Source organism: Brachybacterium sp. AG952, assembly GCF_004362645.1.
In the GTDB taxonomy this organism is placed as follows: Bacteria; Actinomycetota; Actinomycetes; order Actinomycetales; family Dermabacteraceae; genus Brachybacterium; species Brachybacterium conglomeratum.
The window spans coordinates 568873-626543 of record NZ_SNXV01000001.1; the positions used below are offsets into that span (position 1 = coordinate 568873).

The window sequence follows — 57671 nt, forward strand, 5'->3', positions numbered from 1 at the left end:
CAGCAGCTCCTCCTCGATCACCTGCAGCTGCTCCGTATTGCGATGTGCGACCTGCAGGCGGCTCGCGGTCGCCTTCGAGAGGTCCAGGCCGTCCTGGGTCAGCTCCAGGTAGCCGATCATCGAGGTCGACGGGGTGCGCAGCTCATGGGACACCGAGGCGACGAGCTGCTCCCGTGAGCGGACCATCTCGAGGTAGGAGGTGACGTCGGAGAACACCACCATCGCCCCGGCCCGCTCGCCCCGCCGGTCCAGGATCTGCCGGGCCGAGGCGGAGAAGGCGGCGCCGTCCTCGCTCGGCGGGCCCGTCGCGACCAGGTAGTTGTTGAAGGACTCCTGCAGCACCGCCTTGCGCACCGCGCGCTCGTCCACCGGGATCGGCAGCGACGTCCCCGGGTAGCGCAGCAGCAGCTCCGCCTCGTTGAGGCCGTCGTTTCCCGGCAGGGTGGCGAGGGCGTGGATCCGCCGCTGCCGGCTGTTCATGAGGATGTCGTGGCCGTCCGCGTCGACGACCACGATGCCCACATCCACGGTGTCCAGGATGCTCTGCAGCAGCTGCGCGGGGGCGTCGAGCTCGCCGATCACCGTCTTCCGCTCCGCGACGGTCTCCGGCAGCCTCTCGCTGCGCCGCCCCCTGGTCGTCGGCGCGAACGGGTAGCTGGGGCGGGCGGTCGCCGTGTGCTGGCAGGGGAGGGCCGACGTGGACCTCGTCGGCCGCGACTGTCTGGATCTCGCCTTGGCGGAGTCGGTTGCCGCCTTCGACTTCCGCCCCTACGGCACGATCGTCAACGCCGCCGCGCGCACCGCTGTCGACGCCGCCGAGACCCCGGAAGGCCGGGCCTAGGGCTGGGTCGTGAACGTCGACGGCGTCGCCCGGCTCGTCGAGGCCGCCCGCGCGCAGCGCGCGACTCTCGTGCACGTCTCGAGCGACTACGTCTTCGACGGCACCGCGGAGGTCCATGACGAGGCGGCGCCGCTGACCCCCTCGGCGTCTGCGGGCAGACCGAGGTCGCTGGCGACCGGCTGGTGGCGACCCTGCCGGAGCACTACGCCGCCCAGGGGAGGGCCGAGGGCGCCGGCGTCATCGCGCTGCGCCCCCGCAGCTCGGTGCTGGACCTCGCGAAGATCGAGGCGACCGGCTTCGTCGTGCGTGACCAGGCCGAGGCGCTCGCCGCTCATCTGGGAGTCGTCGCCCGCTGAGCCGGGACCGACGGGCACCGTGCCGGCGTCAGCGGGCGGCCTCCTCCGCGACTGCGGTGAACAGCTCCTCGTTCGAAGGCACCCCGGTCCGCACCGCGCCCTGCTCGTCGAGATAGATCCAAGTGAAGGGCAGGCCTGTCGCCGTCGTGATGTCGGGGCCGTCCATGAGCTGGAAGTGGACGTGCGGATCGGAGGAGTTCCCGGAGTTCCCGCACTGTCCGAGCACCTGACCGGCGCGCACCCTCGCCCCCACCGCGACGGTGGGGGAGCCGCGCCGGAGGTGGGCGAGCACCACGACCGTCCCGTCGGGAACGGCCGCGTCATCGGCATCACCGGCCGCCCCGCCGCCGGTCGCACGCACCAGGACGTGGTTGCCCAGCAGGTGCCGCGGGGCGCCGATGCCGCGCACGAACCCCTCGAGCAGCAGGTACGCGATGCCCGGCACGGAGAGCCGGCTGAGGTGGTCCCTGCTCGTGGCGTGCACCGCGACCACCTCCCCGTCGAAGGGCGCGAGGACGTCCTGGCCGAAGGAGGGGAAGGACTCGGGCCGACGCATCGGCCTCCACAGCGGATCCAGCGCGCGGGGCGAGGCGCCCTCGGGCTCGTAGGTGATGTCGATGGCGTACGTCTGGGCGAGCCGGTGGGTGTGCGACGGGACCTTCGAGGCGGGCGAGTTCAGACCCCGCCACCGCCCGGTCACGGGCAGCGCGAGCGGGATCGGCTCCCGGTCCGTCGCGGGGCGCTGACAGCGGCCCTGCAGGAGCTGCCCCGCGACCCCGAGCACCACCAGCGCCACGCCCAGCAGGTACAGCGGGCCGATCCCGCGGCCCAGCGAGACCGTCACGATGATCAGGAGCGCACCGAGCGCGAACGCCGGCCCGGACAGTCGCAGCACGGAGGACATCGAGGAACCTTGCCGGTGAGGGGGCGGAGATGCACCCACAGTACGCACTGACGGGCTGGTCCGTCCCGGGTCTTCCGCGACCGCTCGGAGGGGCCTCGCCGCCGGGGCCTGCAGAGTCGGGCTCAGTCGGCGCGGACCCCCGGCCCGCCCGTCGGCCCCGGGGCGACCGACGGGTCAGTGCCCGTAGCCGCTTCCCGGCTCGGTCCGCTCCTCCGCATCGATCTCGTCCTGCTGCGCCTCGATGATGCCGTCGTGCTGCTCGGCCTCCTCGCGGGAAAGCCTCTTGGTGCGCTCGTCGACGAGGTCCTCGATCTCGTCCCTCGACGAGCTCTCCTCCCCCTGGTCCTCCGGGTCGGGGCGCGGCTCGTCATCAGGGTGGTGCATCGGTGTGCTGGTCATCTCGGTACCTCGTCTCCTGGTCGATCGGTCCGGTGGTGTCTCCGGACGGGTCAGTCGCCGGGCCATTCCCCGAACGTCTTCTCGAAGGCTCGGGCGCCGCCACGGTCCACGAGCGCCTTGACCGTCGCGTAGATCGCGCCCTGGAGCGCGGCGGCGATGAGGATCTCCCGCAGCGGGAACTCGGACTCGAGCGCCTTAGGGGTGTCCTTCGATCGTGAGGGAGAGGCGACCTTCCAGAGCTGCTTGAACAGCACCCCGGAGAGGGCGCCGCTGAGGATCCCGCTCGCCAGGCCGACGGGCCGATAGAGGATCTTCGCGGACGTGCTGGTGGGCTTCCGATGGGCCATGAGGTGCTCCTTCGCGCAGTGCAGTGTGGCGGGCCCGGCCGGGAGGGGCCGGGTCAGCGCCGACGGGTGATCAGCAGGCCGACGGCGGCGAACACGGTCGCGCCGGCGGCCGCGGCGAGCAGCGCCGGGACGGGGCTGTGCGGGTCGGCGGCTGTGTGCCGGGCGTGGGAGAGCGTGGACTGTGCGCGCTCGCGGGCGTGGTCGACCTGCTCACGGGCGCGGTGCGTGAGCCGGCTGATCTGCTCATCGGCCTGCGCCTTCGGGTCGAGCTTGTCGGAGAGGGCCTCGACCGTCTCGCCCAGCTCGCGGCGGGTGCGCGCGATGTCGGCCTCGATCTCGTCGGGGCTCGCGTCGTCGGCCGGTTCGCGGGGTTCGCCGGCGCCGGGGTTCACGCGGATGTTCTCGCCCTGGCCGGGCCTGGCAGCTGAGTGGGACATGTCAGATCCGCTCCTTGATCTCTCGGGCGTCGCGGCGCACGGTCTCGACCGTGCGCTCCGGCGCGGGGGTGAGGCCCTCGGCCTTCTTCTTGCCGAGCAGCGCGGCGATCCCCGCGGCGATGAACACGGCGACGGTGACGATCAACGCCGCGGCCCAGGCCGGCAGGAACAGCGCCAGGACCAGGATCAGCGTCGCCAGGAGCGTGCCGACGCCGAACCAGGCGAGGATCGCACCCGCGCCGAACAGCCCGGCGGCGGTCCCGCCCTGCTTGGCCTTCTCGGTGTACTCGGCGCGGGCGAGCTTCAGCTCGTCCCGCACCAGCCGTGCGGTCTGCTCCGACAATCGGTCCACGAGGTCGGCGACGGACGGTTCCCCGGGGGGTCGAGAGGTGGTCACGGGAGGCTCCCTTCTCTGCGGTCGCTCCCACCACGCCGCGCCGATGATCGGGGCGGGGCCTCATCCCGCCGCGCTGTGCGGCGGGGTGCGAGACGGATCTGGTGGTGCTGGACATAGCCTAGGGACGGCGCGGCGGCGCCGGCCACGGCCGGCGAGGCGGGGCGAACGTCCCGCCGCCATATTCGGGCGCTCAACTGCGGCGTTCGGGCGCGCGGAAGCGTCGGGAGGAGCGTCCGACCGTATGGTCGCGGCGTCCGCGGCGCGCCGGCCTGCACGTGCATCCATGCGGAGGAACCCGTTGCGGGCACGCCTGTCCTCCCGGCGGCGGGCGTGGTTCGATCGCTCCACGCGCACGGAGGGCCTCACCGAGGAGGACGGACATGACGTCGACGAGCAGCAGTCGCGGCCCCGCGGAGGGCCGCTCCCGCGAGGGGGTCCGCACGTCGGGAGCCGAGGACCGCCACCGCTCCGGCCGCGCCGGCACCCATCCCGCGGACGCCCCCGATCCGGAGGACCCGCGCAAGCCGGACTCACCTGCCGAGGTGACGGCCCCCTCGTGGCGGTACGTGCTGCGCACGACGATGCGGGAGTTCTCCGCCGACGGGTGCACCGATCTCGCCGCCGGTCTCACCTACCGCACCGTCCTGTCGATCTTCCCCGCCCTGATCGCGCTGGTGTCGATCCTCAGCCTGTTCGGGCAGGACGACCAATCGGTGACCGCTGTGCTCGACCAGGCGCGGGCCATCGTGCCCCCCGAGGCGTGGCAGACGGTGCAGCCGGCCCTCGAATCGATCCTCACCGCGCCCGCCGCCGGGCTCGGCCTGATCCTGGGACTGGCCACCGCCCTGTGGTCCGCCTCGACCTATACCCGCGCCTTCGGCCGGGCGATGAACATCATCCACGACGTTCCCGAGGGGCGCGGCGTCGTCAAGCTCACCGTGCAGATGTACCTGCTCACCGCCCTGTTCCTGGTGCTCGGTGCGGTGGGGCTGATGATCTTCGTGCTCTCCGGCCCGGTCGCCGAGGCCGTGGGCGACGCGATCGGCGTGGGAGGCGCGGCGGTGTTGGCGTGGAACATCGCCAAGTGGTTCGTGCTCGCCGGCATCGTGGTGCTCGTGGTGGCGCTGCTGTACTACGCCACGCCCAACGTGCAGCAGCCTCGCTTCCGCTGGATCAGCATCGGGGCGCTGGTCGCGATCCTCGTCGCCGTGCTGGCCAGCGTCGGGTTCTTCCTCTACGCGGCGAACTTCGGCAGCTACAACGCGACCTACGGCGCCCTCGCCGGCGTGATCATCCTGCTGCTGTGGATGTACATCGTCAACGTGATCCTGCTGTTCGGCGCCGAGCTCGACAGCGAGATCGAGCGGGGCCGCGAGCTGCAGGCCGGGATCCCGGCCGAGGAGGAGCTGCAGCTGCCGCCCCGGGACACCAGGGCCAGCGACAAGAGGGCGAGGAAGTACGCCGAGGACGTCGAGCGCGGACGCAACCTGCGCGAGAGCGCCGGGCGCAGCCAGGAGGACCCGGCCGCGGCCCGCGACGGCGAGCGTCGCGGGGGGTCCGACAGCGATCGCCGGCACCGGCGCCACGACGGATCACGCTGACGGGCACGGCGCTGCGGTGCCGGCCACGACCACCGCCCGCATCGGCCGAGTCGGGCCGGTCGCCGCCGCGCCGCGAGGGCGCCGCGACCCGCGCCTCACACCAGGTCCCGCGGGATCCGCCGCGACCAGCTCTGCGAGTGCACCCGCGGATCGCCCCGCTCGGCATCCAGCTCGTGCGCGTCCAGCTGGGCGTCGATCACGAACTCGGTGGGGGTGGAGGTGAGGATCGTGCGCGTCGTGATCAGCGCGCCCCAGTCCTCCCGCTCCACCCGGCGCACGGTGCGGGTCTCCCCGCGCACCGAGGTCACGTCGTTCCAGCGGAAGCTGTACCACTCGTCGGTCGCGCGGCGGATCCGACTGCCGGTCTCGTCGATCAGGAACTCGCCCTGGTCGTTGACCACCTCGAGCACGGACTCGTCGGTCGCCAGATCGCGCGTGACCCGCCAGTGGTGCGCGCCGGGGGCGAGATCGGTGACGGCCAGAGGCTCGGCGGCCTCGGGCTCGCCGAACTCGTGCAGGTGCGCATCCTCCTCGCGGGGTGGCCGGACGGGCAGGAGCAGGCGGCTCGTGCCGGTGGTCAGCGTGACCGTCGCGGCATCCGGCGCGGGCCAGATCAGCGGCCAGTACGAGGTGGAGACCGACAGGCGCAGCCGGTGCCCGGCGGGGAAGGACTGGGCGACGCCGTTCAGCGGCACCTCGACGCGGTACTTCCTGCCCGGCTCGAGCGGCTGCGGCTCGGCGCTGCCGTCGCGGTGGGTCAGGTTCAGCACGCCGTAGGTCACTCGGGTGGCCTCCCCGGAGGGGGCGACGTCGGAGAGCCGCACCGCCAGCTGGGCGACGGGCCTGTCGGCGCTGACCTCGAGCTCGCAGCTGGGAAGGCCGAAGATCTCCAGCTCCTCGGTGAGCTCGGGCGTCTCGAAGAACAGCGCGCCGCCGTCCTCCTCCCGCTGGTCGAAGGGCAGGTCCGGCACCGCGGCGTAGGAGGCCCACTTGCCCGCGAACATCCCCACGCTCAGCGGCGAGAGGACGGAGACCTCACGGCCGGGCTCGTCGGCGGCCCCCTCCTCGAGATGATGGCCGCGCAGCGCGTACTCCCGCTCCTCGATCCGGGGGGAGGGCCACCGGTCCTCGGCGATCCAGCGGCCCGGACGGTCGGCATAGGAGGAGGCGGGGGAGACGCTGTCCTGCATCCACGCGCGCACCATCGGCTCGTCCATGATCCCGGTGTCGGCCCCCTTGAGCCAGTGGTCCCACCAGCGCACCACCTCCTGCAGGAACCCGATCGCGGGGCCGGGCACCCCGATGTGCGGGTACTTGTGGCCCCAGGGCCCGATCAGGCCCTTGCGCGGCACGTCGAGGTTCTCCATCAGGCGGAAGATCGCGTTGGTGTACCCGTCGGCCCATCCGCCGACGGCCATCACCGGGCAGCCCACCTGCGAGTAGTCCTCGCATACCGACGCCGGCTTCCAGTAGTCGTCCCGTCGCTGGTGCTCGAGCCAGGTCTCCAGCCACAGCCCGCTGCCCTCGAGGCGCTCGTGCCACATCTCGCGCCAGCGGTCGCCGACGATCTGCGGGTCCGGCGGGAGGGAGTTGAAGGCGAACATCACCGTCGCCTCGGAGAGGTTGTCCGCGAGCAGGCAGCCGCCCATGTAATGCATGTTGTCGACGTACAGGTCGTCGGTCGCCGACGCGCTGATCACCGCCTTGAGCGCCGGGGGTCTGCGCGCGGCGAGCTGGAGGCTGTTGAACCCACCCCAGGAGATGCCCATCATCCCCACGCTCCCGTCGCACCAGGGCTGCTCGGCGAGCCAGGCGATGACGTCCTCGGCGTCCTCGTGCTCCTGCTCCCGGTACTCGTCGACCATCACGCCGTCGCTGTCGCCGCTGCCGCGCAGGTCCACCCGCGCGCAGACGTAGCCGTGACCGGCGAGGTAGGGATGGTTCAGGTCGTCGCGCGCACGGCTGGAGTCCCGCTTGCGGTACGGGATGTATTCCAGCACCGCGGGCACCGGGCGCTGCTCCGCGTCGACGGGCATCCAGAGCCGGGCGGCGAGGCGGGCGCCGTCGCGCATCGGGATGAACACGTTCTCGATCTCGCGGGTCTCGTGGGGGAACTCGGTGACGGTCCTCATGGGTGCGCCTCCTGATGGTCCTAGAGGGTGCGTGGTCACTCGTGGGGGCAGGCTCGGGCACCTGCCACGATGCCAGCCGACGGCCGGGCTGTCACCCGTCGGCCGGGGCGGGCGCGAACTCGAAGGGGATCTCGGCGGCGATCTCCCGGTAGCGCTCGACGAGCTGCTCGGTGCTGTCGGCGCCGATGTAGAGCTTGCCGAGGATGAAGCGGTAGCTGTCCTGCCCCGGCAGCTCCGAGAGCCGGTCGCCCTCGGCGACCTGGAGGGTCAGCAGCGTGCCTGGCCAGCGGCGCGCGAGCTCGGCCTTGTCCTCCGCGGAGGGGACGCGGGTGACGACTGCGTCCTCGTCGTGGAAGAGCATGCACTGCGCGGCGGTGGCGAACTCGCCCTCGCGATGCGGCATCCGCGGCTTCTCGCCGAGCGCGATGTCGATCGCGACCTCGTGGTTCGAGCTGCCGTCCACCTTCGCGAACAGGTCGCTGTGGGACTGGGAGATGCGGGTGTTGACCTCGATCAGCCACAGCTGGTCCTGCTCCCGGTCCCACATGAACTCGGAGTTGAAGCAGCCGTCGTCGTAGCCCACCTGGCGCAGGTACCGCTCGGTGAGGTCGATCATCCGCTGCTGCACCGGCTCGGGCACGGAGCTGGCCGGGTAGTCCAGCCGCGAGAAGCTGGTGCCCGCCTCGTCCTTGTGCATGTCGAACACGCCGTGGACGTGGTACTCGCCGCGGAACATGGTGCCCTCGGGCGCCACCTGGGTGCCCTCGACGAACTGCTCGGCGAGGCAGGAGTTGCCGCCGGCGCCCTCGAGCTCCGCCGGCAGCGCCACCCGGCGCAGCACCTGGTTGAAGGCGTCGCCGATCTCGCCGATGTGCTCGCGGATCTCCTCGAGCGCCGCGGCGAACTGCGCCTCGTCCTCGACCTTGAAGCCGAGGGCCGACGAGTGCGCCTTGACCGGCTTCACCCAGAACGGGAAGTCCAGGCCGATCGTGGCCAGGGCGTCGTCGTCGAACGGGTCGAAGGCGGCGACGCCGGGCACGCACTCGGGGATGCAGCGCTGCTGCTCGAGGCGGCTCCAGTACTTGTGCTCGCTCTTCAGCAGGCTCTCGAGCGACGGCGCGGGCAGGCCGTTCTCCGCCGCGAGCACCGTGGCGAGCACGCTGACCGGGAAGTCCCAGTGCGCGATGATCGCGTCGATGCTGCCGTCGAAGGCGTCCAGCTCCGCGCGCGCGTCATGGAGCAGCTGGTCGAAGTCAAGGTCCGTCGTGTTCACCAGGGTCTCGTAGTCGAGCACGCCGTGGAAGGTGAGGTCCTCCGCGTTCCTGACGGTCTCGAGCTCACGGCGCTGCACGTCCGTCAGCCCCAAGACGAAGATGTTCTTCGTGTTCATGCGTGTGCTCCTCCGCGGGCCGGGATCGAGTGTGCCGGGGTCGGAGTTCCCCGGGCGGCCCGGATGCCGCGACTGTTGCACGACGACCCCGTCGGGGCGCACGATACGGGCCGATCGGTCGGACTCCGGCGCTGCGTGCCCTATCAGCTCCGGAACCGGGCCGTATACGCCGCGAAGTCCCACGGCTCCTGCCCGCGCTCGTCACCGTCGAGGAACTCCGTCGCGGCCTTGCGCCCCTTGCGGTAGAGCAGGTCGCGGTCCTCGTCGGAGAGGTCGAACTGGGTGGGGCGCACCGAGTCGGTGTCGATGAAGATGGTCCGCTCCACCGCATGCTGGGCGTCGATGTGCATCCGGTCGTAGAACCCGGTGACCGTGTCCACCACCGCCTTCCCGAAGGAGAGCGGGCCGCGGATCCGGTTGCGCTGGCCGAAGTCCGCCTCCGGCTTGGCCGAGAGCTTGATGCCGAAGGTGGGCCAGCGCGGCGGCTCGCCGCCCGGCCGATCGAACACGGAGACCGGGAAGTTCGAGAGCATCCCGCCGTCCACCAGCACCGCACTGCCGCCCGCGGGGGACTTCCACCGCACTGGCCGGAAGAACAGCGGGATCGAGGACGAGACCCGCACCGCCTCCGCGATCCGCAGCCGCTCCGGGGCCCGCCCGAGCTCGGCCGCGTCGCGGGGCAGCAGCCGCAGCTTCCCGGCCGAGAGGTCCGAGGCGGTGACCACCAGGCGGTGACGGCGCGGATCGTCCCTGCTCACGTCCACCTCGGGATCGTCGATGACGAGGTCGCCGAAGGTGCCGGTGCCGCCTGCCGGGGCGTGCTCGGCGAGCTGCTCCTCGAGCCACTGCTGGAGGAAGTCGCCGCGGTGGATCCCGTTGTGCAGCAGGATCGACAGCGCCTTGCCGGGCAGGGTGCGGGTCCACCACGGCCCGTCCTCGAAGCGCCGGTAGTCGGTGGCGCGGAGGATCTCCACCATCGTGGACCCGTCGATCCCCGACGCGGCGAGCGCGCCCGCGATCGCCCCGGCCGACGAGCCCGCCACCCGGTGCACCCGGTAGCCGCGCTCCTCGAGCACCTCGATCGCCCCGGCCAGGGCGATGCCCTTGACCCCGCCGCCCTCCATCACGAGGTCGACGCGATGCGAGAGGTCCTCGCCGCCGGCGTGCGCAGATTTACCCTCAGCCGCGGCGTGCGCAGATTTGCCCTCAGCCCCAGCGCGCGCAGTATGGCCCTCACCCTGGGGGTGCGCAGATTTACCCTCAGCCGCGGCGTGCGCAGATTTGCCCTCAGCCCCAGCGCGCGCAGTATGGCCCTCACTCTGGGGGTGCGCAGATTTACCCTCAGCCCCAGCGTGCGCAGATTTGCCCTCATCTTTCGAGTGCGGGGCGGCGCTCGGCGGGGTGTCGGGCGAGACGGCAGGCTGCGGGGACGTCATGGCGCCCAGGCTAGGGGAGCGGTCCGACGCCGAGCCGACGCGGCCGGGCCGCGGGCAGGCCGGTGGACAGATCCACGACGCAGGGATAGCGAACATGGGCGAAGGGCGTGCTCGAAAGCCCATGTCTGCTGACCGGCCGACCTGCGACGGCGCGTCATGCAGGACTTCGCTCGGGCCGAAAGTTTTGTGCCTTCGGCGACTCATGCGAGCCCGCAGATGAGTCCTCACGGCCACAAAAGCTCACCGGCCCCGCGCCGGCCGGGTCCACGACGTCGCTTCCCGCCACCGAGACGTGGCGATGTGACGGTATTGGGCCTCATACCGTCACAAACTCAGGTCTCGATCGCGTGCTGCCCGGTCTGCCCCGTCCAGCCCGCCCCCCCGCGCCGTCCCGTCCTGCCCCCACCCCACCCACGCAACAACCCGCCGAGGCCGATGCGATCGCTCGCACCGACCCCGGCGGGTCAGAATCCTGCGGAGGCCCTGGTCAGAGCCCCCTCAGATGCCCTGCTGAGAACCCCCTGCTCAGAGCGTCCTCTCCAGCGGGTCGAAGCCCTCGGGCAGCACCGGCACGGTGTCCACCGACGACTCGACGTCCACGAACTCGCCGCGCTCGGCCGACTCCTCCGCGGAGAGCATGATGTCCAGCACGTGGTAGCCCACCTCGCCGCTCGCCACGTGCGGGCGACCGTCCTGGATGGCGCGGACCATGTCCAGCAGGCCCAGGCCGCGGCCGGTGACCGGGCCCTCCTGCTGGATCTCGATCCACTCCTGCTCGGGCGGGGCCTCGCCGAAGGACTCGAAGGGGCGCACGTAGGCGATGCGGCCCTCGAACATGTTCGGGTCGGGGATCGAGAGCGAGCCCTCGGTGCCGTGGATCTCGACGATGCCCTGACGGGCCAGCGGCGAGTCGAAGCTGACCAGCGACGTGCCGGTCTGGCCGCCCTCGAACTGGGTGAGCACGGAGATGGTCGACGGCGGCTCGACGGGGAACTTCTGCCCCTTGTTCGGGCCGACGAGGATCTCGCGCTCCTCCTGTGCCTTCAGGCCCATCGCGGCGACCTTCTCGACGGTGCCGAACAGGCTCACTAGGGTGGTGAAGTAGTACGGGCCGATGTCCAGCAGCGGGCCCGCGCCCTTGGCGAACAGGAAGGCGGGGTTCGGGTGGAAGACCTCCGGGCCCTGCCACTGCATGGAGGTCTGCGCGAACAGCGGGCGGCCGATGAGGCCGTCGAGGATCGCGCGCTTGGCGGTCTGCACGCCGGCGCCGAGCACGGTGTCGGGGGCGCAGCCGATGCGCAGCCCGGCCTCGTCGGCCTGCTTGAGCAGTGCGGCGGTGGACTCGCGGTCCAGGCCCAGCGGCTTCTCGGTCCACACGTGCTTGCCCGCGGCGATCGCCTGCGAGGAGATCTCCGTGTGCACGGCGGGGATGGTCAGGTTCACGACGACCTGCACGCCCGGGTGGTCCAGCACGTCCTGCGCGGTGCCGGAGGCGGGGATGCCGTACTTCTCGGCCTGGGCCGCGGCGACCTCGGTGTTGAGATCGCCGAGGATCAGGACCTCGAGGTCGGGGAAGGTGGTGAGGTTCGTCAGGTACTGGTCGGAGATGACTCCGGTGCCGATGAAGCCGACGCCCACGGGGCCGTTGAAAGGGGTGCTCATGCTGCGAGTCCTCCGTCGATCAGGAAGCGGTAGCTGTTCTCGACGTCCGCGAAGACGTCGCCGGGGGCGTTGTCGTACTCGATGACGGCGTACTTCACGTTCGTCGCCGCCTTCATCGCCTCGACGGTGGGCACCTCGCCCTGGCCGGCGTGGCGCTGGTCCAGGCTCGAGGAGCTGAACTTCGGGGCGCCGGGCGCGAAGGGGTTGGACTCGGGCTTGATGCCGTCCTTGACGTGGATCGCGACGAGGCGGTCGCCGAGCTCCTGCACCAGCGCGACGACGTCCTGGCCGCCGACGAGGGCCCAGTACAGGTCCAGCTCGATCTCGACCGACGGATCGACCAGCGACAGGAAGCGCTGGTAGGCGGTCTGGCCGTCGAAGTCCGCGAGGAACTCCTGGGCGTGGTTGTGGTAGCCGACGGCGAGGCCGAACTCCTTGGCCTTCTCGGAGGCGGCGTTGAGGCGCTCGGCGATGTCCTTCACGCCGTCCTCGGTGAGCCAGCGCTCGGTGGGGACCATCGGGTCGATGACGGTCTTCATGCCGATCTCGGCGGCGGCCTCGAACACGACCTCGTTGGAGGGGGTGGGGATGGAGCCGTCCGGGGTCCACAGCTCGTCGGAGAGCAGCGGGGCGTGGCCGGTGGGGGAGGCGAGGCCGGAGGCGTCCAGCGCCGCACGGATCTCCTTCGGACGACGCACGAAGTCGAAGGCCTCGACGTTCTTCAGGCCGATGCCGGCGAGCTTGTCGAGGGAGCCGTTCATGTCTGCGGAGAACTCCGCGGCCAGCGTGTACAGCTGGACGGAGGCGAGGGGCAATGCCACGGGTGACCTGCTTTCGGTACGTCGTCGTCAGAGGGCGGGTCGCACTCGCCTGCTCGCCTCGGGCGAGGACGGGTCGGTGCGTGGGCGACAGCGTAGCACCGGATCCCACCGGGTGGAGGTTTTCTCTCGTCTTCGCGGCCGACGGCGCATACTGTGGCGCCATGAGCACCGACGACGAGCCTGCCGAGGACCCCGCGAACCCTGCCGCGAGCTCCGCCCTGAGCCTCGCCGGGGATCCCGCGACCCCTGCCGACGACGCCGCCGGACCGAGCGGTCCGTCGGCCGCCGGAGCGGCGCGGGTTCGCGGCATCGGCCGTCAGGGCTCCTATTCCAAGGGCATCGCGCGGCGGCAGGAGATCCTCGACCGCGCGATCGAGGTGTTCCGCGACCGCGGGGCCGACGGCACCTCGCTGCGCCGGATCGCCGAGGCCATCGGCGTCTCCCACGGTGCGCTGCTGCACTACTTCTCCTCCCGCGAGGAGCTGCTGGTCGCCGTGTACGAGCATGCCGAACGACGCCGTGACCTCGACCGTCTCGAGCGGGAGGGGCCGAGCGCCCTCGACGACGAGCTCGCCGTCGAGGTGATGGCCAATGCCGCGATGGCGAACCTCGAGGTGCCCGGGCTCGTCCAGCTCTACTCGACGCTGGTGGCGACCTCGCTGGAGAGCGAGCGCGGGCCGGCGAAGGAGTTCTTCACCGCCCGCTTCGAGAACGTGCGCCGGGGCCTGGCGACCCGGCTGCGCGAGGACCAGGCAGCGGGCCGGGTGCGAGCCGACGTCGACCCCGAGCAGATGGCGGCGCTGATCGTCGCCGCCTCGGACGGCCTGCAGATCCAATGGCTGCTCGAGCCCTCGATCCAGCTGCAGCAGACCCTCGAGCTGTTCGCGGTGCTGCTGGAGCCGTGAGGGGCTGACGTAGCAGTACGGGGGACGCGAACCGACGACAGGAGAATCGCCGATGACCAGCGGATGCGGCAGCGGCCGACGGCAGGCCCTGCTGGGCCGGGGTGAAGGGTGCACGCTCGGACTGCTCGGCGATCCAAGGAAAACTCTTGAAGTTGGATGGTTGACCGTGGCAGACCACCTCAAGAGTTATCCAGCGCCCGAGTGACGCGGCCCTGTCTGTGAAGTCTCTTCTGCCGGGCCGCCCTGGTCCGCTGTCGGCGCCCGACCGTAGGCTGAGCCCGACGCCGGCCCTCTGACCAGCGCCTCTCCGGCGCAGACGGGCTCCGCACGACCAGCTTGTCCCGCCCACGAGATCCACGAAGAAGGTCGATCCCCACGGCCACGCCGACCCTGCGCCGCTTCGGTCCGCTCCGTGACCGCCACTCCCGCCCGTATCTGATGACCGCCGGCCTGTCGATGATGGGCGACAACATCGAGCACGTGATCACCTACTGGGTGCTGTGGGAGGTGTTCGCCTCGCCGTGGCTGGTGGGCTTCCAGGTGATCAGCCATTGGCTGCCGTTCCTGCTGTTCTCGGTGCTGTTCGGCGGGCTCGCGGAGAAGTACGACTGCCGACGCATCATCCAGATCGCCCAGGGCCTGTTCGCTGTCGTGTCCCTGAGCTGGGGCCTGCTGTTCCTGACCGGGACGCTGGAGATGTGGAGCGCCTGCGTGCTGCTGGTGCTGCACGGCTGCGCCGGGGCGCTGTGGGGCCCGGCCGAGCAGCTGATGCTGCACGACTTCGCCGAGCCCGCCGAGCTGCCGAGCGCGGTGCGGCTGAACGCGACGTTCAAGTCCCTCGGCGTGCTCGCGGGCCCCGTCGTCGGCTCGGTCCTGCTGCTGCTCCTGGGGCCGACGTGGGGGATCCTCGCGAACATCGTCTTCTACCTGCCGATGACGCTGCTGATGCTGCGCACCCCGTTCACCGGCCACTCCCGCAGCGGCTTCGTGCGCCGCGAGCGCGTCTCGATCCTGGACACCCCGCGGGTGCTGCGCACGGTCGGCAGCGACAAGGTGCTGGTGGGGATGATCGCGCTCGCCGGCCTGATCGCGGTGTGCGTCGGCGCGTCGCTGCAGGTGGCGATGCCGAACTTCGCCCAGGTGCTCGGCGCCGGGGACGAGGGAGGCCTCGGCTACGGCGCGCTCCTGTTCGCCAACGGGATCGGGGGAGTGGTGGGCGGCTTCCTGCTCGAGGCCACCGGGATCCTGAAGGTCGACGTGCGCGGCGCGGTGATCGCGGCGGTGATGTTCGGGCTGACCTCGCTGATCGTCGCGACGACGACGAGCTACCCGATCGCGCTGATCGCGCTGGTGATCGGCGGCGTCGCGAACCTCGCCGCGACCGCGATCGGGCAGGCGCTCGTGCAGCTGCGCGCCCCGGAGGACCAGCGCGGCCGCGTCGTCGGCGTCTACTCGATGATCGGCAGCGGCATGCGCACCGGCAACGGGATCACGATCGGCTGGCTCGGCGCGCTGCTCGGCGTCAGCGGCGCCGTGGCCGTGGGCGGGGCAGCGCTCGTCGTCGGCGCGCTACTGATCGGCGTGCTCATCGCGCTGCAGACCCGCCGCGGCGCCCCCGCCTGACCTCGGCGGCGGCCGTCTGTCTGCGGCTCAGAGTCCGCGGCGGAGCTGATGGATCTTCAGCCCGGCGCCGAGGAGGATCGCGGCAGCCGCGATCCCGGCGGGGACCAGCATGTTCGATCCGGTCGCCGCGAGCGCATCGCCGTCGGAGGACTCGGAGCCCGAGCCGCTGTCGCTCGAACCGCCGGTGTCGGAGCCTGCGGGCACCTCGATCTCGGACGCGTCGGTCGACGGGTCGATCACCGTGCGGGCCTGGTCGGGAGTCGTGCCGACCGAGCCCGAGGACACGCCGCTTGCGAACAGCTTGGTCATCAACACCGCGAGCGCGGCCGACTGCTTCTGGTCAGCGGTCGCCTCCTGCTGGGCGGCCGGGAAGTCGTTGGTCGCCGAGCCGGGGGCGGCCGGCGGCTGCGCGGGCGCGTCGCCCCTGCTCGCGGCGTTGCCGTTCGCCGACGACGCCGAGGTCTCGCCGCCCTCCTTATCACCGGGGACGTGCTTGGTGGGGGAGTCGGACGCGGTGGTGTCGCCGCCCTGCTGCCCCTCGTCGGAGTCCCCAGTGTCGTCGGGCCTGCCCTTGTCCCCGGTGTCCTGCTGCTGGTCGTCGTCGGAGCCGGAGTCACCGGTACCGGTGTTGTCGCTGTTGTCGGAGCCGTCGCCGACGGGTTCTTCGTCGTCCGGGTTCTGGGCGTCGCCGCCCTGCTCCTCGTCATCCCCGCTGCCCTGGTCTTCGTCGTCGCCTTCGGATGGCGGGGTGGTCTCGCCAGGGTCCGGCTCGTCGCTGGGATCGTCGGGCTCGGGCTCGGGCTCGGGCTCGGGCTCGGGCTCGGGCTCGGGCTCAGGCTCAGGCTCGGTGGTCGGAGGGTCTTCCCCACCCTCGACGACCTCGAAAGTCGCGTTGTTGTTGAAGCTCCCGGCGTTGACCACGAACGAATAGTCGCCGGCTTCGGCGCCTTCCGGGACCTTGAAGGTCAGCGTTTCCGTACCCCCAGGCGCGGCGCTGATCGAGTCCGCCTCCTTGAAGAACCCTTTCGGTCCGGTGACCGTGACCCTTGCAGTCTCGCGCTCCGGCCCGGGGAAGCAGTGCATTGTGAGGTCGACGGTGTTACCTGGAGCGACCTGGCTCGGCGCGACGGAGAGGGTGGTCTGGTACTGACCGGTCTCGTCCTGGGAGCATTCCGACCCGCCCTCGACGTCTGACGGACCGCCCGGCGCGGCATACACAGCAGTCGGCCCGACAGCGAACGCCGCGAGCAGCAGCAGCCCGGCAGAGGACTGGGCGACGGTACGGCGGACAGACATCGGAACCCTTCGGAGACAGTGGAGGACCAGCCATACTGTAGGAGGCGACGGCGCCCCGGGGGACCTCGATGAATTCATCCCCCGGCAAACTTTTCATGAACACCGCTGGGGTGCGCATCGGAGGAGCCTGTGATGATCCTGGAAGAATCCGGTGCCGGAACCGCCCCTGACCTGCAGAGGAGCGAGCCGCCCGAGGTCCTGTCGGAGCAGCGGGCCCACCAGATCGCTGAGGACGCCTCCGCGGTGGTGAGAGAGATCGCGACCATCGTCGAGGGCAAGGAGGAAGTGGCCCGGATCGCGGTGCTGGTGCTCCTGGCCGGCGGGCACCTGCTGATCGAGGACATCCCCGGCGTCGGCAAGACGATGCTCGCCAAGTCCCTCTCCGCCGCGCTCGGCGCGGACCGCCACCGCATCCAGTTCACCCCCGACCTGCTGCCCGGCGACGTGACCGGCGCGAGCGTCTTCAACCAGGCCAGCGGCGAGTTCGAGTTCCGTCCCGGCGCCGTGTTCACGCAGATCCTGCTGGCCGACGAGATCAACCGCGCCTCCCCGAAGACCCAGTCCGCCCTGCTCGAGGCGATGGAGGAGCGACAGGTCAGCGTCGACGGCACCACCTACGCGCTCGCCGAGCCGTTCATGGTCGTCGCGACCGCCAACCCCGTCGAGATGGAGGGCACCTACCGCCTCCCCGAGGCGCAGCGCGACCGCTTCCTCGCCCAGACCTCGATGGGCTATCCCGTCGCCTCCGCCGAGGCGCGGATGCTCGAGGCGCAGGCCGGGCCCGTGGCCGAGGGGGACCGGGAGGTGGTCGACGCGGTCCGCCGACGCACCAGCCCCGAGCGGATCGCCGCCCAGGTGCGGGCGGTGCGCAGCGTCTACGCCTCGCCCGTGATCCTGCAGTACGTGGTGCGCCTGGCGGAGGCGACCCGCTCCCACCCCCAGGTCACCCTCGGCGCCTCGCCCCGCGCGGCCGTGCACCTGGTGCGCGCGGCGAAGGCGAACGCCGCGCTCGCCGCCCGCACCTTCGTCACCCCGCAGGACATCGCCGACGTCATCTTCCCCGTCTGGCGCCACCGGCTCCATCTGACCCCGCAGGCGCTCTCCCGCGGCGCGAGCGCCGGGGAGCTCGTGGACCAGGTCCTGCGCAGCACCCCGCAGACGTGAGGGGCCGCGCACGCACGATCCTCCGCCCCACCGGGCGGGGCGTCGTCGTGCTCGTGGCCTGCGCGGCGCTGTGGCTGCTGGGCGACCTCACCCGCATCGAGCCCGCCCGGCAGCTCGCCGCCGGCCTCGTGCTGGTCCTCGCCGTCGGCGCGATCGGGATCCTCGTCGTCAGCCGTGGGATCTCCCCGCGGCGCCGGGTCGTGGACGACGCGGTGCCCGTCGGCGGCTCCGCCCGCGTGATGCTCGAGATGCAGGACCGCCCGTGGATCACCGTCGTGCCGCTCGGCCGCGGCGTGGTGCGCGAGCACCTCCCCGAGGAGCTCGGCGGACAGGGCGACCTGCCGCTGGCGAGGCGCATGCCGCACGTGCTGCACGTGAGCCGTCGCGGCGCCCACGCGCTCGGGCCGTACTCGATCCTGGTGCGTGACGTGTTCGGGCTGTTCCACCTCCGCCGCACCGTCGAGGACGGCCTGCGGATCACCGGCCTGCCCGTGGTCGCCGAGATGTCGACCGCCGCGGAGCGCTCCACCGGCATCGCCGACAGCGCCGTGGGCGGCGCGGCGCCCGTCGCGGGGGCGGGGGAGATCGGCCCGATCGCCCGCCCCTACGCCACCGGCGACGACATCCGCCGCATCCACTGGCGGGCCAGCGCCCGCACCGGCACGCTGATGACCCGCGAGGACGAGCCGACCGCGGGCCGCAGCGCCGTGGTCGTGCTGGACACCACCCGACGGGACGGGCTCGAGGGGCAGGTCGAGGAGGCGCTCGTCTCCCATGCCGCGACCGTGCTGGACTCCCTGGGCCGCAACGGCTGGGAGGTGCGGATCGTGGACGCCTCGGGCGACGAGATCACCCGCACCCAGCGCCGACGCGGCGTCCCCGGCCCGTCCCTGCTGGGCGGCGAGGCCGACGCGCTCGAGCGCCGCGCCTCCCTCCTCGCGCTCGCCGAGGTCGACTTCGACGACGACGAGCAGCACGGCGTGGGCCGCGACCACGCCGCCGGCCATGCCGAGCTCGCGATCGCGCTCGGCCCCGACCTGGGCGAGCCCTTCGCCGGCCTCGAGCTGGACCGCTTCGCCGGACGCGCCACGCGCCGCACCGCGATCGCGCTGGACGCGGCACTGCCCGAGGAGGTACCCGAGACGCCCCGCCGCGCCCGCCGCATCGGCCCCGCCGACGGCGACGACTTCGGCCACGCCCACGAGCAGCACGCCGAGCAGCTCGCCGCCGCGCGCGCCCAGCGTCCGCCGCGCCGCTCGCGCCTGGGCACCTGGGCCCTCGTGCGCGGCTCCTCCGCCGACACCCTCGACGACCTGCTCACCACCGCCGTGGAGGAGCCGCGATGAGCCCGCTGATGGGCCGCCCCACCCTCGAGGGTCCCCACCTCACCGGCCGCGCCCTGCTGCTCCTGGCCGCGCTGCTGCTCGCCGCCGCGCCCACCTCCCAGCTGCTGGCCGGCTCGTCCTGGCTGGTGCTGACCCTGACCGGCGCCGCCCCCGTGATCCTCGGCGGGATCGTGCTGCGCCACCTGCTCTCCCGGACCGCGCTGGTGCCGCTGCTCCAGCTGGGCCTGATCTGCGTGCTGATGCTCGTCGTCGAGACGGCGCAGGGGCTCGCCCCGTGGTCAGAGGGGCCGGTCGCGGTCCTCGCCGCCCAGCCCGAGGTGCTGCGGCTCGGCGTGCAGGAGCTCGCCTCCGGCCTGCCGCCGCTGGTGCTCGGCGCGCCCGGGACCGTGATCATCGTCGTGCTCGTCGCGCTGCTCGCCCTGCTGCTGGACCTGCTGTACCTCGACCTCGGCTGGCACACCCCCACCGCCCTGCTGCTGATGGGCACCGTGCTCGTGCCCGCGCTGCAGCAGCCCTCGGGCGGGGCGTGGTGGCAGGTGGCCGCGCCGGTCGCCGCCGGCGCCGCCGTCCTCGCCGTCCGCACCGTCCACGGGGACCCGCGCTATCTCGAAGGGGACCGCCGCCCGCAGGCCGGACCCGTCCCCGCGCCCGGCCGCACCCTCGGCGCCGCGGTCCTGTGCGTCGCGCTCGTCGCCGCCGGCGCCCCCGTGCTCGGCGCGGCCCTGCCCCAGCTGGTCCCGCCGCGGATCGCGCTGAACGTCGACGTGCTGAACCGCTGGAAGGACCCCGACACCCCGCAGCTCGGCCCCGTCATGATCGACGACGACGTCTCCGTGCGCCGCTCCCTGCTCGAGCAGTCCGACACCGAGGTGCTGCGTTACACCACCACCGCCGAGGACCCCTCCTACCTCCGCCTGCGCACCCTGAACCGCTTCGACGGGGAGACCTTCCACGCCGGCGACGAGGAGGAGCCGAACCTCGCCTCCTCCTTCTCCGACGCCCGCGACGACGGCAGGGCGGTCAGCGGCGGCACGGGCGATCTCGAGGAGACCGACGTCCAGGTGATGAGCCTCGGCGGGGACCGGCTGCCGATGCCGGAGAACGTGCGCGAGGTGCGCACCGCGAGCCCCGCGCTGGACCGTGCGCTCACCCTGCGGCCGGTCGACGGAGAGGCGGCGCTCGACTTCGTCCCCGAGGGACTGACCGGGCAGCAGTACACCGTGCTCTCCGAGCCGCGCTCCTCCACCCCCGAGCAGCTCCGCGCGGTCACGCCCGCCGCGGCGAGCGCCCCCTTCGACTCCGGCTACACCGACCGCGCCGAGGTGCCGCAGGTCGCGGCCGACCTCGCCGAGCAGCTCGTCCAGGACGCCGGGGCGGAGAACGGCTTCGACGCGGCCGTCGCCTTCCAGGACTACTTCCGCAGCGCCTTCGCCTACTCCCTCACCGTGAACACCCCGCCGGGGGAGGACCCGCTGGAGTCCTTCCTCGAGGACCGGATCGGCTACTGCGAGCAGTTCGCCTCGACCTTCGCGCTGATGATGACCGCGCAGGGGTATCCGACACGGGTCGTCATCGGCTTCACCGCCGGGGACGCCGACGGGGACGAGCGCACCGTCAGCGCCCGCAACGCCCACGCCTGGCCCGAGGTGTGGTTCGGCCCCGAGCACGGCTGGGTCCAGTTCGAGCCCACCCCCGCCGCCGCGAACAACGGAGTGCGCACCCCCGAGGTCACCGACCTCTCCGCGAGCGAGGAGGACGTCGAGACCCCCGAGACGACCCCCGACACCCCGACCGCCGACGAGGAGAGCGCGAGCAGCGAGGAGGGCACCACCGAGGAGCAGAGCAACGCGAGCACCGAGGAGGACGAGACCGCCGAGCAGGGCCCCTCACCCCAGACGGTCCAGCGCATCGAGTGGGGCACCGTGAGCGTGCTCGGCCTCGGCGCGCTCCTGGCCGTCGCCGCGGCTGCCGTGGTGCTGGTGATCCGGCGCCGACGGATCCGCCATCGCGAGGAGCGCTGGGCGGCGCTCGGGGGTGGCGCGGGGGAGCGAGGCGCAGGAGCAGGCGCCGACGGAGAGCCCCCTGAGGAGGGCGGGGGCGGTGGCTCCGGTGCGTCGGGCGACGCCTCCGCCGCCGCGCTCGAGACCGAGCGGCTGCGCCGCGCCGCCGGCGAGCTGGCCTGGTCGGAGCTGACCCACGAGCTCGAGGTGCGGGCGACGGCGATCCGCTGGCTGGGCCTCACCGGCGCCTGGGGCAGGCCGCCGACGCGCCTCGCGATGGACCCGGCGCTGCCCCCGCACCGCGCCGTCCAGGACCTCGTGGACCAGATCGCGGAGGGCCCGGGGGAGGTCACCGCCGAGGACCGCGCCGCCGCCGCCCGCCTCGCCGACGCCTATACCGCCGCCGCCTACGCCGCCCCGCTCCCCGCGGCCGCGACGACGACCGGGCACGACGGCACGGGAGCCACTCCGGGCGGCACGGCGACCAGGGTCGACGCCGAGACCGCCCCCGCACTGGAGCGCCTGCAGCACCCCCTGCGCCACGACGCCGACCGCATCGTCGAGCTCATCCGCACCGCACGCTGAGCCGCGCGGGGCCGGATCAGTCCTTGGACGGAGCGGCGACGTCGGCCGCGCCGGGAGCGTCCTCGGCCGCCGCCCGGTTCTCCCGCGCCCCGGCGTTCAGGCCGAAGAGGCGGTGCGGGGCCTGCTCCTCGAAGATCCTCGCCGCACGCAGCGAGTCGACCTCGCCCACCACGGGGTTCGGCTGGTGGGTGCCGCGGGTGCCGCCGTACAGCGAGACGAGGTTCATCGCGACAGCGCGCTGGTTGCGGTGGCCGAGCATCTTCGTGATGTGCACGCCGAGCCAGGCCGCCCAGCCCACGGAGCCGGAGAGGCCGCCGACGAAGGGGATCTCCGCGATCGCGGCATGGCGGCCGATCGTGGCCATTGTGCCGAGATTCGTGTAGGTGAAGGTCGGGCGCTGCTTGCCCTTCACGTCGGCGGCGATGGACTTCGCGACCGCCGCACCGGTCTGGATCGCAGGCTGCGCGAGCTGGGGGAGGGCCTCGTCCTGAGCGGCGACGTCGCCGGCGGCGTACACCCCCGGCATGCCCTTGACCTGCAGGTGGTCGTCCACGGCGATGCGGCCGCGCCTGTCCTGCGGCAGGCCCCACCGGGAGACCGCCTCGGGGATCGCGACGCCGGCGGCCCAGATGGTGATGTCGGACTCGAGGATCGAGCCGTCGTCGAGGATCACGTGGTCGTAGCCGACCTCCCTCACGCCGTGGCCGAGGCGCAGCACGACCCCGCGGTCGCGCAGCTCGTCGGCGGCGTACTGGCGGTACTTGTCGCTGAACTCCTTGAGCAGCTCGTCGCCGCGCTGCAGCACCGTGAGCTGCAGGGTCCCCGGATCCATCTCGGGATAGAGGATGTCCAGCTCCTGCATGCGGAAGTCCGCCAGGGCGCCGGCGATCTCCACGCCCGTCGGCCCGCCGCCGACGATGCAGACGTGGAGCTTGTCGTGGGTGACGCCGGCCTCGCGGCTGGAGCGCTCGAGCTCGGAGAAGATCCGGTCGCGGATCGCGAGGGACTGCGCGCGCGTGTACATCGGCATCGCATGCTCCTCGGCGCCGGGGGTGCCGAAGTAGGTGGTGGTCGCGCCGTTGGCGAGCACCAGGTAGTCGTAGGAGAGCTCCTGATCGCCGCGCTGGCCCTCGTTGAGCGTGACGACCTTCCGCTCGGGGTCGACGCCGACCACCTCACCCTGCCGGTAGCGCATGTTGGGGACCTTCAGCGAGAGGCCGCGCAGGAACATGGTGACGTCGCCCGGGTTCAGGCCCGCGGTCGCCACCTGGTACAGCAGCGGCTGGAAGGTCTTGTAGACGTTGCGGTCGATGAGGGTGACGCGCACGCGGGCGTCGCGCAGGCCCAGCACGGCGTTGGCGCCGGCGAAGCCACCGCCCACGATGACCACGTGGGGCCAGCTCGCGCCATCCTTCGCGGGGACCGTGGGGCGACGGGTGAGGAAGGGCAGCGACATGGGGAGGACTCCTAGGGGCGACGCGTCGGCCGACGGGGCGCGGCGGTGGCCGGCCAGGTCGTGCACCGCGTCGGATCGAGGGAGAGAGCGGCGGAGTGAGCGGGCTTCGGGCGGAGGCGGAATGTCCGTCGGCCGGTCCGAGATCGTCGGGCCGATGCCGCGATACGGGCGACCCGGTCCGTCCAGAGTCCTCACCGATGCTACCCACTCCGCCGCCCGTCGGCACAGCGGACGGCGGGACGGGTCGTCACGATTCACATCCTCCGCGGCTCCCGCGGTGACTCGGGTCTCCCTGCGCGACGCCGTCGGCGACGGGTGCGCAGGGGAGCTCCCGATCGGCAAAAGGTTCGTCAAGCGCAGCAATGCTGCAGGTCAAGAAGCCAGCGCAGTGGGGTGATGCAGATGAACTCTCGGTGACGGCTCGATACCGGATCGGGGAAAACAGGTTCTGACGCCTCCCGATGGGGTGAGATGACATGGCGCACCCGTGCGCCCTCCTCGACTCCGCCTCGTCCCCGGGAGCCTCCTCCATGCGTGTCCACCTCGCCCGCCGCGCCGTCCGCGGCGCGACCGTCGGCCTCGGCGCCGCCGCCCTCGCCGCCTCCGGCGCCCTCGTGCCGCTGGGCGCGGTCGCCGCCGAGCCCGGCCAGCAGATCACCCTGATGGGCTTCAACGACTTCCACGGCGCCCTCGGCGGCGCCTCGGCCCTGGCCTGCCAGGTGGAGACGGTGCGCGCCGAGAGCGAGACCTCGTTCCTCTTCTCCGCCGGCGACAACGTGGGCGGCTCCGCCTTCGAGTCCGCCGTGCAGAACGACGAGCCGACGATCGACGTGCTGAACGCCCTGGGCGTCGACGCCTCAGCGATCGGCAACCACGAGTACGACCAGGGTCAGGACGACCTGTTCGATCGCATCGAGCCGCGCACGGACTTCCCCGACCTCGCCGCGAACGTCTACGACGCGGAGGGCAATCGGGTGCATGACGCATACAAGATCGTCGAGCGCGACGGTGTGAAGGTCGCCGTGATCGGCGCGGTCACCACGAAGACCGTCGGCAAGGTCAGCCCCGCCGCGATCGAGGGCCTCGATTTCGGGGATCCCGTCGACGCGGTGAACGACGTGGTCGACGAGCTCGAGGCCGAGGGCGTCGAGTACGACGCTGCGATCGCGCTCTACCACGAGGGTGCCAGCGGCAACGGCGAGCCCGGCGCCGCCCCGTCGAACTCCGACCCGATCTTCGACAGGATCGTCTCCGAGACCGACCCCGAGGTCGACGCGATCTTCAACGGCGACTCCCACCGCACCTACGCCTACGAGGCCGCGGTGCCCGGGCAGGACGGCGAGACCCGCCCGATCATCCAGACCGGCGCGAGCGCCGCGAACCTCGGCACCGTCACCCTCGAGCGCGGCGCCGGGGACGACACCGACTGGGACGTCGTCACCGCCCCGGAGCTGCGCCCCACCGACGCCGAGTGCACGACCTCCACCGACGTCACCGAGGACGTCACCTCGATCGCGAAGACCGCGATCGACGAGGCCGCCGTCGTCGGCGCCGAGCCCGTCGGCTCCCTCACCGGCGACATCACCACCTCCTGGGACGACACCAAGGCCTCCTATGTCGACGGCGTGCGCACCGCCAGCGCGCCGATCGAGAACCAGGCCACCACCAAGGGCGACAACCGCACCCGCCACTCCGCGGCCGGCAACATGCTCGCCGACTCCATGAAGTGGTATCTGGAGGACTCCGGCAAGGCCGGCGAGAACGAGGTCATCGGCTGGATGAACCCCGGCGGCATCCGCGCCGAGCTCTGGAACGCCGAGTCCCCGACCGGCGAGGGCGACGGCGTGATCACCTACGCCGAGGCCAACAACATGGTGCCCTTCGGCAACACCCTGAACTCCGGCGAGGTCACCGGCGCGCAGTTCCTCCAGATGCTCGAGGAGCAGTGGAACCGCGACGACTCCGGCGCCTTCCTCGCCTTCAGCGTCTCCGAGAACATCGAGTACGCCTACGACAGCAGCGCCCCGCTGGACGAGCGCGTCTTCGACGTGCGCGTGAACGGCGATCCGATCGATCCCGACGCCACCTACACGATCGTCACCGCGAGCTTCCTCTTCGAGGGCGGCGACGGCATGGAGACCCTCGCGTCGGCGGAGAACGTGCAGGACGCGGGCGTTCTCGACCGCGACGCCTTCACCGAGTACCTCCGCGCGAACCCCGAGCTGGAGCCCGACTACTCGCAGCGCCAGATCGACGTGCAGTTCGTCGAAGGCGATGACGAGAACTCCCCGGCGCTGCGCCTCTCCGGCCTCGAGTCCCAGAGCCTCGGCGCCCCCGAGATCACCTCGGTGACCGTCGACGCGGGGGAGTACGGCACCTTCGAGGCGCCCTACGGCTCCACCGAGCCCGCTGCCGAGGCCGAGGAGCCCGTCACCATGGCGGCCGAGGGCGGCCTCGCCGCGGAGGTCACGCTGACCGACCTGTACTGCGTCCCGACCGACACCCCCGAGAGCACCGTGGTCCCGGTGACCATCACCGCGGTCCCCGAGACCGGCACCGAGATCGTCTTCGACACCGTCGTCGAGATCACCGGCGGCACCCCCGAGGGCTGCGACGACGACGGCTCGACCACCCCGCCCCCGGGCGACGACGACGAGGATGACACCTCTCCGCCCCCGGGCGGCGGCGGCGACCAGGGCTCCGACGACCAGGGCTCCGACGACCAGGGCTCGGATGACCAGGGTTCGGATGACCAGGGCTCTGGCGACCAGGGTTCCGACGATCAGGGTTCCGACGACCAGGGCTCCGACGACCAGGGCACGAGCACCGGCGGCTCCGCCGGCGCAGGCACCTCCACCGGGGTCGGCAGCTCCACCGCGGGCGACCCCGTCGGCGGAGCCCCCACCACCGCCGACGGCCGCTCCGACCTCGCCCGCACCGGCACGAACGCGGGCATCCTCGCCGCGATCGCCGGCGCCCTGACCCTCACGGGAGCGGGCGCGATCGCCCTGCGACATCGCATCGGCCGACGCTGATGAGGTCCTGACCACGGAGGGGCCGGACCTCCCCGGAGAGCCGGCCCCTCCTTCCATCCCCCGTCCCTCTCCCCGCCCTCCCGCCAAGGAGAATCGCCATGTCACCTCGCCTCACCGGCGACGCCCTCCGCACCCGCTTCGCGCGGGTCGGTGCCACCGCCGCTGCCCTCGCCCTCGGAGCCTCCGCCCTGCCCGGCCTCACCCCCGCCGCCGACGCCGCCGTCGTCGCCCCGGGCGACCTGCAGATCAACGAGATCTACGGCGGCGGAGGCAACTCCGGCTCGACCTTCACCCACGACTTCGTCGAGCTCGTGAACACCTCCGATCAGCCGATCGACCTCGCCGGCTGGTCCCTCCAGTACGCCTCCGCGACCGGCACCTTCAACTCGTCGGGCGTCCTCGCCCTCGAGGGCACCGTCCCCGCCGGCGGCACCTTCCTCATCCAGCTCGCGAAGGGCGCCGGCGGCAGCGAGGCGCTGCCCGAGCCGGACCTCACCGGCACCACCGCCGTCTCCGGCAGTCAGGGCGTCTTCGCCCTCTCGGACTCCGACGGCCGCCTGGTCTGCACCGGTGCGACCTGCGCCGACGACCCTGCCGTCGTCGACCTCGTCGGGTGGGGCGGCGCGACCACCTTCTCCGGCACCGCCCCCGCCCCGCGCACCACGAACGCGACCTCCGTCGCGCGCGTCGCCGCGACCGGTGAGAACTCCACCGACTTCGTCGCCGGCGAGCCGACGCCCACCAACTCCGGCGGCGACGGCACCGATCCCGAGGACCCGGAGGACCCCGAGGAGCCCGGCGAGGCGGCCCCGGCGAGCATCGCCGAGATCCAGGGCACCGGCGCGCAGAGCCCGATGGTCGGAAAGAACGTGGTCACCGAGGGCGTCGTCACCGCGGTCTACGCGACCGGCGGCCTGAACGGCTACGTCATCCAGACCGGCGGCACCGGCGGTGCGCTGGACTTCTCCACGCACAAGGGCTCCACCGCCGTGTTCGTGCACTCCCCGGAGACCGCCTCCCAGGTCGCGATCGGGGACTCGGTGCGCGTGACCGGCGGGGTCTCCGAGTACTACGACTCCACCCAGATCTCCGTCGGCGCCGAGGGCCTCGAGCAGCTCGATCGGGCGCTAGAGCCCGTGGAGCCCGCGACCCTCGTCGGCGGCTTCCCCACCGAGGAGGCGCAGCGCGAGAGCATCGAGCACATGCTCTACCTGCCTGGCGCGGAGGAGTTCACCGTCACCGACGTGTACAGCACCAACCGCTTCGGCGAGGTGGCCCTCGCGATCGGCGACCAGCCGCTGCAGCAGGCCGGCGACATCATGCGCCCCGGCGCGGAGGCCACCGCCTACTACGAGAGCCGCGACGCGCTCAAGGTGCTGCTCGACGACGGCCGCACCACGAACTTCCAGAACGACCCCACCCAGCCGATGAGCTGGCTGACCACCGAGGAGCCCGTCCGGGTCGGGGCCACCCCCTCCTTCACCGAGCCCCTCGTGGTCGCCTACTCCTTCGACCAGTGGCGCCTGAACACCACCACCCCGTGGGAGTCGGCCTCGACCGACGGTGTCGACTTCGAGAACACCCGCCAGGACGCGCCCGACCCCGTCGGCGGTGACCTGCAGGTCAGCACCTTCAACGTGCTGAACTACTTCACCACCCTCGGCGAGGACACCCCCGGCTGCGAGCCCTACACCGACATCGACGGGAACGGCACCACCGTGCGCGGCGGCTGCGACCTGCGCGGCGCGTGGGGAGCCGACGACCTCGAGCGCCAGCAGTCCAAGATCGTCGAGGCGATCTCCGGCACCGGAGCCGACGTGGTGGGCCTGACCGAGATCGAGAACTCGGCACGCCTCGGGGAGGAGGCCGACGAGGCCACCGCCACCCTGGTCGCCGCGCTGAACGAGAAGGACGGCGAGGGCACCTGGGCCTACGTCCCCACCGGCGAGGCCTACGCCGCGCAGGGTCTGGACGGCGGCCAGGACGTGATCACCAACGCGATCATCTTCAAGCCCGCCGAGGTGCGCCCCGAGGGGCAGATGCAGATCCTCGCCGACGACCCTGCCTTCGACAACGCCCGCGAGCCGCTCGGCCAGGTGTTCGTGCCGATCGACGGTGAAGGTGCCCAGCAGGTCGAGGGCGAGCCGTTCTTCTTCACCATCAACCACTTCAAGTCCAAGGGCTCGGCCGACGCCGAGGACTCCGGCCTCCCGGCCGACCCGGTCCAGGGCAACGCCCGCACCTCCCGCCTCCAGCAGGCCGAGGCGCTGCTGACCTGGGGAGAGCAGACCGCATCCGAGCTCGGCGTCGAGGACGTCCTGCACGGCGGCGACTTCAACTCCTACACCCAGGAGGAGCCTCTGCAGACGTTCTACGAGCAGGGCTTCGTCAACCTCGGCGAGACCCACGACCCGGAAGGCTGGTCCTACAGCTTCGGCGGCATGGTCGGCTCGCTCGACCACGTCATCGCCTCCCCGTCGGCCGCCGAGCGCGTCACCGGCGCGACCGACTGGCAGATCAACGGCCCCGAGTCGGTGATGGCCCAGTACGGCCGGTACAACAACAACGCGGTCGACCTCTACGAGGAGGGCCCCTTCGCCTCCTCCGACCACGACCCGATGATCGTGGGCCTGGACGCCGGGTACGAGGAGGCGCCGACCCTCCCGGACTTCACCGACGTGCGCTCCGACCACCCGTACCACGACGAGATCATGTGGGCGGCCGGCAGCGGCATCGTCCCCGGCGGGGAGGACGGCACCTTCCGTCCCACCCGCGCCGCGGACCGCGTCACCCTCGCCGCGGCCCTGTACGAGATGGCGGGCCGTCCCGAGGTGGAGATCCCCGCGAGCTCGCCCTTCAAGGACGTGAAGGCCGATCACCCGCACTACGCGGCGATGCTGTGGGCCGAGTCCGAGGGCGTGCTCACCGTCAACAAGGGCGGCGCGTTCCGCCCGAGCGCGGCGCTGAGCCGGGGCATGGTCGCCGAGGCGCTGTACGCCGCGGCCGGCTCGCCCGAGGCAGGCTCGCCGAGCGGTGACGTGCAGGCCGACGCGATCGCGTGGCTGCAGGGCGAGGGCCTCGACGAGGGCATCGTGGACGGGGACCACCTCCGCCCGAACGCCCGCGTCGACCGCGCCGAGACCGCCGCCTGGCTGTACCGTTTGGACCGCCTGTGAGCTCGGGCGCCTCTCCCGCCGTTCTCTCCCGCCGCCTCGGACTGCGCGACGCGGTGGTGATCGGCCTCGCCTCGATGATCGGGGCGGGTGCCTTCGTCTCCCTCGGCGCCGCCCAGGACCTCGCCGGGTCGCTCGCCCCGGCGGCGGTGCTGGTCGCCGCCGTGGTCGCGCTGTGCAATGCGACCTCGACCGCGCAGCTCGCCGCGCAGCACCCCGCCGCGGGCGGCACCTACCACTACGGCCGGGAGCGGCTCGGACCGTGGTGGGGGTTCCTCGCCGGCTGGTGCTTCGTGATCGGCAAGACCGCCTCCTGCGCCGCGATGGCGCTGGTCGTCGCCGCGTATCTCGTGCCCGAGCCGTTCCAGCGACCCGTCGCGGCGCTCCTGGTCGTGGTGCTGACGGCCGTGAACCTGGTCGGCATCACCCGCACTGCGGTGCTCGCCCGGGTGCTGGTCACGGTCGCACTCGCCGCGCTCGTCCTGACCGGGGTGCGGCTGCTCGCCGGGATCGTGGCGGGCGGTCCGACGGGAGGCGCGGGCGACGGGGCCGGTGCCGGGACGTGGGAGGTGCCCGGCCCCCTCTCCGGGCAGGCCGCCGGGCTGTGGGACGGCGGGATCGCGGCCGTCGCCGGCGCGGGGGAGGGCGGCGCGCTCGGCATCGTCCTCGCCGTCGCGCAGGCCGCGGCGCTGATGTTCTTCGCCTTCGCCGGCTACGCCCGGGTGGCGACCCTCGGCGAGGAGGTCGTCGCGCCGCGCCGCACCATCCCCCGCGCGATCCTGCTCGCGCTCGCCGCGGTCAGCGCGCTCTACCTGGTGCTGTCGGTGATCCTCGTGCTGGTGGGTCCGGCACCGGGCGAGCAGGGCTGGGGCCCGGCGCCCTTCCGTGCGGCGCTGGACGCGGTCGGCGCGGGCGGGGTCTGGGCCGTGGTGGTGACCATCGGCGCGGTCGCGGCGGCCTCCGGCGCGCTGCTCGCGCTGGTCGCGGGCATCTCCCGCACCGTGCTCGCCATGGCGCGGGAGCGGGACCTGCCGCCCGTGCTCGCGCACGTCAGCCCCCGCTTCTCGGTCCCGCAGCGGGCCGAGGCCGCGGCCGGCATCGCGGTGGTGCTGCTCGTGCTGCTCGCCTCCGACGTGCTGGTCGCGATCGCCGCCTCGTCCTTCGGCGTGCTGCTCTACTACGCGGTCGCGAACCTCGCCGCGCTCACCCAGACGGGGCAGTGGCGGCTGTTCCCGAAGGCCATGCAGTGGCTCGGCCTCGTCGGCTGCGTGCTGCTCGTCGCCGCACTGCCCGGTCGCACGATCGTGGCGGGCCTGGTGCTCGTCGCCGTCGGCCTCGCCTACCGCGGGCTCGTGCTCGCGGTGCGGCGGTGACCGGCGCCGACGGTGTCCCGTCCCGGCCCTGGTGCCCCCGCTGTCCTGCTTGCCCTCCCGCCCGGCACCGCTGAACGTGCTGCCCTGCGCCGGCCGGCCCCGCCACCCTGCGCCGCCGAGTCGATCGACGTCCCGTACCACTTCACTGGTACCTGAGGTCGATCGACTGGCCGGGTGCGGGCCGCAGCGGGCACAGCGCCGAGTTGTTCGACGTCCCGTACCGCTTTCCTGGTACCTGAGGTCGATCAACTGGCCGGGTCGGGTCGCCGTCGACTCCCTTGTTGCATAAGGGCTGACTTATATGACTGTGCGGGTGGAGCATGGGCGCATGCACGCGCTCGACGTCCTCGGCGACCCGGTGCGGCGACGGATCCTCGAGCTCCTCGCCGACGACGGGGAGCTCGGCGCGGGCGAGATCGGCGAGATCGTGCAGCAGGAATTCGGGATCAGCCAGCCGGCCGTCTCCCAGCACCTGCGCGTCCTGCGCGAGCACGGCTTCGCCACCGTCCGCCCCGAGGGCCGTCGGCGCCTCTACGCCCTCGACCCCCGCGGCCCGCGCGAGGCGAGGGAGTGGCTGACGCCCTTCGAGCGGTTCTGGCTGCCGAAGCTCGACGCTCTCGGCACCGAGCTCGCCCGCGGCAAGCGTTCGCGCCGCCTCGCCGCCGAGCGTGCAGAGAGCTCCGGCCACGCCGCCGGCCCCACCGACCCCGCGGTGAACGCGCCGCACACAGACCCTGCGCCGGGCACCCCGCCCGTCGAGAGCACCCCCACCAAGAAGGAGACCTGACATGGTCGACGTCCCCGCCCAGCTGCAGTCCGTCACCCGCGCCTATCGCACCGAGGAGCGCGACGGCGAGCAGATGCACGTCCAGTCCCTCGAGCAGACCTACCCCGCCGCGCTCGCCGACGTGTGGGAGGCCGTCACCTCGGCCGAGCGCATCCAGCGCTGGTTCCTGCCGGTCAGCGGCGACCTCCGCCTCGGCGGCCGCTACCAGTTCGAGGGCAACGCGGGCGGCGAGATCACCACCTGCGAGCCGCCGTCGGACGGTGCCGCCGAGTTCTCCGCCACCTGGGAGGCCATGGGCTCCGTGTCGTGGCTGACCGTGCGCCTGGCCGAGGTCGACGCCGAGCGCACCAGCTTCGAGCTCGAGCACACCAGCCGCGTCGCCGACGTCCCCGCTGAGATGTGGGAGACCTTCGGCCCGGGCGCGACCGGGGTGGGCTGGGACGGCGGCCTGCTGGGTCTCTCGCTCCACCTCGGCGGTGTGGAGGGCTCGCTCTCCCCGGCCGAGGCGGAGGCCTGGGCGGGCACCGACGAGGGCCGCTCCTTCTACCGCGGCGCCGCCGACGGCTGGGCCGTCGCGCACGCTGCGTCCGGCGAGGATCCCGCCGTCGCGCAGCAGCGGGCCGACGCGACCTACGGCTTCTACACCGGCACCGAGGCCTGATCCCCGCAGCCCTGCTCAGACCGCCCGGACGATCACCACGAACTCCCTGCCCGGGCGGTCCGGTGCGTCGCCGACCCTTACACGAACGAGGTCCAGGTGGTCTCGGCGTCGATCAGCCAGTGGTTGCGCAGGGTCAGGGCGCGCTCGAGGGCCGCGAGGACGCCGGCGACCGTGACCGAGATGTTCAGCCAGGCGGGCAGCTGGATCGGCGAGGTGAAGGCGCCGACCCGCTCGGCGACCGGCGGGATGCTCGTGATCAGCTCCGCGGCCTGTGGAAGCATCAGCACCACCCCGATCAGCAGCACCACGATCGCGAGCGCCCCGAGCAGCCGGCTCGCCCCGGGATGGCGTCGGCCGAAGCGGGCGCGCAGCCCCTCGAGGGAGCGGGGGTGCGGGCGCAGGGTCCTGGCCGGGCCGTCGTCCGAGGGGACCAGGTGCATCCGGGAGAGGCCGTAGCTGCCGATCGCGACCTCGACCGTCCCTCCCGGCACCTCGAAGGCGACCGGCGAGTTCGCGATGTGGAGCTGTCGGCCGTCGCGGTAGAAGGAGATCGGCGCGTGCCGCGCGCCCTCGGCGATCTTCCCGCCTTCGAGCTCGGTGGCCAGATACCGCACGTCCACGATGTACGACGCCTCGCGACCTGCCCCGTGGTCGGGGTCCAGGGCGAACTGGGTGCGGGTGAGCGTCTGCCACCAGCGCAGGTCCTTCAGTGCGCTGCCGTCGCCGGGCTTCGCTCGGCCGAGCTTTCGCTGTCGGCGCAGTCGCTGGAACATGGTCCTCCCGGGGCAGGCGGCGCATGGCCGCGTATGGTCGATTCCCTCCATCCCACCCGACGGGCCTCCGCCTGCGCCAGTGCGATCTGTCATCTCCTCCGAAGGGAGGAGCCCCGCGGCGCCGGGCGCGGATCAGCCGGCGCGCATCTCCCGCGGCAGCGCCTCCAGCAGCCGCAGCCACAGCTCCGAGGCGGCCGGGTAGCTCGGCACCGCATGGCGCAGCACGTGCACCGGCACCGTGCCGACGATCGCGATCGTCGCGGCATGCAGCAGCTCGGAGGCCTCGGGGCCGACGAACGTGGCGCCCACGAGGGTGCGGGTGCCGAGGTCGACGACGATCTGCGCGGTGCCGGTGACGTCGTCGCGGAGCAGCGCGGAGCCGGCCGCCCCGCCGAAGGGCACCTGCGCGGTGACCACCCGGTGCCCGGCTTCGCGGGCCTCCGCCTCGGTGAGGCCGACGGCCGCGACCTGCGGATCCGTGAACACGACCTGCGGCACGGGCACCTGGTCGGGCACCGGCTCCGTCGCCTCCCCGGTCGCGGCGGCGAGGATCCGCTGCCCGATCACCCGGGCGCGATACTTTCCCCAGTGGGTCAGCGGCGCCTCCCCGCTCGCATCGCCCACCACGTGCAGCCACTCGGGCAGCGCCCCGCCGCCGGTGACGTCCTCGGGGGAGAGGCCGACGGTCTCGAGGCCCACGTCGTCCAGCCGCGGACGGCGCCCGGTCGCGACGAGCACCTCGTCGGCCTCGAGTGTGTCGCGACGGCCGTCGGCCTCGATCTCGAGACGCACCCGGCCGCCGTGGAGCCGGCCCAGGCCCGTGTCCCGGGCGTCCTCGCGCGCACCGGCGCGCACCGAGGTCCCGAGTCGCACGTCGACGCCGAGGCCCCGCAGCGCCTCGAGCACGTGCCGGCCCGCGAAGGGCTCGAGCCCCGTGAGCAGACCGTCGCCGCGCACCAGCATCGTGACCCGGGAGCCGAGCGCGGCCATCCATGTCGCGGCCTCGACCGCGACCACCCCGCCGCCGACGATCGCCAGCTCGTCCGGCACCTCCACCACGCCCGTCGCATCGCGCGAGGTCCACGGCGCGAGCTCCTGCAGCGCCGCAGGGATCACGGGCACCGACCCGGTGGCGAGGACGACGGCGCGCTCGGCGACGAGGCGCTGCGGGCCGCGCCCGTCGGGCCCGACGACCTCGATCTCGCGCTCGCCGACGAGCCGGCCGTGCCCGCGCACCACGTGCAGGCCCGCGCCCTCGGCCCAGGAGACCTGGCCGGCGTCGGAGTAGTGGGAGACCCAGTCGTCGCGCCGGGCGAGCAGCGCGGCGGCGTCGACCTCGGGCGTGGTGATCCCGGGCAGGTGCGCGGCGGCGTCCGCGACGGCGAGGGGGCGCAGCAGTGCCTTCGAGGGCATGCAGGCGTAGTAGGAGCACTCGCCGCCCAGCAGCTCGCCCTCGACGAGCGCGGCGGTGAGGTCGGTGCCCTCGGTCGCGTACTGGGCGACGTTCTCGCCGACGGGCCCGCCGCCGAGCACGATCAGGTCGAAGGAGGTCGCAGCATCGGGGGACGGAGCATCAGCAGCCATGTTCCGACGCTACGCCCGGGCCCGGGCGTTGTCACGGCCTCGTCAGGGGCGGGGGCGGCCGCCCATCCCGTCGAGCACCTCGCGCACCGCCGCCCCCGGGTCGGGCGCCTCCATCACCGCGCGCACCAGCGCGAGCCCGGCGACGCCCGTGCGGGACAGCGCCGGGGCGTCGGCCGGGGTGACGTCCCCGATCGCGACGATCGGCAGCATCGTCGCCCGCACCAGCGCCGGGTAGCCCTCGACGCCCAGCGGATCCCGGCCGGAGTCCTTCGTGGGGGTGCGACGGAAGGGGCCCGCGCCGAGATAGTCGAGGTCGAAGGCGACCCCGGCCGAGTCGCGGACCAGGTCGAGCGTGCCCGTGGTCAGTCCGATGACCGCGTCGTGGCCGAGCAGGGCGCGGGCGTCGGGGACGGGCAGGTCGTCCTGGCCGAGGTGGACCCCGTGCACGTGCGCCCCGCGGGCCCGGGCCGCCGCGGCGACGTCGGCCCGATCGTCGACCAGCACCCGTGTGCTCGGGTTCGCCGTGCGGACGGCCTCGGCGACGGCGAGGACGAGCTCGAGCAGCTCCCGCGTGCTCGCCTCCTTCGCCCGCACCTGCACGACCCCGGCCCCGGCCGCCGCGGCCTCGGCGGCGACCTCGACGGTGCGCGGCCCGGTGCCGGAGGTGACGAGATAGCAGCGCAGGTCCAGCGGAGAGGAGGGGGCGGTCATGGGCGTCGTCCGATCTCGTCGAGGGCGTCGAGCAGGTGCATGCGGAAGCTGCCGGGTCCGGTCGCGCACGATGCGGCGCGCTCCCCGGCCAGGGCCATCCAGGTGGTCGCGGCGAGCGCGGCCTCGAAGGGATCCTCCCAGACGGCTGTGCAGGCGGCGGTCAGCGCCCCCAGCAGGCAGCCCGTCCCGGTCACGCGCGGCAACAGCGCGGAGCCGCGGGCGAGGCGGGCCTCGCGGCTCGCATCCAGCACCAGGTCCACCGCGCCGGAGACGGCGACGGCCCCGCCGGTGAGGCGGGCGACCTCGGCGGCGGCGCCGGCGGCGGACTCCGCGGCGGCGGTCGAGTCCGCGCCCCGCCCGCCTCCCGCCTCGCCCACCAGGGCCAAGACTTCGGAGGCGTTGCCACGCACCGCCGTCGGCCGCTGTTCGATCAGCCGCCGCGCGAGCGGGGTGCGGACCGGGGCGATCCCGATCGCCGTAGGGTCCAGCACCCAGGGCCGCTGCTGCTCGCGCGCGACTGCGACGGTGGCGGGGATGCCGTCCATCGCGTCGGTCGAGAGGGTGCCGAGGTTGATCAGCAGCGCGTCCGCGACGGTCGTGACGACGGGCGCCTCGACGACGGTCTCGGTCATCATCGGCCGCGCCCCGGCGGCGAGCAGCCCGTCGGCCACCAGCTGCATCGACACGGTCGCGGTGAGGCAGTGGACCAGCGGCGCCGCCTCCCGCACCGCCGCCAGGACGGGCAGGGCGCGGGCGAGATCGGGGTCGTCGGCGGGGCTCATCGCGTGCTCCGCTCGGCGACCGTGTCGAGGTTCGCGTCGATATCGTGCGGGGAGAGCCGCGGGCCGAGCAGCGCCCCGACCACCACGAGCAGCCCGCCGAGCGCGACCATCCCCATCACGGTGGTGTGCCGGCCGAGCAGCGGCTCGAGCGCCGGCACGTAGAACGGGTACAGCGCCGGCAGCACGAGGGAGAGGCTGTAGGCGGAGCCGTAGCCGGTCGAGCGGATCGCGGTGGGGAACCGCTCGGAGAGATAGGCGGCGATCGGACCGTAGGCGGAGACCGTCGCGACCTGCAGCAGCGCGGCGAGCAGCGCCGCGACGGCGAGGGTCGGCGCGGTGACCGCCGCCCACCACAGCACCGGGCCGAGGATCCCCGCGACCGCGCCCCACACCACCAGCAGTCGACGCCTCCCGACGAGGCTCGAGAGGTGCCCCGCGAGCGCCATCACCAGCGCCTGCGCGATCGAGGCCGCGCCCATCACCAGCGGCACCGCCTCCGGGGTGATCGGCGAGTCGGTGGACAGCCGCGCCGTCAGCAGCAGCACGGTCGAGTCGGTGAGCAGCCACAGCCCCGTCATCAGCACGAACGCCGCCCAGAACGCGGACGCCCAGCGTCCGGTGAGCAGGCTGCGGAGGCCCGGGCGGGGAGAGGCGGGGGCGGCCGACGGGGTCCGCCTCGCCTGCGGCGCATCGACCACGTGCCGCCGGTAGTAGAGCATCATCCCGATCGACAGCGCCGCGCCCGCGACGAACAGCGCTCGCCAGCCCCAGGCCGCGTACTGCTCCGGCCCGAGGGCCGCCAGCAGCGCCGCGACGGCGAAGGCGATCGTGGCCTGCGCCCACGGCGCCATCGAGAGGATCAGACCGCTCATCAGCCCGCGCCGCCGCGGCCTCGACCACTCCATCGCCAGCGGGATCGCGGCCGAGTACTCGCCGGCCACGAAGATCCCGCCGAGGAAGCGCAGCGCCAGGATCAGCGCGACCGTGCCCGGGCCGAGCATCTGATGGGTGGGGACGAGCGCGATCGCGAGCACGCACGCCGCGGTGCCCGCGATCGCGAGACGGGTGGTGCGGGTGCGTCCCATGCGGTCCGCGATCCGTCCGAACACCACCCCGCCGACGGGCCGACCCAGCAGCATCGCGACGATGATCAGCGCCGCCGCCGACGCGGTCGCCGACGGGCCCGCGATCACGAGCATCGCCGGGGCCAGCGCCGTGACCGGCAGGAACACGTGGATGTTGTCGATGAAGTTCCCGACCACGCCGGCGCGCAGCGCGGCCCGACCCTCGGGCGGCAGGGCGCGGGTGCCGGTCGCGGCGATCGAGGCGGCGGTCATCGGGTCGCCCCCGCGAGGGCCGGAGCCGGGGAGACGGCGGCGGCGTCCACACGTCGTGCCTGCTCGAAGAACTCCAGCTCGTGACGGCAGGCGCGGAGGAAGGCGCGGGCCGCCTCCGCCCGCACGGCGGGATCGGCGGCCTCGAGCTCGCGCTCGACGACGCCGAGCGCCCCGCGCACCCCCTCCACGAAGGTGGGGTCGCGGTAGGTCAGGAGCCACCCCGCGTAGGGGTGCTCGTCCGGGACCTCGGGCAGGCTCGCCCCGACCTGCGCGTACAGCCAGAAGCAGGGCAGCGCCGCGGCCGCTCCGACGGCCGTCGGGTCGCCGAGCGCCCGGGCGAGCAGGAAGTCGGTGTACGCGCTGGTCACCGGGCTGACGGCCACCTCTGCCGCGTCGGGGCGGGCCGCGAGCCAGGCGCGGTGCAGCTCGAGCTCGGTGTCCACGCAGTGCCGGGAGGAGTCCGACCAGAACTCCCGCGCGGCAGGGCCCTCCGAGGTCGCGGCGAGGGTCGCGAGGGCGCGGGAGTAGCGCTGCAGGTAGTGAGCGTCCTGCGCGAGATAGAAGGAGAACTGCCCCTCGGGCAGGCTCCCGTCCTCGAGCGCCGCCACGAAGCCGGAGCCCTCGATCGCGCCGGCGAGCGGCGCCCCGGCCGCCCACAGCGCCTCGGTCCACGGGCCGACGGGCGGGACCGAGGCGGCAGGACCCGTCGGGGCGTCGGCCGTCGCTCGGGCGGCGAGCTGGGCCGGCTGCTCCCACCGGTCCGGCACCGCGCCGCCGGCGACCCACGGCGCGGCCGATCCCGCCGCCGCGAGCCGCCGTGCCCGGTGGGCGTGGTCGACGGGGCCGTTCCCGCTCCCGACCTGCAGCTCTGCGCCGTGCAGGATCGCCTCGTGGAGCCAGTCGGTGACCCAGGCGAGGGCCGTGGCCGGGTCCTCACCGGCGCCGAGCCGGGTCGCGAGCGCGGCCGCGAGGGAGCAGCCGGTGCCGTGCGTGCTCGTCGTGTCCACCCGCGTCGAGTGCACGGGGTGGCGGGTACCGTCGGTCCCGATCCAGGTGTTGGTGACCTCGCGGCTGTCGAGGTGCCCGGTCTTCACCACGACCGCGACGCCGGTCGCCTCCGACCAGCGGGCGGCCTGGGCGAGGGCCTCGTCCTCGTCGTGCGCGCGGGGCTCGCCGGTGAGGACGGCGAGCTCGTCGATGTTCGGGGTGACCACGGTGGCGAGGGAGCAGAAGCGGATCATCGCCTGCTCCGCCTCGGGCTCCAGCAGCCTGTCGCCGCTGGTCGCGACCATCACCGGGTCGACGACGAGCACCCGCGGCGGGTGCGCGGAGAGCCAGGTCCGGACGGCCTCGATGATCTCGGCGGTGCCGAGCATGCCGGTCTTGACCGCCTCGAGCTCGACGTCGTCGGAGACCGCGCGGAGCTGCGCGGCGAGGAACTGCGCGGGAGGGACGTGGATGTCGCTCACGCCGTGGGTGTTCTGTGCGACGACCGCGGTGACCGCCGCCATGCCGAAGCCGCCCGCGGCGGTGATCGACTTGAGGTCCGCCGCGGTGCCGGCGCCGCCCGTCGGGTCGGTGCCCGCGATCGAGAGCACTCGCGGGGCCGACGGCGCGGGGCGGTCGGATACCGGATGGCCCGTTGCGGGATGGCCGGACGCGGGCCGGCGGGTAGCGGGCCGATCGGGCGCGGCGGCGCGGGGGAGGGCAGCGGGAAAGAGGGTGCAAGGATCCGAGCTCATGCGGACATCCCTTCGCTAGTACGAACTAGATCAGGTTCCACGGGTGTGATCTCAGCGCCTCGGGCGCACCCCGTGTCCAGCAGCCGAGTGTAGGCCAGGCGGCGGCGGAGGGGCCGGGATGTCCGGGGTCGATGCCCCTCTACCGCAGGGGTCCGACAGGCGAGGCGGCCCCTCGGAAATCTGTGGATGGCATTGTGGAAAACGAGGAGCTGTGGAGGAAAGGTGTGGATCGAGAGCCGCATTGCGCTCGAGATCCGCCACTCGATCAGAAAGTTATCCACATATTCTCTGTGGGCCTTTCTTCTGTCGGTGTCGGTCCCTAGTCTGAAGGAGTCGGATCGAGAAGGGCGGTGCATCGACGCATCGCCGACGCGGACGGGGAGGAGGGGCCGATGGGCATCACGCAGCCGGAGCATTCGCCGGGCGATGAGATCGCCGACGGCGCACGCGACGCGGTGCGTTCCGGGCGGTCGGATGCCGCCGCCCCAGATACCTCCGCGTGGGAGGTCTCCCTGCCCTCGGTTCCCGCTTCGTCGCCGGTGGTGACGGCATCGCCGTCGGCTCCTGCCGCCACCTCCCCGGACCCCGTCGACGATGCCCTGATCGCGTCGCTTCCTGCACGTTTCCGCCGGGTCGGCGCACGCCAGGCTCGTACTCGTGATGCGCTGCCCGATCTCGGCGGCTGCGCCGACGACCCCGCCCTCAGCGAGGCCGCGCAGCGCGTGTGGGATGCGGAGCGCGCCACTGCCCTCGCGCTCGCTGCGCAGTACCGCGCCCTCGCCGCCCTGCACGAGTTCGAGGGCGAGTACGAGGACGCCTGCGAGCTCGACGAGGTCGAGACGCTCCGCGCCGCACTCGGCCTCCGGGTCACTCGCAGTGCCGCGAGCTGGCGACTGCGCGACGCATACCAGGCCGTGAACCATTTCCCGCGCACCCTCGAGAACCTCGAATCCGGGAGCATGCCGTCGGCCTGGTTCCAGAAGATGCTGAAGACCTCGCAGAAGATCTCCGAATCGTCCAGGAGAGATCTCGATGTCGTGATCTCGACATGGTCCACGGATATCAGTCCGGAACGATTCTTCACGCTCCTGCGCGCCCTCATCGAGCATCTCGCCGAGCGCGAGAGCCGTCCCGATCCCGTCGCTGCGCTCGAGCGCACCGTCGAGCTGCTTCCCGGCGCGGAGGCCGGCACCGGGACCCTGAGGATCACGGGCCCGATCCCCGAGATCCTCGCCCGGTGGAAGTCAGTCGACGAGTCCGCCCGCGCCGTCCAGGCGGCGCAGCGCGCGGCGCTCCGCGACGGCACGCCGATCCCGCACGACCCCGACGGCGTCGTCCGCGAGACCGGACGGGCCCTCCCGCTGACCCGGCTGCGCTACGCCCTGCTCGACACCGCCGAACTCGACGTCGACGGGGTCGCCGTCCCCGCCGAGCGGTTCCGCCTCAACGTCACCGTGCCCGTGCTGACCCTGCTCGGCGCCTCCGACCAGCCCGGCATGCTCGACGGCGTCACCCCGCTGCCGCCCTCGATGGCGCGTTCCCTCGCCGGCAGCTGCACCGTCTGGCACCGCGTCCTCACCAGCGCGAGCAGCGGCGCCTTCCTCCCGCTCCCGGCCGACCGCGTCACCCCCACCCCCGCGATGCTCGAGCACCTCCGGCTCCGCAACGGGCAGTGCGCCGTCCCCGGATGCACGCGCCCCACCTCCTGGGCCTCCGAGTGCGACCACATCGAGGAGTGCCTGCGCGGCACCCCGGGCGAGGGCGGCGCCACCGAGGTCGAGAACCTGCACCTCCTGTGCTGGCAGCACCACCTCGACAAGACGAGCGGCCTGCTGGACCCCACCCGGCTCCCCACGCAGGCAGGCAGGCCCGGCCGCACCCGCTGGACGATCGGCCGCCACGGCGACGCCGTCACCGTCCTCGACGACCTCGACCACGCCAGCCTCGAGATGGTCGAGCTGCTCACCGCCGCCTGGACCGGATTCCTGCGCGGCACCCACGCCGGCAGCCCCGCGACCAGCCCGAACAGCCCACCGGAGCATCCCGCTGACCGGCGTGTGCTCACCACGCCGGTGGTCGAGGAACCGACTATGCAGACCCAGGCTCCGCCCGGGCCACCGCCGACCGCGACGCCCTCGCGCGGCGAGACTCCGACACCCCCTGCCCAGCTCCCGGAGCCTCCGCCGGAGGGATGGGGCGACCACGGTCCGCCGCCCTTCTGATGCCGCGCGCCCGTCCCTCGTCCGTCGCACCCCACCCCTAGGCTCGATGACATGAAGATCCTGCACACCTCGGACTGGCACCTGGGCCGCACCCTGCACAAGGTCGACCTGCACGAGCACCAGGCCGCCTTCCTCGACTGGCTCGTCGACCTCGTCGAGGCCGAGGGGGTGGACGTCGTGGTGATCCCCGGCGACGTCTACGACCGCGCCGTGCCCGCGGTGAGCAGCGTGACCCTCCTGGACCGGGCCCTCGCCCGCCTCGCCGACACCGGCGCGACCGTGGTGCTGACCAGCGGGAACCACGACTCCCCGGAGCGGCTCGGCTTCGGCCGCTCCCTGATGCGCGCCGGCATCCACCTGCTCACCGACCTGCCCGGGATCGAGCATCCCGTCTCCGTCGAGGACGAGCACGGCGAGGTGCTGTTCTTCGGCCTGCCCTATCTCGAGCCGGACCGCGCTCGCACCGAGCTCGCTCGCGAGGGCGAGGAGCCGCTGCCCCGCAGCCACGAGGCCGTCACCCGCGTGGCCCTGGACCGGGTGCGGGAGCACGCCGCGGCCCGGCCCGGTGCCCGCACCGTCGTCCTCGCCCACACCTTCGTCACCGGCGGCGAGGCCAGCGATTCCGAGCGCGACCTCTCCGTCGGCGGCGTCGACTCCGTCCCCGCCGGGGTGCTCGGCGGCATCGACTACCTCGCCCTCGGCCACCTCCACGGCTGCCAGGACCTCACCCGCAGCGTCGGCGCCCCCGCCTGGTACTCCGGCTCCCCGCTCGCCTTCTCCTTCTCCGAGCGCAGCCACCGCAAGTCCGTCCTCCTCGTCGAGCTCGGCGCTCCGGGGGCCGACGGGGAGCGGGCCGAGGTCGCCGTGCGCCGCATCGAGACCCCCGTCCCGCGCCGTCTCACCGAGCTGCGCGGCACCCTGGAGGAGATCCTCGCCCGCCGGGACGAGCACGCCGGGGACTGGCTGAAGGCCGTCGTCACCGACCCCGCCCGCCCAGCCCACCTGCAGGAGCAGCTCCGTGAGGCCTACCCCCACCTGCTCCTGACCGAGTACGCCCCGGAGGGCCGCGCCGCGAGCGCCGGCACCCCGGTGGTGCGCCGGGAGCAGAACCCGCTGGAGGTGATGGACGAGTTCCTCGCCCACGTCACCGGCGGCGACCCCACCGAGGCGGAGCACGACGTGCTCGAGCGCGCCTACTCCGCCGTCCGCCGCCAGCAGGAGGCCTCGTGAAGCTCCACCACCTCCGCATGACCGGGATCGGCCCCTTCGCCGGCACCGTCGAGATCGACTTCGCCGCCCTCGGCGCCTCCGGCACCTTCCTGCTCGAGGGGCCGACGGGCTCCGGCAAGTCCACGATCCTCGACGCGATCGTCTACGCCCTCTACGGGCAGGTCGCCGGCTCCGCCACCAGCGCCGACCGGATCCGCTCCCAGTTCGCCGCTCCGACGGAGCCGAGCATCGTCGACCTCGTCTTCGAGACCCCCTCCGGACTGCACCGCGTGCGCCGCTCCCCGGAGTTCCAGCGCCCCAAGCTGCGTGGCACCGGCACCACGAAGGAGCAGGCCAAGGCCCTGATGTGGCGGATCGGGTCCCCGCAGGCCCTGCCCGCCGCGATCGCCGACACCGCGGGCGCCGGCGACGGCAGCGAGGTGATCGCCAGCCGCATCGACGAGGTGGGCCGCGAGGTGCAGCGCGCCGTCGGCCTCACCCGCGAGCAGTTCACCCAGACCGTCCTGCTGCCCCAGAACGAGTTCGCCCGCTTCCTGCGCGCCGGCACCGGGGAGCGCCAGCAGGTGCTGCAGCGCGTCTTCGGCACCGAGACCTACGCCGCCGTCGAGAAGCAGCTCGAGGAGATGCGCAAACAGGCGAAGCGCCAGGTCGACGCCGCTCAGCAGACCCTCGGCACAGCGCTGGCGCGCTTCACCGAGGCCGTCGCCCTCGAGGACGAGGACTCCGCCGCGCTCACCGAGCACGCCGCCGCACTGCGCCTCGAGTCCCTCGCCTCCGCGGCCGACGCCCAGCTCGCGCAGGTCACCGCCCGCGCGGCCGAGACCGCCGCTTCCTCCGCCGCGGCGCAGGAGGTGGAGCAGACCGCGCGGACCGCCGCCGAGGCCGCCCGCACCGCCCGCACCCGAATCGATCGCCGCCGAGAGCTAGACCAGCTCGCGACCCGCCTCGAGACGGAGAAGTCCGAGGTCACGAAGGCGTCGGCCGCGCTCGAGCGCGACGAGACCGCCCGCCCCGTCGTCGAGGTGCTGCGGCGACGCGACACCGCCGCCCAGGCCGCCTCGGCCGCGATCGAGGCCCTCGCCGCGCGCGCCGAGGAGACGCGACCCGCGCACCCCGACCTCGTCGACCTCCTCGCGGAGCAGGCCGAGGACCCCGCCGCCGCACTCGCCGCCGCGGCCGACGAGGCGACCGGCGCCGCCGGCGCCCTCAAGGACCTCGTCGACCTCGAGACCGCGCTGCCCGAGCGGGAGAAGCAGCTCGGCGCCCGACGCGAGGCCCTCACGGCCCGGGAGGAGCAGCTGAAGGCTGCGACCGTCCGGCTCGAGGAGCGCCCCGCTGCCCGCGGTGCCCTCGTCACCGCGCGCGAGGAGGCCCGCACCGCCGCCTCGGGCCTCGCCGAAGCGCGGCTCGCCCTCGCCGCCGCGCAGGACGTGCTGAAGGCCGCGACCGCCGCAGATGCCCAGGTCAAGGCCGTCGCGAAGGCCAAGGAGACGGCCGAGCGCTCCCTGCGCACCGCCCGCGCCCGCGCCGAGGAGGAGGCCACGCTGCGTCGGCGCCGCTTCGCCGGGATCGCCGCCGAGCTCGCCGCCGACCTCGAGGACGACTCTGCCTGCCCCGTCTGCGGATCCCACGAGCACCCCCACCCCGCGGACCCCTCCGAGGACGCCGTCAGCCCTGAGCAGGTCGAGGCCGCCGAGACCGCCCGCCGCGCCGCCGAGCAGGCACAGGCCGCCGACGCACAGGCCCTCGCCCTCGCCGAGCGGGAGCTCGCCGCGCTGCGCGAGGACGCCGGGGAGCACACCCCCGACACCGCCCACGCCGAGGTCGGGACCCGCACCGCCGCCGTCACCGCCGCGACGACCGCCGCCGCCCGCGCCGACGAGCTCGAGACGCAGCTGAACGCCTTCGACGCCGAGACCGAGAAGGCCACCCGCGCCAAGGAGGCGCTCGCCCTCGACATCGCCCGTGAGCGCACCGGCATCGACGAGACCGGCCGCACGCTCGTCGCCGACCGCACCCGGATCGACGAGGCCCGTGGGCAGGACGGCTCCATCGCCGAACGCCGCCGCGGCCACACCGCCCGCGCCCGCGCCGCGACCGCGCTCCGCGAGGCGCTGCGCAGCCGCATCCAGGCCGAGAGCTCCGCCGCCGAGCTCGCCGCCGAGGCCGACCGCGCCCTCGCCGCCAGCGGCCTCGCCACCGCCGAGACCGCCCGCGCCGCAGTCCTGCCCGCCCAGGAGCGCACCCGTCTGCAGAAGCAGGTCCAGACCCGCGCCGTCGACGAGACCCGCCTCGCCGACGGTCTCGCCGAGGACGGCATCGCGGACACCGTCGCGACCGACGAGGCCCGCGAGCAGGCCGAGGCGGCGCTGGTCGCCGCGGGGGAGAGGCTCACCGCCGCGCAGACCGCCGCGAGGGAGGCTGCGGGGCTCGCCGCCCGCAGCGCCGGCGTGGCCCAGCGCGCCGGCTCCGCTCGCGAGGCCCTCGCCGCCGCCTCCGAGCAGGTCCGCGCCGTCGGCGAGGACGCCGGGGTCGTGGTGCGCGTCGCCGACCTCGCCACCGGCCGCTCCGCCGACGGCGAGCGGGTGCAGCTGTCGACCTACGTGCTCATGTGGCGGCTGGACGCCGTGATCGACGCGGCCAACGCCCGCCTCGCCCTGTTCTCCGGCTCCGAGCTCGAGCTGCAGCGCGACCGCGGCGCACGCGGCGCGCGGAAGACCGGACTGGACCTGCTGGTCCTCGACCGCCGCACCGACCAGGTGCGCGTGCCCGAGACCCTCTCCGGCGGCGAGACCTTCTTCGTCTCCCTCGCGCTCGCCCTGGGCCTCGCCGACATCGTCATGGGGGAGGCCGGCGGGGTGCAGATGGAGACCCTCTTCATCGACGAGGGCTTCGGCTCCCTGGACCCCGAGACCCTCGAGACCGTCGTGCGGGAGATCGGGCGGCTCGCCGAGAGCGGCCGCACCGTCGGGATCGTCAGCCACGTCGGCGACATGAAGTCCCAGATCGCCGAGCAGATCCACGTGCGCCGCGGCGCCGACGCCCGCTCGACCCTGACCGTCACGGCCTGAGACCACCCCGCGTGGGGCGAGGGCTCTTCAGGACCTTCATCGCGAAGCGGGAGGAGACCTTCGAGACGCCGCCGCGAGCCGCGGCACGTGGAACCGCTGGCGAACCTGCGCTGAGGACTGCGCCTACCATCGGTGCATCCGTCGGACCAGGAGAGCACCATGACCACGAGCCCCCGCCCCTTCGCCGCCCAGGCCCTCGCGGCCGGATCGAGGATCCTCGGCACCGGCCATCACCGGCCCGACCGCGTGATGACCAACGCCGACCTCGAGCAGCTCGTCGAGACCAGCGACGAGTGGATCCGCCAGCGCACTGGCATCGAGGAGCGGCGCGTCGCGGCCGACGGGGTCGACGTCGGCGACCTCGCCGCGATCGCGGGACGCAATGCGCTCGCCGATGCGGGCGTCGACCCCTCCGAGATCACGCAGGTGATCGTCGCGACCTGCTCCAACCACGAGCGCTCCCCGAGCGCCGCGGGCCGCGTCGCCCAGCAGCTCGGCATCCCCGCGCCCGCCGCCTTCGACGTGGGCGCGGCCTGCTCCGGCTTCGAGCACGCGCTCGCCGTGGCCGACATGTCGATCCGCACCGGCGCCTCGACCACCACCCTCGTGATCGGTGCGGAGAAGCTCTCCGCCGTCACCGACTACACCGACCGCACCACCTGCATCCTCACCGCCGACGGGGCGGGCGCGATGGTGCTGACAGCGAGCGACCAGCCCGGCATCGCGCCGGTCGTCTGGGGTACCGTCCCCGAGCTCGCCGACGCCGTCACCATCAACGGCGAGGGCCCCGCCTTCGCCCAGCAGGGACGGCAGGTGCTCGGCTGGGCGCTGCGCGAGGCGCCGAAGATCTCGCAGCGGATCGTCGAGGCCGCCGGGCTGACCATGGAGGACATCGACGTGTTCGTCCCCCACCAGGCGAACCTGCGCATGATCGAGCCGCTCGCCGCCGCGCTCGGCCTGCGCGAGGACGCGATCGTCGCCGACGACATCATCACCTCCGGCAACACCTCCGCCGCGACGATCCCGCTGGCGATCTCGCGGATGCGCGAGGCCGGGCGGATCCCCTCCGGCGCGACCGCGCTGCTGGTCGGCTTCGGCGGCGGCTTCTCCTGGGCCGGCCAGGTGGTGCGCCTGCCCTGACGGGCTGCCGATAGGATCGACGAGGCCCCACCCGCACCTGCGCCCCGGAGGACCTCGTGGTCGATTCCCTGACCGTCCAGATCATCGTCACGGTCCTCGCCGGACTCGCCTACGCCGTCGGCCTCACCGGCATCATCGTGCCGGTCCTGCCCGGCACCATCACGATCATCATCGCGACCCTGGTCTGGGCGATCCTGATCGGCGGCTGGCCCGCCTGGGTCGCCTTCGGGATCGTGCTCCTGCTCGGCGCGGCCGGCATGACCGCCAGCTACGTCCTCACCGGGCGCCGCCTCCACGCGGCCGAGGTGCCGATGTGGCCGGTCTACGTCGCGATCGCCGCGGCGGTCGTCGGCTTCTTCGTCATCCCCTTCCTCGGGCTGCCGATCGGCTTCCTCGCCGGACTGTACGTCGCCGAGTCGCTGCGGCTGAAGGACTGGAGGAAGGGCCTGGACAACACGTGGATCGCGCTGAAGGCCCTCGGCACCGGGATCCTCATCGAGTTCTCCCTGGCGGTGCTGTCCACGTTCACGTTCGCGATCGCGGTCATCGTGCACTTCGTGACCGCATGACCACCTCGCAGCACCCCGCCGTCCTCGTCCCCGGGCTGAAGCGACTGCTGAAGGGCTCGTGGGAGCAGAAGCGCTGGTTCGTCCTCGCCGTGCTCGGCGCGACCGCCTTCGCGCTGCTCCAGATCGCGACCTCCTCGATCATCGGCTGGGTCACCGAGGACGTCGTCGTCCCCTCCTTCGCCAGCGGCGAGGTCGCCCCCGCGCTCGTCCTCGGCGGGGGAGCGGCGATCCTCGGCATCGCCGTCGCCCGCGCCGTGACCGTCATGGCGCGGCGCGTCTTCGCCGCCGCCGCCCAGTTCGACCTCTTCCGCCTCTACCGCGAGCGGATCGTGCAGGTCTACGCGAAGGTTCCGCTGCTGTGGCACCGCCGCCAGGCCACCGGCACCCTGCTCAGCTCCGTCTACTCCGACGTCGAGGCGACCTTCTTCGCGATGGCGCCCTTCCCCTTCGCGCTGTCCACCCTGGTGATGCTGGCCTACGCGACCGTGGTCGTCGCCCGGATCGACCCGGTGATCCTGCTGGTCATGCTCGCGCTGATCGTGCTGCTGATCGTCCTCAACGTGCTCCTGCAGCGCTTCGCGACCCCGATCGCGATGCGCTCCCAGCAGCTGCGCGCCGAGGTCGCCGAGATCGCCCACGAGTCCTTCGACGGCGCGAACGTCGTGAAGTCCCTGGGCCGCGAGGACGTCGAGGAGAAGCGCTTCACCCGCGCCGCCGACGACCTGCGCGAGACCGGGATCCGCTTCGGCTACATCCGCGGCTGGTTCGACCCCGCCATCGACGCCCTCCCGAACCTCGGCATCCTCGCCGTCGCCGTGCTCGGCGCCTGGCGGATCGGGGAGGGGCACCTCAGCACCGGCCAGCTCGTCGAGGTCGCCTACCTGTTCACGCTGATGTCCCTGCCGATCCGGTCCTTCGGCTGGGTGCTCGGGGACCTCTCCCGCACGGTCGTCGGCGGCGGCCGCGTGCAGCAGATCCTCGACGTCGAGGAGGAGCGCACCTACGGCCCCGACCCGCTGCCGAGCGGACCCGGCGTGCTCGCGTTCGACCAGGTCTCCTTCGTCTACCGCGACGACCCCGCCGCCGTGATCCTCGGCCGCGGCGTCCGCGAGGAGCAGCTCGCCGTGCGCGAGGGGCATGCCCTGACCGACGTGTCCCTGCGCGCCGACCCGACGGCCGGGACCCGGGTGCTGGCCGTCGTCGGCGCGACCGGCTCCGGGAAGTCCACCCTCGCGCTGCTCGCCGCGGGCCTGGTCCCGCCGAGCAGCGGCACGATCAGCCTCGACGGTGCCCGCCTCGAGAGCCTCACCGCCGAGGCGCTCACGGCCGACGTCGCCCTCGTGCTGCAGCAGGCCTTCGTCATGGACGCGACCGTGCGCCAGAACGTCACCCTCGGCGAGGACATCGACGAGCGGACCGTGCGCTGGGCGCTGCGCGTCGCCCAGGCCGAGGCCTTCGTCGACGCGCTGCCGGACGGGCTCGACACCGAGCTCGGGGAGCGCGGCGGCTCCCTCTCCGGCGGGCAGCGCCAGCGCATCGCGCTCGCCCGGGCGCTGGCCCGTCGGCCCCGCCTGCTGATCCTCGACGACGCGACCAGCGCCTGCGACCCGAGCGTCGAGCTCGCGATCCTCGACGGGATCCGCCGCGAGATGACCGAGTCGACGCTGCTGCTGATCGCCTACCGCAAGTCCACGATCTCGCTCGCCGACCGGGTCGTGTTCCTCGACCACGGCCGCGTCGCCGACGTCGGCCCCCATGAGGAGCTGCGGGCGCGCAGCGCCGGCTATCGCGCGCTGGTGGACGCCTACGACGAGGCCGCGATCTCCCACAGCCTGCTCGAGGCCTCCAAGCCCCCGCCCAGCGACGCTCCCGAGGAGGAGCCCGACCCCGTCACCGGCGCGATCGAGATCCACAGCGCGGGACGCCACCGCCACGAGGAGTCGGTCGCCGACGAGGGCGAGTGCGAGCCGCCCACCCGTACCGGCGGGATCCCCGCGGTCCGCACCGATCAGGAGGCAGGGCGATGACCGCCGCACCCGGAGCCCGCACCTCGTCCGAGCTCGGCGGGGAGGCCGCCGCCGACGAGGGCGCGATCGCGACCATCCGCCGCGGCCTCGCCCTCACCCCCGAGCTGCTGCGCGGGCTGTGGATCACCCTGTTGCTGGCCGTGATCGCGACCGCCGGCAAGGTGGTCGTGCCCATCGCCGTCCAGGCCATCCTCGACCGCGGCATCATCGCGCCCGAGTCCCCCGACGTCGCCTTCGTCGCCGGCGCCGCGGGACTCGCCGCCCTCGTCCTGCTCGCGACCGCGACCTGCAACGTGCTCATGAACCGGCGCCTGTTCCGCCTGGCCGAGACGTCGCTGGCGACCCTGCGCAAGCGCGCCTTCCGCCACATCCACGACCTGTCCCTGCTCACCCAGGGCACCGAGCAGCGCGGCGCCCTCGTCTCCCGCGTGACCAGCGACGTCGACACCGTCAGCCAGTTCATGAGCTTCGGCGGGATCATGCTGGTGGTGATGAGCTTCCAGCTCGTCCTCGCCACCGCCGTGATGGCCTTCTACTCCTGGCCGCTCGCGCTCGTGGTGTGGCTGTGCTACCTCCCGATCCTCGTGATCATGGGTTCCCTGCAGAAGCGGATCCGCGCCCGCTACCAGGTGGTGCGCACGAAGGTCGGCGAGATGCTCGGCACGGTCTCCGAGTCCCTCGTCGGCTCCGCGACCGTGCGCGCCTACGGCACCGAGGAGCGCACCCGCCAGGCCCAGGTCGGCCGGATCGGTGCGGTGCGCGACGCCCAGTTCTCGGTGCTGCGCCCCCAGTCCGCGTCCTTCTTCCTCTCGGAGACGGCCGACGGGCTCGCGACCGCCGTCGTGGTCGTGGTCGGGGTGGTGCTCGGCACCGGCGCGCTCGGGATCGACCTGCCCGGCGCCGACCTCACCGCCGGCGGCGTGGTCGCCTTCGTCTTCCTCGTCTCCCTGTTCAGCCAGCCCGTCCGCATGGGCATCGAGATGCTCTCGGAGGCGCAGAACGCGGTGGCCGGGTGGCGGCGCGTGCTCGGCGTGCTCGACACCCCGGCCGACGTCGCCGACCCCGGCGGCGCCATCGACCCCCGCACCGGCCGGCGCGGCGAGCCCGTCCCCGGTGCGACGCCGCTGCCGGACGGGCTGCTCGACATCGAGATCCGCGAGCTGCGCTACCGCTACCCGACCGGCCCCGAGGTCATCCACGGCCTGGACGTCACCATCCCCGCCCGCTCCCGCATCGCGATCGTGGGGGAGACCGGCAGCGGCAAGACCACCTTCGCCAAGCTGCTCACCCGCATGATGGACCCCGCCTCCGGCACCATCGAGGTGGGCGGGGTGCCGCTCCACCTGGTGCCCTACGAGTCGCTGCGCTCCCGCGTGATCATGGTGCCGCAGGAGGGCTTCCTCTTCGACACCACCGTCGCCGGGAACCTGCTCTACGGGCGGCCCGACGCGAGCGAGGCGCAGATGCGGCAGGCGCTGGACGAGCTGGGGCTCGGCACCTGGGCCGACGAGCTGCCCGAGGGGCTGGACACCCCCGTCGGCCAGCGCGGCGAGTCCCTCAGCGCGGGGGAGCGGCAGCTCGTCGCACTCGCCCGCGCCTATCTCGCCGACCCCGACATCATCGTCCTGGACGAGGCGACCAGCGCCGTGGACCCCGCCGCCGACGTGCGCCTGCAGCAGGCGATCGACGGCCTCGCCCGCGGCCGCACCACGATCACCATCGCCCACCGGCTCTCCACCGCCGAGCGCGCCGACCGGATCATGGTGCTGGACCACGGCGACCTCGTCGAGCACGGCACCCACGCCGAGCTCGTCGATCTCGAGGGCGGGATCTACGCGGGGCTGCACCGGTCGTGGGTCGCGCACCGGGCGGAGCGGTGAGCCGATGACCGACCCGCTGCATCCGCCGATCCCGCCGATCTCCGCCCGCGACGAGCCGCGGTTCCGGGACGGTGCCCGCAAGCAGGCGCTCGCCGGGGCCTTCCAGGGGCAGGGCGCCGACTACGACCGGCTGCGGCCGGGGTACCCGCCAGCGGCGCTGGAGGCGATGCTCGCGGCGCTGGCCGATGCCCCCGCGCCGCTCTCCGGCACCGCGTCGATCTCCGACGGTGCGCCGTCCGCCGATTCCGCCTCGTCGCTCCGCGCCGTGGATCTCGGGGCGGGGACGGGGAAGCTGTCGTGGGCGCTGGTGGAGCGAGGGTTCGAGGTGACCGCGGTGGACACCAGCGCGGCGATGCTGGAGACCGCCCGTCGTCGCGGAGCCCATGGCGCGCTCGCCACCCGCGTCGCTCCCGCCGAGGCGACCGGGCTGCCCGCGGCGTCGGCCGAGCTGGTCACCGTCGCGCAGGCGTGGCACTGGTTCGACGCGGAGGCGGCGTCGACCGAGGTGCTGCGGCTGCTCGCGCCCGGGGGAGTGCTCGCCCTGGTGTGGAACATGCTCGACGTGACGATTCCCTGGGTGCACCGGCTGTCGCGGATCATGCACGCCGGCGACATCCATCGCGAGGACTTCGACCCCACCGTCGGCCCCGGGCTCGAGCTCACAGGTCGCCGTGCGCTCACCTGGGAGGACCCGATGCCCACCCAGGACGTCATCGACCTCGCCCGCACCCGCAGCTACGTGATCACCGCCCCCGAGGAGCGGCGGCAGAAGGTGCTCGCGAACCTCGACTGGTACCTCCACGACCACCTCGGCCACGCCCGCGGGGCGAGGGTCGGCGTGCCCTACCGCACCGACCTGTTCCTGTACCGCGCCCGCTGAGGGAGCCTCCCGGCCGCGTCCTCTACCGTGGAGCCCGTGAACCGCCCGGTCCAACGCCTCATCGTCGTCGCCCTCGCCCTCGTGCTCCTCGTTCCCGTCGGCGCGCTGGGGATCTCCCAGCTGCTGAACCCCGGCGGTCAGGAGGAGCAGGCGAGCGAGAGCGCCGGCGATCCCGGGAACCCGGAGAACCGGCCGACGGCCGACCCTGCCGAGCAGCCGCCCCGCCCGGACCTGCCGCGCCCGGAGGAGCCGGCGGAGCTGACCGAGCAGAGCGAGGCCGGGGCCGAGGCGACCCTGACCTACCTGCTCGGGTCCTACGACTACATGATGAGCAGCGGCGACATCTCCGTCTGGGAGGACAAGGTCGACCCGAACTGCCAGGTGTGCGTGACCTTCCTGCAGAACGCCGAGCAGCTCGCCGCCCAGGACGGCTATCTCACCGGCGGCGCCTTCGAGGTGCACTCCACCAGCTTCGCCGGCACCGGGGAGCCGCCCGCGACCGGCACCGTCACCGCGCAGTTCACGCAGGAGGCCTCGATCCTCGTCGACGACCCGAGCCTGCAGGCCAACGCCCTCGACGAGGCCACCGGGCAGCTGATCGCCACGGTCGCCTGGGACGGGGAGCGCTGGCGCGTCACTGACATGTCCATCGCCCCGCCCGAGGGCGCGGCCTCGGATGCGGGCGGCGCCGCGGGCTGACCCGCCCGACGCTCACCGGCTCCGCCCTGCGCGGAACCGTCGATAGTCGGATGCCCCTGTCGGGCGCCTGTGCCTATGCTTCCGGGGCCGACCGGATCCTGCCCGGCCCGGACGGCCCTTCGGAAGGATTCTCGTGACCCTGCTGCGCCTCGTGCTCGGGGGCCTGAAGCCGTACGCGATCTGGGTGCTCCTCGTGGTGCTCTTCCAGATCGTCGGCGTGCTGGCCGCCCTCTACCTCCCCACCCTCAACGCCGACATCATCGACGACGGCGTCGCGAAGGCCGACGTCCCCGTGATCTGGGAGCTCGGCCGGGTCATGCTGGTGATCTCGCTGGGGAACATCATCGCGCTGGTCGCAGCGAACTTCTTCGCCGCCCGCTCCGCGATGCGGGTCGGCAAGGACCTGCGCCAGGCGGTCTTCCGCCGCGTGAACTCCTTCTCCCCGCGCGAGCTCGCCGAGTTCGGCACCCCCTCGCTCATCACCCGCTCCACGAACGACGTGCAGCAGGTGCAGATGCTGATCTTCTTCTCCCTGAACATGCTGGTCCAGGCGCCGGTGACGGGGATCGGCGGGGTGATCCTCGCGCTGCGGGTCGAGCCGGGGATGGCCTGGCTGATCGCGGTGATGGTGCCGGTCATGCTCGTCGCCGTCGGCCTGCTCATCGCGCGCGCGGCGCCCCTGTTCAAGCAGATGCAGGGCAAGATCGACGACATCAACGGCGTGCTGCGCGAGCAGATCACCGGCATCCGCGTGCTGCGCGCCTTCGTGCGCGAGGACCGCGAGCGGGAGCGCTACGCCGTGGTCAACGGCGAGCTGACCGAGCTGAACCGTCGCATCGGCCTGCTGATGATCCTCATCAACCCGATCATCATGTTCATCCTGAACATGTCGAGCGTCCTCGTGCTGCTGGTCGCCGCGCCGCGCATCGACTCCGGCCAGATGGAGATCGGCTCGATCACCGCCTTCATCGCCTATCTCATGCAGATCCTCATCGCGGTGATGATGGCGACCTTCATGACGATGATGATCCCGCGCGCCATGGTCTCCGCCGAGCGCATCACCGAGGTGCTCGAGACCGAGACCAGCGTCCACCAGCGCACCGACGGGATCCGCGAGATAGAGGGCCCGATCGAGCTGACCTTCGAGGACGTCTCCTTCACCTATCCCGGCGCCGAGCGACCCGTGCTCCAGGACATCTCCTTCACCGCCCGCGCCGGGCAGACCGTCGCGATCATCGGCGGCACCGGCGCCGGCAAGACCACCCTGATCAACCTCGTCCCGCGCCTGATGGACGCGACCGAGGGACGCGTGCTGCTCAACGGGCACGACGTGCGCGACCTCGACGCCCGCGTGCTCTGGGACCGGGTCGGCCTCGTGCCGCAGCGCCCCTACCTGTTCTCCGGCACCGTCGCGACGAACCTCCGTTTCGGGAACCCGACCGCCGACGAGCAGGAGCTCTGGCACGCCCTCACCGTCGCGCAGGGCCGGGACTTCGTCGCCGCGATGCCCGAGCAGCTCGACTCCCCGATCGCGCAGGGCGGCACGAACGTCTCCGGCGGGCAGCGGCAGCGGCTCTGCATCGCGCGGGCGCTCGCCGCGAAGCCGTCGCTGTACCTCTTCGACGACTCCTTCAGCGCGCTGGACCTCACCACCGATGCCCGCCTGCGCGCCGCGCTAGTGCCCGAGACCCGCGACGCGCTCCAGCTCGTGGTCGCCCAGCGCGTCTCCACCATCACCGGCGCCGATCTGATCCTCGTGCTGGACAACGGCCGGATCGTCGGGCAGGGCACCCATGCCGAGCTGCTGGAGAGCTCGGAGACGTACCGCGAGATCGTCCGCAGCCAGGGCGTCGAGGAGGAGGTGGCGTGATGAGTACCGAGGAGAGCACCCCCGCCGACGAGATCGCCGCGGAGAAGGACGCCGAGCGCGGGCTGCGTCCGGGCCAGAGCGCGAAGAACTTCTGGCCCTCGACCAAGCGCCTGCTGCGCGAGATGGGCCCCGAGCGGGCGTACCTGATCGCCGCGATCCTCGTCGGCGTCGTGTCCGTGGGCTTCTCCGTGGTGGGGCCGAGGATCCTCGGCCGCGCCACCGACATCATCTTCACGGGCCTGATCTCGAAGGGGCTGCCCGCCGGCGCCGACCCCGATCAGGTCATCGAGGGGCTGCGCGCCCAGGGCGAGGAGCAGTTCGCGGACATGCTCTCGGGGATGACCCTCACCCCCGGCGAGGGCATCGACTTCGGCGCTCTCTACCAGACCCTCGGACTGGCCGTCGGACTCTTCGCCGTCTCCGCGCTGCTGATGTGGCTGCAGGGCGTGGCCCTGAACCGGATCCTGGTGCGGATGGTCTCCCGCCTGCGCCGCGACGTCGAGGAGAAGCTGCACCGCCTGCCGCTGAAGTACTTCGACCGCATGAAGCGCGGCGAGATCCTCTCGCGCGTCACCAACGACATCGACAACATCCAGAACACCCTGATGAACACCGTCACGGGGCTGGTGAACTCGATCCTCACCGTGCTCGGCGTGCTGGTGATGATGCTGATGATCTCCTGGCAGCTCTCGCTGATCGCGCTCGCCATGATCCCCGTGGCGCTCGTGCTCACGGGCGTGGTCGGCTCCCGCGCGCAGAAGCTGTTCGCCCAGCAGTGGGACGCGACGGGCGTGGTGAACTCCGAGGTCGAGGAGGCCTACACCGGGCACGCCCTGGTGACCGTCTTCGGCCGCCGCGAGGAGGTCGCCGCCCGCTTCGAGGAGCGCAACGACCGCCTGTTCCGCGCCACCTTCGGCGCCCAGTTCGTCTCCTCCCTGATCATGCCGCTGATGATGTTCGTGGGGAACCTCAGCTATGTCGTCATCGCGATCGTGGGCGGGCTGCGGATCATCTCCGGCCAGCTCACCCTCGGCGACGTGCAGGCCTTCATCCAGTACTCGCGCCAGTTCACGCAGCCGCTCTCGCAGGTCGCCTCGATGGCGACGATGCTGCAGTCCGGCGTGGCCAGCGCCGAGCGGGTCTTCGAGCTGCTGGACGCCGAGGAGCAGGAGCCCGAGACCACCGAGGCCACCGCCGCGGCCGGGATCCGCGAGGGGCGTGTCGAGTTCGAGCACGTCCGCTTCTCCTACAGCCCCGACCGCGAGCTGATCCGGGACCTCTCGCTCGTCGCCGACCCGGGCCACACCGTCGCGATCGTCGGGCCGACGGGGGCCGGGAAGACGACGCTGGTGAACCTCGTGATGCGGTTCTACGAGGTGGGCGGCGGACGGATCACGGTCGACGGGATCGACATCCGCGACCTCACCCGCGCCCAGCTGCGCGAGCGCACCGGGATGGTCCTCCAGGACACCTGGCTGTTCAAGGGCACCCTGCGCGAGAACATCCGCTACGGGCGGCTGGACGCGACCGACGACGAGGTGATCGAGGCCGCCGTCGCCACCCACGTCGACGACTTCGCCCGCCAGCTGCCGGACGGCTACGACACGATCGTGGACGACGACGGATCGACCCTCTCCGCCGGCGAGAAGCAGCTGGTCACCATCGCCCGCGCCTTCCTCGCCCGGCCCAGCCTGCTGATCCTGGACGAGGCGACCTCCAGCGTGGACACCCGCACCGAGGTGCTCGTGCAGAACGCCATGAACCGCCTGCGTGAGGGCCGCACCAGCTTCGTCATCGCCCACCGCCTCTCCACCATCCGCGACGCGGACCTGATCCTCGTGATGGAGGCGGGGGACATCGTCGAGCAGGGCTCCCACGAGGAGCTGCTCGCGGCCGGCGGCGCCTACGCGCGGCTGTACCGCTCCCAGTTCGAGGGCGCGGCGGTCGACCTCGACGCGGAGGAGGAGCTGGCCGCGCAGGACGCCGGAGGCGAGGAGGCGCCGACGACGACCGGGCCGATCGCGATGGGGTGAGGGACCTGACACCGAGTTGTGGCCATGCAGGGTTATGAATACTATTCATCGGTGACTTCCCTCCGACCCCGTCGCCGCACCCTGCTGCGCGCCGCGCCCCTGGCCCTCGCCACGGGCGCGCTCACCCCGGTGCTGGCCTCCTGCACCCGCGCCTCCGAGCGCCTGGACGCCGAGTCGAACGCCGTGCCCGAGGTGGACCTCTCCGGCATCGAGGAGGTCCCCGAGATCTCCGCCCTCGTCCCCGCGGACATCCGCGCGCGCGGCGAGCTGGTCAACGGCGCCGCCCTGAACTACGCCCCCGGCGAGTTCGTCGGCTCGAGCGGGCGGGCGATCGGCTACGACATCGACATCCTCGCCGGGATCGGCGCCGTCCTCGGCCTCGCCACCCGCACCGAGGCGGCGGTGTTCGCGCAGATCATCCCCGCCGTCGGCTCCACCTACGACGTCGGCATGTCGAGCTTCACCGTCAACGAGGAGCGCCTGGCCGCCGTGGACATGGTGTCCTACTTCCAGGCCGGCATCTCCTACGCGGTGAAGGCCGGGAACCCCTACGACATCCACCCCGACGACCTGTGCGGCAAGCGCGTGGCCCTCCAGGTCGGCACCTACCAGGAGGAGCTCTCCATCGAGCGCTCCCAGGAGTGCCGCGACCAGGGCCTCGGCGGCTACGACATGCTCGCCTACGCCTCGAACTCCGACGCCGCGACCAACGTCGCCGGCGGCAAGGGCGACATCCTCATGGCCGACTCCCCGGTCACCGCCTACGCCGTGGCCCGCTCCCGCGGGACGCTCGAGCCGATCGGCGAGATCGAGGAGTCGGCGCTGAACGGCATCGTCGTCTCCAAGGACCAGCCCGAGCTGGCCGAGGCGATCCGCGTCGCCGTGCAGCACCTCATCGACGACGGCCACATGGAGCGCATCCTCGCTGCATGGGGCAACGAGGCAGGAATGATCCCGACCGCGGAAGTGAACCCCCAGCCGTGACCACCACCCA

General features: G+C 72.9%; 45 protein-coding genes and 1 riboswitch (2 of these 46 only partly in view). Of the genes, 26 read left to right on the top strand and 19 right to left on the bottom strand.

Features of this window, described 5'->3' with window-relative positions; all coding sequences use genetic code 11:
• Positions 1–582: the 5' portion of a HAMP domain-containing sensor histidine kinase gene (locus DEU31_RS02500; RefSeq protein WP_166649353.1), read on the bottom strand. 495 nt of this gene lie to the left of the window's left edge; 582 of the gene's 1077 nt are visible here — the first part of the coding sequence; its start codon is at positions 580–582; its stop codon lies off the left edge, out of view.
• A gap of 115 nt (positions 583–697) precedes the next feature.
• Here DEU31_RS02500 and DEU31_RS17045 point away from each other — a divergent pair, with 115 nt between their 5' ends.
• Positions 698–841 carry a hypothetical protein gene (locus DEU31_RS17045; protein WP_243733685.1) on the top strand — a complete coding sequence of 48 codons (144 nt, stop codon included), beginning with the start codon at positions 698–700 and terminating at the stop codon, positions 839–841.
• 182 nt (positions 842–1023) lie between these two features.
• A complete protein-coding gene (locus tag DEU31_RS17055; RefSeq protein WP_243733687.1) occupies positions 1024–1197 on the top strand; it encodes a hypothetical protein in 174 nt (57 codons plus the stop codon).
• Between the two features lie 28 nt (positions 1198–1225).
• On the opposite strand, the gene DEU31_RS02510 is transcribed toward DEU31_RS17055, so the two are convergent.
• The 5 genes from DEU31_RS02510 to DEU31_RS02530 form a co-directional block, all read right to left on the bottom strand.
• Positions 1226–2101 carry a M23 family metallopeptidase gene (locus DEU31_RS02510; RefSeq protein ID WP_133675547.1) on the bottom strand — a complete coding sequence of 292 codons (876 nt, stop codon included), beginning with the start codon at positions 2099–2101 and terminating at the stop codon, positions 1226–1228.
• Positions 2102–2275: 174 nt separating this feature from the next.
• Entirely contained in the window at positions 2276–2500 is a 225-nt protein-coding gene (locus tag DEU31_RS02515) for a hypothetical protein (RefSeq protein WP_133675549.1), read from the bottom strand.
• A gap of 50 nt (positions 2501–2550) precedes the next feature.
• Complete coding sequence (locus DEU31_RS02520; protein ID WP_133675551.1) at positions 2551–2847, bottom strand: DUF4235 domain-containing protein; 297 nt, start codon at positions 2845–2847, stop codon at positions 2551–2553.
• Between the two features lie 53 nt (positions 2848–2900).
• Positions 2901–3284: a DUF3618 domain-containing protein gene (locus tag DEU31_RS02525; RefSeq protein WP_133675553.1), complete on the bottom strand. Its 384-nt coding sequence runs from the start codon at positions 3282–3284 to the stop codon at positions 2901–2903.
• 1 nt (position 3285) lies between these two features.
• Positions 3286–3681: a phage holin family protein gene (locus DEU31_RS02530; RefSeq protein ID WP_062947281.1), complete on the bottom strand. Its 396-nt coding sequence runs from the start codon at positions 3679–3681 to the stop codon at positions 3286–3288.
• Between the two features lie 380 nt (positions 3682–4061).
• Between DEU31_RS02530 and DEU31_RS02535 the strand changes: the two genes are divergently transcribed.
• Positions 4062–5282: a YihY/virulence factor BrkB family protein gene (locus DEU31_RS02535; RefSeq protein ID WP_133675557.1), complete on the top strand. Its 1221-nt coding sequence runs from the start codon at positions 4062–4064 to the stop codon at positions 5280–5282.
• 95 nt (positions 5283–5377) lie between these two features.
• Here the strand turns inward: DEU31_RS02535 and DEU31_RS02540 are convergent, their stop codons facing one another.
• The 5 genes from DEU31_RS02540 to DEU31_RS02560 form a co-directional block, all read right to left on the bottom strand.
• Entirely contained in the window at positions 5378–7414 is a 2037-nt protein-coding gene (locus DEU31_RS02540) for a CocE/NonD family hydrolase (protein WP_133675559.1), read from the bottom strand.
• 91 nt (positions 7415–7505) lie between these two features.
• Positions 7506–8804 (bottom strand): ATP-grasp domain-containing protein, encoded by a 1299-nt coding sequence (locus tag DEU31_RS02545; protein WP_133675561.1) that lies wholly within the window; start codon positions 8802–8804, stop codon positions 7506–7508.
• Positions 8805–8947: 143 nt separating this feature from the next.
• Positions 8948–9928 (bottom strand): patatin-like phospholipase family protein, encoded by a 981-nt coding sequence (locus DEU31_RS02550; RefSeq protein WP_133676298.1) that lies wholly within the window; start codon positions 9926–9928, stop codon positions 8948–8950.
• Between the two features lie 837 nt (positions 9929–10765).
• The gene (locus DEU31_RS02555; RefSeq protein ID WP_133675563.1) at positions 10766–11902 is read right to left on the bottom strand and encodes a Gfo/Idh/MocA family oxidoreductase; all 1137 of its coding nucleotides are present in this window, start codon (positions 11900–11902) and stop codon (positions 10766–10768) included.
• The gene (locus DEU31_RS02560) at positions 11899–12723 is read right to left on the bottom strand and encodes a sugar phosphate isomerase/epimerase (protein ID WP_133675565.1); all 825 of its coding nucleotides are present in this window, start codon (positions 12721–12723) and stop codon (positions 11899–11901) included. The genes DEU31_RS02555 and DEU31_RS02560 overlap by 4 nt, the downstream gene beginning before the upstream one ends.
• A gap of 161 nt (positions 12724–12884) precedes the next feature.
• Between DEU31_RS02560 and DEU31_RS02565 the strand changes: the two genes are divergently transcribed.
• On the top strand, positions 12885–13628 hold the full coding sequence (locus DEU31_RS02565; RefSeq protein WP_243733689.1) for a TetR/AcrR family transcriptional regulator: 744 nt from the start codon (positions 12885–12887) through the stop codon (positions 13626–13628).
• 336 nt (positions 13629–13964) lie between these two features.
• On the top strand, positions 13965–15251 hold the full coding sequence (locus DEU31_RS02570; protein ID WP_133675567.1) for an MFS transporter: 1287 nt from the start codon (positions 13965–13967) through the stop codon (positions 15249–15251).
• Between the two features lie 27 nt (positions 15252–15278).
• On the opposite strand, the gene DEU31_RS16690 is transcribed toward DEU31_RS02570, so the two are convergent.
• Entirely contained in the window at positions 15279–16547 is a 1269-nt protein-coding gene (locus DEU31_RS16690) for a hypothetical protein (RefSeq protein WP_166649355.1), read from the bottom strand.
• A gap of 132 nt (positions 16548–16679) precedes the next feature.
• Here DEU31_RS16690 and DEU31_RS02580 point away from each other — a divergent pair, with 132 nt between their 5' ends.
• Genes DEU31_RS02580 through DEU31_RS02590 form a run of 3 tightly spaced genes read left to right on the top strand, consistent with a single transcriptional unit; the run spans position 16680 to position 21642 of the window.
• Positions 16680–17711, top strand: coding sequence for an AAA family ATPase (locus tag DEU31_RS02580; RefSeq protein ID WP_133675568.1), 1032 nt, complete (start codon positions 16680–16682; stop codon positions 17709–17711).
• Entirely contained in the window at positions 17708–19057 is a 1350-nt protein-coding gene (locus DEU31_RS02585) for a DUF58 domain-containing protein (RefSeq protein WP_133675570.1), read from the top strand. The genes DEU31_RS02580 and DEU31_RS02585 overlap by 4 nt, the downstream gene beginning before the upstream one ends.
• Positions 19054–21642: a DUF3488 and transglutaminase-like domain-containing protein gene (locus tag DEU31_RS02590; RefSeq protein ID WP_133675572.1), complete on the top strand. Its 2589-nt coding sequence runs from the start codon at positions 19054–19056 to the stop codon at positions 21640–21642. Before DEU31_RS02585 ends, DEU31_RS02590 begins: the two co-directional genes overlap by 4 nt.
• Positions 21643–21658: 16 nt before the next feature.
• Here the strand turns inward: DEU31_RS02590 and DEU31_RS02595 are convergent, their stop codons facing one another.
• Positions 21659–23098 (bottom strand): NAD(P)/FAD-dependent oxidoreductase, encoded by a 1440-nt coding sequence (locus DEU31_RS02595; protein ID WP_133675574.1) that lies wholly within the window; start codon positions 23096–23098, stop codon positions 21659–21661.
• A gap of 530 nt (positions 23099–23628) precedes the next feature.
• Between DEU31_RS02595 and DEU31_RS02600 the strand changes: the two genes are divergently transcribed.
• The 5 genes from DEU31_RS02600 to DEU31_RS02620 all read left to right on the top strand — a co-directional run bounded on the left by DEU31_RS02600 (position 23629) and on the right by DEU31_RS02620 (position 32127).
• Positions 23629–26133, top strand: a complete 2505-nt coding sequence (locus tag DEU31_RS02600; RefSeq protein WP_133675576.1) for a bifunctional UDP-sugar hydrolase/5'-nucleotidase — start codon at positions 23629–23631, stop codon at positions 26131–26133.
• A 98-nt stretch (positions 26134–26231) separates the two neighbouring features.
• Entirely contained in the window at positions 26232–29309 is a 3078-nt protein-coding gene (locus DEU31_RS02605) for an ExeM/NucH family extracellular endonuclease (RefSeq protein WP_133675577.1), read from the top strand.
• Positions 29306–30679 carry an APC family permease gene (locus DEU31_RS02610; protein ID WP_133675579.1) on the top strand — a complete coding sequence of 458 codons (1374 nt, stop codon included), beginning with the start codon at positions 29306–29308 and terminating at the stop codon, positions 30677–30679. The genes DEU31_RS02605 and DEU31_RS02610 overlap by 4 nt, the downstream gene beginning before the upstream one ends.
• A gap of 328 nt (positions 30680–31007) precedes the next feature.
• Entirely contained in the window at positions 31008–31466 is a 459-nt protein-coding gene (locus DEU31_RS02615) for a metalloregulator ArsR/SmtB family transcription factor (protein ID WP_010549409.1), read from the top strand.
• Position 31467: 1 nt separating this feature from the next.
• Complete coding sequence (locus tag DEU31_RS02620) at positions 31468–32127, top strand: SRPBCC domain-containing protein (RefSeq protein WP_133675581.1); 660 nt, start codon at positions 31468–31470, stop codon at positions 32125–32127.
• Positions 32128–32204: 77 nt separating this feature from the next.
• On the opposite strand, the gene DEU31_RS02625 is transcribed toward DEU31_RS02620, so the two are convergent.
• The 6 genes from DEU31_RS02625 to DEU31_RS02650 all read right to left on the bottom strand — a co-directional run bounded on the left by DEU31_RS02625 (position 32205) and on the right by DEU31_RS02650 (position 39056).
• Positions 32205–32900 carry a hypothetical protein gene (locus tag DEU31_RS02625; protein ID WP_133675583.1) on the bottom strand — a complete coding sequence of 232 codons (696 nt, stop codon included), beginning with the start codon at positions 32898–32900 and terminating at the stop codon, positions 32205–32207.
• Between the two features lie 132 nt (positions 32901–33032).
• Entirely contained in the window at positions 33033–34484 is a 1452-nt protein-coding gene (locus tag DEU31_RS02630; RefSeq protein ID WP_133675585.1) for an NAD(P)/FAD-dependent oxidoreductase, read from the bottom strand.
• Positions 34485–34526: 42 nt separating this feature from the next.
• Positions 34527–35195, bottom strand: a complete 669-nt coding sequence (locus tag DEU31_RS02635) for a thiamine phosphate synthase (protein ID WP_133675587.1) — start codon at positions 35193–35195, stop codon at positions 34527–34529.
• Complete coding sequence (gene thiM / locus DEU31_RS02640; protein ID WP_133675589.1) at positions 35192–35977, bottom strand: hydroxyethylthiazole kinase; 786 nt, start codon at positions 35975–35977, stop codon at positions 35192–35194. The genes DEU31_RS02635 and thiM overlap by 4 nt, the downstream gene beginning before the upstream one ends.
• Positions 35974–37314: an MFS transporter gene (locus DEU31_RS02645; RefSeq protein ID WP_133675591.1), complete on the bottom strand. Its 1341-nt coding sequence runs from the start codon at positions 37312–37314 to the stop codon at positions 35974–35976. Before DEU31_RS02645 ends, thiM begins: the two co-directional genes overlap by 4 nt.
• A complete protein-coding gene (locus DEU31_RS02650) occupies positions 37311–39056 on the bottom strand; it encodes a bifunctional hydroxymethylpyrimidine kinase/phosphomethylpyrimidine kinase (protein ID WP_347876443.1) in 1746 nt (581 codons plus the stop codon). Before DEU31_RS02650 ends, DEU31_RS02645 begins: the two co-directional genes overlap by 4 nt.
• Positions 39047–39139, bottom strand: a riboswitch (TPP riboswitch). It overlaps the preceding gene by 10 nt.
• Positions 39140–39598: 459 nt before the next feature.
• On the opposite strand from DEU31_RS02650, the gene DEU31_RS02655 reads away from it, so the two are divergent.
• The 13 genes from DEU31_RS02655 to DEU31_RS02715 all read left to right on the top strand — a co-directional run.
• On the top strand, positions 39599–41278 hold the full coding sequence (locus DEU31_RS02655; protein WP_133675596.1) for an HNH endonuclease signature motif containing protein: 1680 nt from the start codon (positions 39599–39601) through the stop codon (positions 41276–41278).
• A 51-nt stretch (positions 41279–41329) separates the two neighbouring features.
• Positions 41330–42508, top strand: coding sequence for an exonuclease SbcCD subunit D (locus DEU31_RS02660; RefSeq protein ID WP_133675597.1), 1179 nt, complete (start codon positions 41330–41332; stop codon positions 42506–42508).
• Complete coding sequence (locus DEU31_RS02665) at positions 42505–45579, top strand: SMC family ATPase (protein WP_133675599.1); 3075 nt, start codon at positions 42505–42507, stop codon at positions 45577–45579. The genes DEU31_RS02660 and DEU31_RS02665 overlap by 4 nt, the downstream gene beginning before the upstream one ends.
• A 159-nt stretch (positions 45580–45738) precedes the next feature.
• Positions 45739–46719: a beta-ketoacyl-ACP synthase III gene (locus tag DEU31_RS02670; protein WP_133675601.1), complete on the top strand. Its 981-nt coding sequence runs from the start codon at positions 45739–45741 to the stop codon at positions 46717–46719.
• A gap of 56 nt (positions 46720–46775) precedes the next feature.
• On the top strand, positions 46776–47288 hold the full coding sequence (locus tag DEU31_RS02675) for a DUF456 domain-containing protein (RefSeq protein WP_010549421.1): 513 nt from the start codon (positions 46776–46778) through the stop codon (positions 47286–47288).
• Complete coding sequence (locus DEU31_RS02680) at positions 47285–49315, top strand: ABC transporter ATP-binding protein (RefSeq protein ID WP_133675603.1); 2031 nt, start codon at positions 47285–47287, stop codon at positions 49313–49315. Before DEU31_RS02675 ends, DEU31_RS02680 begins: the two co-directional genes overlap by 4 nt.
• Complete coding sequence (locus DEU31_RS02685; RefSeq protein WP_133675605.1) at positions 49312–51195, top strand: ABC transporter ATP-binding protein; 1884 nt, start codon at positions 49312–49314, stop codon at positions 51193–51195. The genes DEU31_RS02680 and DEU31_RS02685 overlap by 4 nt, the downstream gene beginning before the upstream one ends.
• Positions 51196–51199: 4 nt before the next feature.
• Positions 51200–52075 carry a class I SAM-dependent methyltransferase gene (locus tag DEU31_RS02690; RefSeq protein ID WP_133675607.1) on the top strand — a complete coding sequence of 292 codons (876 nt, stop codon included), beginning with the start codon at positions 51200–51202 and terminating at the stop codon, positions 52073–52075.
• Between the two features lie 36 nt (positions 52076–52111).
• Entirely contained in the window at positions 52112–52774 is a 663-nt protein-coding gene (locus DEU31_RS02695; RefSeq protein WP_166649357.1) for a DUF6318 family protein, read from the top strand.
• 133 nt (positions 52775–52907) lie between these two features.
• The gene (locus DEU31_RS02700; RefSeq protein ID WP_133675611.1) at positions 52908–54644 is read left to right on the top strand and encodes an ABC transporter ATP-binding protein; all 1737 of its coding nucleotides are present in this window, start codon (positions 52908–52910) and stop codon (positions 54642–54644) included.
• The gene (locus tag DEU31_RS02705) at positions 54644–56677 is read left to right on the top strand and encodes an ABC transporter ATP-binding protein (RefSeq protein WP_133675613.1); all 2034 of its coding nucleotides are present in this window, start codon (positions 54644–54646) and stop codon (positions 56675–56677) included. Before DEU31_RS02700 ends, DEU31_RS02705 begins: the two co-directional genes overlap by 1 nt.
• A gap of 51 nt (positions 56678–56728) precedes the next feature.
• Positions 56729–57661, top strand: coding sequence for an ABC transporter substrate-binding protein (locus tag DEU31_RS02710; RefSeq protein WP_010549428.1), 933 nt, complete (start codon positions 56729–56731; stop codon positions 57659–57661).
• Positions 57658–57671 carry the 5' end (the start) of an amino acid ABC transporter permease gene (locus DEU31_RS02715; protein WP_133675615.1) on the top strand. Its footprint extends 967 nt past the window's final position, so 14 of the gene's 981 nt are visible here — the first part of the coding sequence; it begins with the start codon at positions 57658–57660; its stop codon lies beyond the right edge, outside the window. The genes DEU31_RS02710 and DEU31_RS02715 overlap by 4 nt, the downstream gene beginning before the upstream one ends.

Coding starts and splice junctions, on each gene's coding strand:
- DEU31_RS02510 (WP_133675547.1), bottom strand. CDS start 2,101: ATGTCCTCCGTGCTGCGACTGTCCGGGCCGGCGTTCGCGCTCGGTGCG.
- DEU31_RS02515 (WP_133675549.1), bottom strand. CDS start 2,500: ATGACCAGCACACCGATGCACCACCCTGATGACGAGCCGCGCCCCGAC.
- DEU31_RS02520 (WP_133675551.1), bottom strand. CDS start 2,847: ATGGCCCATCGGAAGCCCACCAGCACGTCCGCGAAGATCCTCTATCGG.
- DEU31_RS02525 (WP_133675553.1), bottom strand. CDS start 3,284: ATGTCCCACTCAGCTGCCAGGCCCGGCCAGGGCGAGAACATCCGCGTG.
- DEU31_RS02535 (WP_133675557.1), top strand. CDS start 4,062: ATGACGTCGACGAGCAGCAGTCGCGGCCCCGCGGAGGGCCGCTCCCGC.
- DEU31_RS02540 (WP_133675559.1), bottom strand. CDS start 7,414: ATGAGGACCGTCACCGAGTTCCCCCACGAGACCCGCGAGATCGAGAAC.
- DEU31_RS02545 (WP_133675561.1), bottom strand. CDS start 8,804: ATGAACACGAAGAACATCTTCGTCTTGGGGCTGACGGACGTGCAGCGC.
- DEU31_RS02550 (WP_133676298.1), bottom strand. CDS start 9,928: ATGGAGGGCGGCGGGGTCAAGGGCATCGCCCTGGCCGGGGCGATCGAG.
- DEU31_RS02555 (WP_133675563.1), bottom strand. CDS start 11,902: ATGAGCACCCCTTTCAACGGCCCCGTGGGCGTCGGCTTCATCGGCACC.
- DEU31_RS02565 (WP_243733689.1), top strand. CDS start 12,885: ATGAGCACCGACGACGAGCCTGCCGAGGACCCCGCGAACCCTGCCGCG.
- DEU31_RS16690 (WP_166649355.1), bottom strand. CDS start 16,547: ATGTCTGTCCGCCGTACCGTCGCCCAGTCCTCTGCCGGGCTGCTGCTG.
- DEU31_RS02580 (WP_133675568.1), top strand. CDS start 16,680: ATGATCCTGGAAGAATCCGGTGCCGGAACCGCCCCTGACCTGCAGAGG.
- DEU31_RS02590 (WP_133675572.1), top strand. CDS start 19,054: ATGAGCCCGCTGATGGGCCGCCCCACCCTCGAGGGTCCCCACCTCACC.
- DEU31_RS02595 (WP_133675574.1), bottom strand. CDS start 23,098: ATGTCGCTGCCCTTCCTCACCCGTCGCCCCACGGTCCCCGCGAAGGAT.
- DEU31_RS02600 (WP_133675576.1), top strand. CDS start 23,629: ATGCGTGTCCACCTCGCCCGCCGCGCCGTCCGCGGCGCGACCGTCGGC.
- DEU31_RS02605 (WP_133675577.1), top strand. CDS start 26,232: ATGTCACCTCGCCTCACCGGCGACGCCCTCCGCACCCGCTTCGCGCGG.
- DEU31_RS02615 (WP_010549409.1), top strand. CDS start 31,008: ATGCACGCGCTCGACGTCCTCGGCGACCCGGTGCGGCGACGGATCCTC.
- DEU31_RS02620 (WP_133675581.1), top strand. CDS start 31,468: ATGGTCGACGTCCCCGCCCAGCTGCAGTCCGTCACCCGCGCCTATCGC.
- DEU31_RS02625 (WP_133675583.1), bottom strand. CDS start 32,900: ATGTTCCAGCGACTGCGCCGACAGCGAAAGCTCGGCCGAGCGAAGCCC.
- DEU31_RS02630 (WP_133675585.1), bottom strand. CDS start 34,484: ATGGCTGCTGATGCTCCGTCCCCCGATGCTGCGACCTCCTTCGACCTG.
- DEU31_RS02635 (WP_133675587.1), bottom strand. CDS start 35,195: ATGACCGCCCCCTCCTCTCCGCTGGACCTGCGCTGCTATCTCGTCACC.
- thiM (WP_133675589.1), bottom strand. CDS start 35,977: ATGAGCCCCGCCGACGACCCCGATCTCGCCCGCGCCCTGCCCGTCCTG.
- DEU31_RS02645 (WP_133675591.1), bottom strand. CDS start 37,314: ATGACCGCCGCCTCGATCGCCGCGACCGGCACCCGCGCCCTGCCGCCC.
- DEU31_RS02650 (WP_347876443.1), bottom strand. CDS start 39,056: ATGAGCTCGGATCCTTGCACCCTCTTTCCCGCTGCCCTCCCCCGCGCC.
- DEU31_RS02660 (WP_133675597.1), top strand. CDS start 41,330: ATGAAGATCCTGCACACCTCGGACTGGCACCTGGGCCGCACCCTGCAC.
- DEU31_RS02670 (WP_133675601.1), top strand. CDS start 45,739: ATGACCACGAGCCCCCGCCCCTTCGCCGCCCAGGCCCTCGCGGCCGGA.
- DEU31_RS02680 (WP_133675603.1), top strand. CDS start 47,285: ATGACCACCTCGCAGCACCCCGCCGTCCTCGTCCCCGGGCTGAAGCGA.
- DEU31_RS02685 (WP_133675605.1), top strand. CDS start 49,312: ATGACCGCCGCACCCGGAGCCCGCACCTCGTCCGAGCTCGGCGGGGAG.
- DEU31_RS02690 (WP_133675607.1), top strand. CDS start 51,200: ATGACCGACCCGCTGCATCCGCCGATCCCGCCGATCTCCGCCCGCGAC.
- DEU31_RS02705 (WP_133675613.1), top strand. CDS start 54,644: ATGAGTACCGAGGAGAGCACCCCCGCCGACGAGATCGCCGCGGAGAAG.